This is a genomic window from Daejeonella sp., from assembly GCF_036405355.1.
Lineage (GTDB): Bacteria > Bacteroidota > Bacteroidia > Sphingobacteriales > Sphingobacteriaceae > Daejeonella.
The window spans coordinates 1-49,302 of sequence record NZ_DASWXT010000029.1 but is presented as its reverse complement, the minus strand read 5'-3'; the positions used below and the strand labels follow the sequence as shown (position 1 = coordinate 49,302).

Genomic DNA, 49,302 nt, shown 5'->3' with positions numbered 1-49,302 from the left:
TCCTTTTTCCAATTTTCAATTGCAAATAGCTGCCTGATATTCCACAACATCACAACATTCAGAATGCCACCTACCGCGGTAAGCCCGAAAGTAAGATGGCTGATCAGCAAGGAGAAACGTTTGATCTGCTCCGAAAGTTTCAACTTCTCCTTCCCTTTCAAGTCTTCTTTAAGCTGTCTGCACATAGCCGACTTCCAGTTCTCATCCATTACTGCTGATATTGCTTCAGCAAAATGATTCAGAATCCTGCTCATCTTACCAATCATACTATCGGTTTTGAGGACTCTTGAATGATATTGTTGCGTCAGGATTAGATTGAATACAATCAGAACTGATAGCAGAATGAGAAGCGAAGGAATGAACCAGGAGCCAATCGCAGTGATTAAAAAGATAAATGGAATCCATCGAACATAAACTATTAGCCAGGAGGCTGACTTATCTATGCTTATATTCAGAAATTTGAAAAGCTCAGCTGACTGGTCCTCAGCAGCTTTATTTGCAAAAAGCAATACAGCCTGAAAATGATGCTTCCAGATTAAATTTGCGCCCAATTCAATCACAGCAAATTGTCTTTCCCGGATAACAGCTTTGCTAGCAGGTTCATTTAGCCAAGCGGCCAACTTCACAATACCCCCATTGGTAGCAGAGCGGTTAATCATCCCGAAAAGAGAACCTTTACCGAAAATATCCAGATCGGAAGAATAAGGATGCAGGTCATCAATAAATACTGAACCTTCGGAATAGATATTTTGCTTTCGGTCAAGGCTGTTTAATTCGTTGGAATGAACCATGCTCAGATTCCTGAAATAATCAACTTGCTTTTGAAATCGCAGCTGCCGGGCCACAAGCCATGCGAAGCCGAGAATAAGTAAGAAAACTAAAAGAAAAGAAAGCCAGATCAGATTATAACTGATCGACTTATAGAACAAAAAGATCCCGGCAATAAGCACAAAAAGGCGCAAAAAAGAATAAATATTGATTTGACGTTCAAATCTCTTTATCTCTGCATCACATTCATGTTGCTTTTCATGATAATACTCTCTGACGGTTTTCGGCAAAATTTATTGATAATAATTGGGGTTAATTATTTGGATTTCAGGGAATCAGGCAGTCTCAATTGGCAATGATCAGATAATAATTCTTTTTACCTTTTTGGGCAACAAGAAATTTTTCTCTGATCAGATCTTCCTTGGTAAAAACCTGTGCAGGGTCAGTTACTTTTTCCTTATTCACCGATACTCCGCCACCACTGATCATTTTGCGAGCTTCTCCTTTAGATGGGAAAACCCTGGTTTTTTCAGCCAGAAGATCGGTCAGATTGATACCCGAAGAAAATTCTGTTGCAGAGATTTCAAACTGAGGCAAACCATCAAAAACATCGAGTACCTCTTCATCGCTCAAATTATTAATAAATTCCAGAGAGCCGTTTCCAAATAAAAATTCGGAAGTTTTCAGTGCAGTTTCAAGTGCTTCTGCAGAATGACTCCTTATTGTAATTTCTTCTGCCAGTGCTTTTTGAAGGGTTCTGAGATGAGGGGCAAGGTCATGCTCCCGCTCTAATTCTTCAATCTGCTCTCTGGTTTTCAGCGTAAAGATCCGAATCCAGCTTTTAGCATCCGCATCTGTTGTATTCAACCAGAACTGATAGAATTTATAGGGTGAAGTCTTTGCAGGATCCAACCATACTGCGCCGCTTTCTGTTTTACCGAACTTTGTTCCGTCTGCCTTTTTGATCAACTGTGTAGTGATTGCAAAGGCATTTCCTGCAGCCTTTCTCCGGATCAATTCAGTTCCAGTTACGATATTACCCCATTGATCAGATCCACCCATTTGTACCTGGCAGTTCTTTTCTTTCCAGAGATAATAAAAATCATAGCCCTGAACAAGCTGATAGCTAAACTCAGTGAAAGACATCCCGGTTTCACCCTCAAGCCGTTTCTTGACTGAATCCTTTGCCATCATATAATTAACTGTCAGATGCTTACCTACATCGCGAATAAAATCAAGAAAGGTAAAATTCTTAAACCAATCATAATTATTTACCATCTCGGCACTGTTGGCACCGGTGTTGAAATCAAGAAATTTTTTCAATTGGTTCTCAAGACATTTTACGTTATGATTTAGAACGTCTTCCGAAAGAAGATTACGTTCGGCCGATTTACCTGAAGGATCACCCACCATTCCGGTTGCTCCGCCAACAAGTGCAAAAGGTTTATGTCCTGCCCGCTGAAAATGTATCAGTGTCATGATCTGGGTTAGATGCCCAACATGCAATGAATCTGCTGTAGGATCAAATCCAATATAACCTGATGTCATTTGCTTGTTAAGTTCTTCTTCAGTACCGGGCATGATATCATGCAGCATTCCCCGCCAGCGTAATTCTTCTACAAAATTCATTTTTTCTTATGGATCATTTGGAATGCAAATATAGCAGAATTGATAAACCTCTGCATGGCAAAATTTTCGTAGATTTATGTTCTTCAGCTATTATTCAGCTTGAATTAATCAATCAAATCCAATTAAAAAAACAGTAAAATGAACTTCCTTTCTCATTTTTACTTTGACAGGCACAGCGAAGACCCGCATCTGGTTTTGGGTACAGTTTTGCCTGATCTGTTAAAAAATGCAAGGAAGGACTGGAATTTGCATCCGGAAAGAAATGCAGAGCGGTTTAGCAGCAATTTCGAAAGTTCAATTTTAGAAGGCTGGAGACGACACATGATTGTAGACCGCAATTTTCATAACTCCAAATTCTTTACAGAACACACTGCAGGTATTAAAAAAGCGATCATCCCGGCACTAAAAAACTCGGTAGTTCGTCCATCATTTTTAGCCCATATCTCGCTGGAGTTGATGCTTGATAGTACACTTTTGACTGAGAATCACGTACAAACCGTGGATTTCTATTCTCATTTAAGACAATCAGACAGGGAAGCGATTAACAGATTTCTTAAACTGAATAATATTCAGGATACAAGCCATTTCTTTATTTTCTTTGATAAGTTCATCCAGTCTAACTACCTCGAAAGCTACCGTGAGAGTCATAATATCATGTATGCCTTAAACAGAATTTGCATGCGGGTATGGAAAGATCCACTCAATGATAGCGAAATACTTGCCCTTGGAGATATCCTGAACGATTATCATCAAAATCTGCTGGGGAATTATATGGAGATATTTGAGGAGATAAACGTGAAGTTAATTGACAGTTGACAATTGACAATTAGGCTTACAAGTTCATTGGAAAATTTTGTTAAAAATTTAATAGAAACTAGACATAAACAGCCCTTTTTAGGTAAACTAGTTAATCTCTAATTAATTGACAACAAGGGCTATGAGTTCATTGTAAAATTCTGCTAAAATTAAAAAAGACTTCTAAACTAGTTTAAAGTTGCTTAAGGAATCTCAATCCAATTGTCCATTTTCAATTGTCAACTGTCAACTGAATAAATTATCTTCGCTTCATGTCACTTTTCGAAATCAAAGAACGCATTGAAAGCCTTGTCAAAGAGCTTAATGAGCATAATTACAAATATTATGTACTGGCGCAGCCTGTAATTTCTGATTTTGAATTCGACAAAAAGCTGGAAGAACTGGCCGCGCTTGAGAAGGAGTATCCGGAATATCTGGATCCTGAATCGCCGACAAGAAAGGTTGGGGGTGATATCACTAAAGAATTTCAGACTGTAAAACATAAATGGCCCATGCTTTCGCTTGGCAACACTTATAATGAGCAGGATCTGAAAGATTTTGACGAGAGGGTTCGAAAGGCTATTGGCAGCAATTTTGAATACGTTTGTGAACTGAAGTTTGACGGACTCTCAATCAGCCTCAGCTATGAAAATGGAAAGCTAATCAGAGCAGTTACCCGCGGCGACGGAACACAGGGGGATGATGTGACCAATAATGCCAAAACCATACAAAGCATACCCAAATCGATTAAAGGAAACGGGTTTCCGGAGTCTTTTGATATACGGGGAGAGGTTTTCATGCACCGTGCAGCATTTGACAGGCTAAATAATGAACGTATTGAAAACAATGAAGTTCCTTACGCTAACCCGAGAAATTTTGCATCAGGAACGTTGAAAATGCAGGATTCAAGTGAAGTGGCTAAACGCCCCTTAGATTGCTTTTTATATTTCCTTTACGCCGATAAACTTATTTACAATACCCATTGGGAAAGTCTGGAAGCCGTTAAAAAATTAGGTTTTCATGTATGTGAGCATAGCAAATTGTGCAGTAATATTGAAGATGTGTTCGAATTTATCCACTACTGGGATGAGAAAAGATTCGGCTTAAGTTATGACATCGATGGGATTGTGATTAAAGTAAATAATTATTCTCAGCAGCAGGAATTAGGATTTACCGCAAAATCTCCTCGCTGGGCCATTTCTTATAAATATAAAGCACAGGAAGTGGAAACCATACTTGAAAAAGTTACTTATCAGGTTGGTCGTACAGGTGCAGTAACTCCTGTTGCGAACCTGAAACCGGTGCTTCTTGCCGGCACCACCGTAAAACGGGCTACACTGCATAATGCTAATGAAATTAAACGCCTTGACCTCCATGAAGGTGATACGGTTCTTGTTGAAAAAGGAGGGGAAATCATCCCAAAGATCATTGCGGTGAACACCTCCAAACGAAATCCGAATGCTATGAAGATCAGCTATCCGGATATTTGTCCTGAATGCGGAAGCAATCTTCAGAGAAAAGAAGGGGAAGCTGTTCACTACTGTCCGAATGATGAAGGCTGTCCACCACAAATAGTTGGTAAAATGCAGCATTTCATCAGTCGTAAGGCCATGAATATTGAAGGCTTAGGGCATGAGACCATTGAAGCCTTTTACAGAAAAGGATTTATTGAACACATCTCCGATCTTTACCTGCTGCATGAAAAAGAAGACCAGCTTAAAGAGATTGAGCGCTTTGGAGAGCGATCGATCAGGAATATGCTAGAGGGGATTGAAAAATCCAAACAGATGCCATTCGAAAAAGTACTTTTCGGACTCGGAATACGCTATGTCGGCGAAACCGTAGCAAAAAAAATCGCAGCATATTTTAAGGACATTGACAGTCTGATGAATGCCAGTTATGACGAACTCATTTCTGTTGATGAGATTGGAGAACGAATCGCCGAAAGCATCATCGAATATTTTAAAGAACCCCGCCATAGAGAACAGATCGAAGCACTTCGAATCCATGGACTACAGTTCGAATCTGTCCAGAATACAATCGAACTTGCCAGCAATAAACTGGCAGGTAAATCATTCATCATTTCCGGCATATTTGAGAAATACAGCCGCGATGAATTGAAAGACCTTATTGAAGCAAATGGCGGTAAAATTTTAAGCAGTATCTCCGCTAAATTAAATTACCTTGTTGCAGGGGATAATATGGGGCCATCTAAACTAGAGAAAGCTATGAAGCTTCAGATTCCCATCATTTCTGACCAGGAATTAGTCGAAATGCTGCAATAATTTTGAGATAATAGCCTAATATTCGCAAAATCGTTTTAATATTGAGCCATTCCGCTTAAATTAGCAGAGTTTCTATCGGATAAATATAGTATAATGAATAAATTTCATGGAACAGGAGTAGCCATTATTACTCCATTTAAGGCAGATCGGTCTGTTGACCATACTGCTCTCAAAACTGTGATCGACCATATGATAAATGGTGGTGTCGAGTACATTGTTTCATTGGGAACAACCGGTGAATCAGCAACACTTAACAGTGAAGAGAAACGGGCGGTTTGGGATACCACGATCTCACATGTGAACGGAAGGGTGCCCCTGGTAGCCGGGATTGGAGGCAATAATACATCTGAAGTATTGAATGATCTTAAGAAATTTGACGCAAAGGGATTTGACGCCATTCTTTCTGTTTGTCCATATTATAATAAACCTACTCAGGAAGGGATCTATCAGCACTATAAAGTCATTGCTGAAGAAAGTCCTCTGCCAATCATACTTTATAATGTTCCGGGAAGAACCGGGATTAATATGAGTGCAGAAACTACTCTGCGGCTTGCCCATGATTGTAAAAACATCATCGCCATGAAAGAGGCTTCCGGCAATTTTGATCAGTTTAATAAGATCATCAAGGATAAACCTGAGGACTTCCTGTTCATCTCAGGAGATGATGCTATTGCTTTACCACTGATATCTATGGGTGCAGTTGGAGTTATTTCTGTGATTGGAAATGCCCTGCCAGGGATATTTTCAACCATGGTTCGAATGTGCCTGGATGGAAAATTTATCGAAGCACAGCCTTTACATCACAGCCTGACTGAATTTACATCTTTATGCTTTGCCGAAGGGAACCCCGGAGGAGTCAAATCAGCAATGAACATGATGGGGATTTGTGAGGATCACATGAGACTACCACTGGTGAAAATAAGCGAATCAACTGAGAACAAAATCAAAGCCCAACTGGAATTATTAAATCAGATTTAGGCCAAATCATAATAACAAAAAAGGCCCTGCTTTGATAGCAGGGCCTTTTTTTGTTTGAATTGCAAAATTATTTTTTCTTAGCAGATTTTGCCGCTTCCTTGTTCTTCATAGTCTGAACTTCAAGACGAATAGCCTGAGCCAGGTTCTTTAAATCTTGCATTCCTTTTCTTACGCGAGTACCAGCAGCGCTGTTAGACTTACTGTAAAATTTCTCAGCATCCGCTTCCAGTGATTCGAATAAATTTTTTGCTTCAGTGAATTTTTTCATGTTTTTACTCCTTTAGTTTTGAGGTTAGTATTGTTTACTATAAGCTAATGTAAAATGTTTTTTTCATATAAAGAACAGTTGAAATAAATAAAATCATGCGTTTTTAGCGTTTTTTTCCACATTTTAAGCAGTTATGCACAATATTTACTCATTTTTAAATATTAATTGCTTATTATTCAATCATTTACAAAATAATGTAAAATAAAAATGCCCTTAGAAGCTATCTAAGGGCATTTTTATCCTTTAAAACTTAGGGATTCAAAGCTGAGTTGGAGATTATGCTCCGACAGTACTCTTCTCTTTATAATGTCCCTTTTTCAATTTTTCAGCAAGTTCACTGTAAGCATCAAGTGTACGGTTCACATCTTCAATTGTATGCAATGCTGTTGGAATAAGACGCAGCATAATCAAACCTTTTGGAATGACCGGATACATAACAATTGAACAGAAAATACCATAGTTCTCTCTGAGATCCATGGTAATGGCTGTAGCTTCCTGTAGCTCTCCCTGAAGAAAAACAGGAGTTACCATTGTATTGGTGACTCCAATATTAAATCCTCTTTGTTTGAGGCCATTTTGCAGGCTGGTAGCAATGAACCATAGCTTCTCTCTCAATTCGGGTTTACTCTTTAACAATTCTAATCTTTTCCTTAAACCTATTACCATTGGCATTGGTAATGACTTAGCAAACGTCTGCGAACGCATATTATAACGAAGGAAATTAGTGATCTCTTCTGTTGATGCAATGAATGCACCTATTCCGGCCATAGACTTTGCAAAGGTTCCGAAATATATATCCACACCTTCAATACATCCCTGCTCTTCATGAGTTCCGGCACCAGTTGGACCCATTGTTCCAAATCCATGTGCATCATCAATTAAAAGACGGAAATTGAATTTAGACTTCAGATCAACGATATCTTTCAATTTTCCCTGTGCCCCTGACATCCCGAATACACCTTCTGTGATTACCAGAATAGCGCCACCCGTATTTGCAACCCATCTGGTTGCTCTTTCAAGCTGCTTTTCAAGGCTTTCCATATCATTATGGGTATAAACAAAACGTTTCCCCTGATGAAGACGAACCCCATCAATAATACATGCATGCGATTCGGCATCATAAACAATAACATCATGTCTGTCGATCAGAGCATCAATTGCCGACATGATTCCCTGATAACCATAGTTCAATAAGAAAGCATCCTGTTTCCCCACAAACTCAGCCAGTTCTCTTTCAAGTGCTTCATGGTGATTAGAATTACCTGACATCATACGGGCACCCATCGGGTAAGCAAGTCCGTACTCTGCAGTTGCATCTGTGTCAGCTTTACGAACTTCCGGATGATTGGCAAGTCCGAGGTAATTATTCAAACTCCAAATCAGGTGCTCTTTACCTCTGAACATCATATGCGGACCTATCTCACCTTCTAATTTAGGGAAGGAGAAATAACCATGGGCCATTTTCTGGTGCTGGCCCAGAGGTCCCATATTTTTCGAAATTTTATCAAATAAATCCAATTGGTATAATTTTATTGTTAGCTTCTATTTGGGGCAAAGTTAATATTTAGCACGCTGATTCACAATATTAGATGTGAGATAGGAGATGTGAGATATGAGATGTGAGATGTGAGATAATAGGACAGGTTTCTAATGCCTGATTCAGGTTCAATTGCACACTGAATTAATACAAAAAGACAGGAGTAGTCCTGTCTTTTTCTATGTTAACTGTTATCAGTTGTCTGTTATCAGTAAATAGTACTCAATGTGAAATGAAGTCTTAATTCTCAACTCTCCATTCTCCACCCGATAGCTATCGGGTCTCAATTAATCGACGTTATCATGCAAAAATGAATTATTTGGCCTGATCTCAGTAATCCCCTCCTCTACGCTCAATGTGAAACGGGACACCTGTGACTCTGAAGAATGAGGAACATCGGGAAGGGACATTTGCTTACGTTTATAAGCAGGTTCGTTCTCAAGCTCCTGCAAGCCATTGGTTGTACGCAATTTCATACTCAGGTCTTTCAATCGGAGAATCCTTTCTTTAGACTTACGCAATTGCTCTTCTATCGATTCATCTGTTTTATTTTCATCAGGATTGAAGACCTGCACAGGGATTTCTTCTTCCTCAATTTCAGCAATAGGTTCAACTTCTACCCTGATCTCTTCTGTTTTGAGTTCAAACTCAAATGAAGGTTCAAGTGGAGCTGTTTCCTGAGCAACTGGAATTTCATCGCTCAAGGTATGGCGGATAAGATCAGCATCTTCTACTCTCTCTTCCTCTACTTTTGGAGCACTTTGAAAGTAGCCGGCAAAAAGATCAACCTGACTTTCTTCCCTGGTTTTTAGAACAGGTACATTTAATTCTTCATTTTTAACCTCCAGGAAGGTATTCTCTTGCACAGGCTTCACCAATGGCGCCTGCTCAGGAGTCAGAAGAGATACTTTACGCACCTGACTCTTTTCAACCTCACGTTCTTCCCTTGTTTGGAAACCTGTAGCAATAATAGTTACCGAAATCTTTTCACCAAGGCCTTCATCTGTACAATTACCCCAGATCAGATCGGCTGCAAGTCCGGCTTCCTGCTGAATGAAATCAGTAATGATACTCACTTCATCCATGGTCACTTCCTTATCACCTGAACTGATATTCAAAAGGATATAACGGGCACCTTCAATTTCATTATCCTTAAGTAAAGGAGATGCTAAAGCACCTTCCACTGCCCTCAGTGCGCGGTTCTCGCCCTCAGCAGCATAACTTCCCATGATTGCCACACCGCTCTCTTTCATCACGGTACGCACATCCTTAAAGTCAACGTTTATATAACCAGGAATAGTAATGATCTCGGCTATACCCTTTGCAGCAGTCGTTAAAATATTATCAGCCTGTGCAAATGCTGAACCCAGGGTAAGATTCCCAAAGATTTCACGCAAACGATCATTTGAAATAACCAGGTAAGAATCCACATACTTTTTAAACTCTTCCAGACCTTCTTCTGCCTGAGTCTTCCTGCGCTTTCCTTCAAATGAGAACGGAGTAGTAATGATACCTACGGTTAAGATATCCATCTCCTTCGCTGCTTTGGCAATAATCGGACTTGCACCAGTTCCTGTACCACCACCCATTCCGGCAGTGATAAAAAGCATTTTGGTATTGGTACCAAGCATCCGCTTGATATCATCAATATTTTCAATAGCAGAGTTCTTACCAACCTCAGGGATAGATCCTGCACCCATTCCTTCTGTTAAGCTCGCACCTAACTGAACTTTATTGGGTATAGGACTTAGTTCAAGAGCCTGTGCATCAGTATTACAAATAATGAAATCAACACCTGTGATTCCCTGACGGTACATATGGTTCACAGCATTACCGCCGCCGCCACCAACACCAATTACTTTGATGATCGATGACTTTTCTTTTAACATTTCAAACTGCATATTCTTAATTATCAGTTGGGTAAATCTTGTTCATTCTTAGACAGTTTACACTGTAAAACTAGCCAAATTTCCACGTTGCTTTTCCTTAATCATGCGATTGTGGGAAACTCCGCTATTGTGGAAAATTAATTTGTATAATCCTCATCCTTGATATCATCCTTGATGAATTTGGTGCTCGACTGCAATATCCATTCAAACATTCCCTGTCCTTTTTTCGGTTTCTGAATAGCCTTGGTTTTTTCAACAGGAGCACCAATAGACACTACTGATTCCTCGACCAGTTCAGCCTTTTGTATCCCCTTGATCAGCAGACCAATACCGGTTGCATACATCGGACTTTTTAATTCATCATATACATTCTTTGGTAACACATCATTTTTCGCCAAATGTTCGTTCGGATATCCGATACGGCTATCAAGCCCGGTTACAAATTCAACAAGCTGAGGTAGATGCTTCAGTTGAGCCCCGCCACCTGTAATCACGATTCCGGCGATCAGCTTCTTCTCATATCCTGAGGATTTAATTTCATAATAAACATGTTCGATAATCTCTTCCATTCTCGCCTGAATCACATAAGCAAGATTTTTTACGGATATCTCTTTAGGCTCCCTGCCGCGGAGGCCCGGAACACAGATAATTTCATTCTCCTTATTTTCCTCAGCAAGAGCTGAGCCAAAACGGGTTTTCAACAACTCGGCCTGATTACGCATTACTGAACATCCCTCCCGGATATCTTCAGTAACACTATTGCCACCGAATGGAATAACAGCCGTATGACGGATAATTCCTTCATGGAATATAGCCAGGTCGGTAGTACCACCACCGATATCAACCAGCACCACTCCTGCTTCTTTTTCCTCCTCACTCAGCACCGACTCAGAGGATGCAAGTGGTTCAAGGATCAGTTCCTGAGTTTCAAGTCCGGCGTTCCCAACACATTTCAAAATATTTTTAACCGCACTAACATGACCTGAAATGATGTGAAAATTGGCCTCAAGACGCACGCCTGCCATCCCGATAGGGTCCTTTATCCCCGGTTCATTATCCACGGTAAATTCCTGCGGCAATACATGAATAATCTCCTCTCCCGGAGGCATAACCAATTTGTACATATCCTCAATCAGCTTGTCGATATCCTTACGCTGGATTTCGGTATTTAATTCTTTACGGGTAAGGATACCGCGGTGCTGAAGACTCTTGATATGCTGCCCGGCAATCCCAACATTAACGATCTTAACATCCACATTTGATTGGGCGCTGGCTTCTTCAACCGCAAGTATGATTGCCTGTACGGTTTTCTGAATATTGGAAACTACTCCACGAGTAACTCCCGCAGATTCGGCTTTACCCATACCCAAAACTTCGATTTTACCATGTTCGCTCCTGCGACCAACGGTAACACAAATTTTAGTTGTACCGATGTCCAAACCGACAACTATTGGTGAATTTTTGGCTGAAGCTGAGTTAATTTGATCCATATTCTTTGTATTAAAAAATTATTAGTTCTGAGTTTCTGTTATAGTACTATCGGCAATCTGTTTATTGATGTCGATCGTGATCTTAGTGCTATCAATAATGTTCTTTTCGCAAACAATCTGATTGGCATATTTCAGATTGATGGTTTTATAGGTATCCCAGCCTACCTTAGGAATTGCCTTCTTGTAAAAAACAAGCAGATTTCTGAATTTGATCTGCAGTGAATCGGCGCTACCTAAAATAATCTTATGGCCTCCTACCCGTGGAACCATTTCTATATCCCCTTTCAAATCCACAAACAATTGTTCGATTTGATTATCCCATAAAGTATCGTTTCTGATATAAAGCGCTGTACGGAAAAGATCCCTTGCCATCTTTGTTTTGAGCGTATCTACCCGACCGCTGAAATCTTCCTCTATCAGGCCACTTGCCACCAGCACCTTTGCCGTATAATTATCTGAAAGCGGTATTTTATTCCCATTACCATCAATGTAAAAATGCAGGTTTGCCATATTCACAACTCTCAGCACAGGCTCCCTTTGTCTGATCTGAACATGGATAACTCCGGTCATATCGGCGTATACCTTTGCAAATTCTATGAAAGGATTAGCCTTCAGGGCATTTTCAAGCTTATGAATATTGATATCATTCAGATCTTTTCCAAGCATAGCCCCGCCATTCTCCATCAGAATTCTGTCTACCTCATCCCGTTCAATGAAATTAAACTGCCCCGGAAGTAATACTTTTACATCTTTACACTTTAAAGCACTTTTCTTTATCTCTATAAAACTCATCAGCGTAATCAGTCCGCTCAGGCTGATCAGCCAGAGGAAACCAAATAAAATTGCTCGCCAATTTATTTTTTTAAGCATTTGTTAAAATTTCTTTCAATGGTATAATAAGAGTGTCGATATCACCGGCACCCACTGTTAATAATAATTCAGGTTTTTGCGCCCTGACATAATCCAGTGTTTGTTCTTTTGATAATATCTGCTTTGCTTCAATACTTACTTTATCCAGAATCATAGCTGAACTAACTCCCTCTATCGGCAGCTCTCTGGCAGGATAAATATCCAGCATGATAAGCTCATCTGTCATGCTCAGGATCTCCGAAAAACCCGCAGCAAAATCCCTTGTGCGTGTAAACAGATGTGGCTGGAAGATTGTGGTTAGTTTTTTACCAGGGTAAAGCGTTTTTACTGCCTGAATACAGGCCCTTAATTCTTCCGGATGATGAGCATAATCATCAATATAAATATGTTTCTGGTCTTTAAGGATATACTCAAAACGCCTCTTCACCCCGAGAAAACTTGCCAATGCCTTTTTTATTTTTTCAGGATCTATACCCAGATGTAATGCAACTTCGATTGCAGCAACAGCATTTTCAATATTATGAAGACCCGGTAAACCGAGCTGAACATTTTCAATTACGACATTCTCATTCTTGAAATCAAAATAGAAGCTTCCATCCTGCACTTTCACATTGACTGCCTGAATATCTGCCAGCACATTTGCTGAATAGGTTTTACCTCCGCTAAGGTCGAGTCCCTTTTTAAAAATCAGTCTGCCACCTTCTTTGATCTGGGAAACAAATTGCCTGAATGATTCAACAAGGTGTGAACGGTCTCCGTAAATGTCAAGATGATCCGCATCCATTGAAGTGACAATAGCAACATCAGGATAAAGGGTGAGGAAAGAACGATCAAACTCATCAGCCTCTACCACCATGGTATTATTATCACCAAACAACACATTTGAATTATAGTTAGTTGCGATTCCACCCAGAAATGCAGAACAATCGTATCCACTATCCTTAAGAACATGGGCAATGATGCTGGAGGTTGTTGTCTTGCCATGAGTACCGGCAACAGCGATGGTGTACATTCCTTTGCTGATAATACCCAATACTTCAGACCGCTTTTTGAGCGAAAAGCCTCCCGACCTGAAATGGTTCAATATTTTGGAATCCTTTGGAATTGCAGGAGTATAAATGATCAGGGTTTCGGGATCATTTTCAAGGAAACTAACTTTCAGGTTATCCTCCTCATCCTGATAAACAACTGAAATACCCTCATTTCTCATTGCAGAGGTAAGTGGAGTTATGGTTTTATCATAGCCACAGACCACACATCCGCGCTTTTTGAAATAACGGGCAAGACCACTCATGCCGATGCCTCCGATACCAATTAAATAAACCCGTTTAATATTTTCTAATTCCATATTGTTGTATAAAAAATACTCCGCTAATCTTTTGCAATTCTTAACACTTCTCTTGCAATCACTTCATCAGCATCAGGCAAAGCCATTTTACCAATATTATCAGAAAGCGCTTTACATTTATCCTTATTATCGATCAGCAATAAGGCAATATCGATCAGTTCGAGTTCAGCCATTGCATCCCCAACCATTATTGCTGCATCATTCTCTACCAAAGCAATTGCATTTTTTGTCTGATGATCTTCAGCCACATTTGGCGAAGGAACCAGAATCGCAGGTTTTTTTACTGCGCACAATTCGGCTATGGTACCTGCTCCTGCCCTGGATATCACCAGATCGGCAGCAGCATAGGCCAGATCCATCCGGTGTAGAAATTCAAGCACTTTTATATTGGGATGCTCTTTTCCTTTCATTTGCTCCATTACAGATTGGTAATAATATTTACCGGTCTGCCAGATCAATTGCACATCAGCAGCCAGGATCTTATCCAGTCCCGAATACATACTTGTATTCAGGGTGCCTGAGCCCAAACTGCCTCCCGTCAGAAGAATTGTCTTTTTATGTGGCGAAAGGCTCAATAATTCTGCAGCTGCAAAGCGTTTATTCTCAATATCAACTGCTTCCTTCCTGATCGGATTACCTGTAATCCTGATTTTCTCTGCAGGAAAGAATTTTTCCATTCCCTTAAATGCAACGCATATAAGCTCTGCATCTTTCCCTAAAATCTTATTGGTTATTCCTGCAAAGGAATTCTGTTCCTGAATCAGATAGGGAATTTTCAGCTGTGAGGCTGCATACAGTAATGGTCCGGAAGCATAACCCCCAACCCCTACAGCAGCATCAGGTTTAAAATCTTTGATTATTGATCTTGCCTTCATCACACTTTTCAATAGCTTATATGGTAGCAAAACATTTTTAAGGATAGAGCTTCGCTGAAATCCCTGAATATCCAATCCTATAATTTTGTATCCGGCAGCAGGGACTTTCTCCATCTCCATACGTCCGTTGGCGCCAACAAAGAGAATCTCTGTGCCGGGATCAATTTTTTTGAGCGCATTCGCTATTGCTACAGCCGGAAATATATGTCCGCCTGTTCCGCCTCCGCTTATGATCACTCTTTTTCCCATTTCTTATTTTCTTTGAATCAGCTTTAAAATCTTAAATGCTTCATCAGTTATCCCATTGCCGGTATTTCACCAATAACTACTTTTTCCTTACTCTTATTTTTCTTTTCCTCGATATCTCTGCTCACACTCAGAATAATTCCGAAAGCCACACTCGTAAACAGAATCGATGTTCCCCCCATACTAACGAGCGGTAACGGAACCCCGGTCACTGGGCCCAGCCCAACTGCGACGGCCATGTTTGCAAATGCCTGAATGGTCAGACTGAAACTTAAACCAGCCGCCAGTAATGCCCCAAATGCCTTAGGGCTATCGGTCACAATCAAGACACATCGGTACAGAAAAAGCAGGTATAGTAATACCAATCCGACTCCTCCAACCATACCATATTCCTCAATGATAAGGGCAAATACAAAATCTGAATAAGGGTGCGGCAGGAAATTGCGCTGGGTACTGTTACCCGGTCCTTTGCCAAAGATTCCGCCTGTTGCAATTGCAATTTTAGCCTGGTTTGCCTGAAATGCCTTATCAGGATCAGCCTTTTCGGGGTGAATAAAGGTATCTATTCTCGAAATATAGGTCTTCCTTCTTGGACCCAGCATCATTACTGCACCCAGAAGCACCACACCTGCAAGACATACAATAGAAATCTGCTTGATGCTGATTCTACCCATGATCAACAAGAGAATACTAACACCAAATAACATTAAAGCAGTTGAAAGATTCGCAAGTGCTATCAATACAAACACCGCGCATACTGCAGCCATGATTGGCAAAAATGCCTTCTTTACATCCTTGATATTTTCCTGTTTCTTACTCAGTGTTCGTGCCAGAAATGTAATCAAAGCCAGTTTTGCCAAATCGGAAGTCTGGAATGTCTGATTGATGATCGGAATAGTTACCCAGCGACTGGCCTCATTCACACTAGCCCCAAAGATTAGCGTATATGCCAGCAATGGGATCGTAATAACCATCAATACTTTGGATATCCCGGCATAATACCTATAATCAAGCAAATGTGAAAAATACATTAAGGCAATACCTCCAACGATCATGACCAGGTGCTTGATTAAAAACTGCTCTGAACCAACACCCTTTTTGTAAGCAAGCGTTCCGGTTGCACTGTAAACAGCCAGCAGCGACCATACCGAAAGTAAGATCACGATCAGCCAGATCCAGCGGTCACCTTTTGTTTTGCTTATTAGTCTTTCCATTGTTTAGTTATCAGTTGTCTGTTGTCTGTTGTCAGTAATTCAGTAGTTCATTGTAAATTTCATCTCAATGCCACATTTGCAATTTCCCACTCTCAATTCTCCACTCTCAATTGTCAACTGTCAATTGTCAATTGTCAATTGTTACAATTCCTTCACCGCCTTCTTAAACTGATTCCCCCTATCCTCATAATTCTTAAACAGGTCGAAGCTTGCACATGCAGGTGATAAGAGTACGGTATCCCCCTTTTTTGCGAGGTGATACGCAATCTGAACCGCCTCATTTGCCGAGAACGTATTTACAATCACTTCTACATCATTCTCGAAAGCTTCATGTATCCTTTTATTATCCTTACCCAAACAAACGATTGATTTTACTTTAGACTTAACCAGATCTTTCAGCATGCCATAATCATTGCCCTTATCCACCCCACCAAGGATAAGCACAACATCTCCGGGCATACTTTCGAGGGCATACCAGGTTGAATTAACGTTCGTTGCCTTAGAATCATTGATAAAATCGATCCCCGAAATTTTGGCCACATGCTCAAGGCGGTGTTCGATATTTGTAAAACTTCCCATGCTTTCGCGAATGGTCTCGTTTCTTAATTCAAGCACTTTTGCGACTATGCCCGAAGCCATAGAGTTATAAATGTTGTGCTTGCCCTGCAGAGCTAAATCGTTGAGTGACATAGTCAGTGATTCTTGGTTTGTGTGGTGTAGGTTAATTATGATTTGATCTCCCTGAAGAAAAGCACCTTTTTCAAGGGTTTTCTCAATGGAGAAAGGATAGGCATTTGAGATAATCGGGCGTTTTGCCAGACCTTTCTTAATTTCTTCATCATCAGCACAATAAATGAAAACATCATCCTGCTGCTGGTTCTGAATAATTCTGAATTTAGAATCCGAGTAATTTTCCATTTTATAATCATACCTGTCGAGATGATCAGGAGTGATGTTTAATAAGACAGCGATATCTGCTTTGAAGCTGTACATATTATCGAGCATAAAGCTGCTGATCTCCAAAACATAATATTCAAAATCATCGAAGGCGACCTGCTTCGCAAAACTCTTGCCAATATTCCCTGCCAGGCCCACATTAAGACCTGCATTTTGCAGGATATGATAGGTAAGCATAGTTGTGGTAGTCTTGCCGTTTGAGCCGGTGATGCATATCAGCTTTGCACTGGTGTACCTCCCCGCAAATTCAATTTCAGAGATTATTGGAATATTCTTTTCATTGAGTTTTTTGATGATCGGGGCTTTATCAGGAATTCCCGGACTCTTAATCACCTCGGCAGCAGTAAGAATACGGTCTTCAGTATGCTGGTTCTCCTCAAAAGGAATTCCGGCCCGCTCCAGTTCTTTCTTATACTGATCAGCAATAGGCCCGAAATCTGAAACAAATACGGCAAATCCCTCCTTCTGAGCTAATAATGCTGCACCTGTCCCGCTTTCGCCGGCACCTAAAACAACGATATATTTCTCAGCCCCCATTAACGCAGTTTTAAAGTCACAATAGTTATAATTGCCAGTAAAATTCCAACAATCCAGAATCGTGTAACGATTTTGGCTTCATGATATCCCTTCTTCTGATAGTGATGATGCAATGGCGACATCAAAAAGATTCGTCTTCCTTCACCAAACTTTCGCTTCGTATATTTGAAATAGGAGACCTGCATGATCACTGAAAGATTTTCGACCAGGAACACTCCGCAAAGTGCAGGAATTAATAGTTCTTTACGGATCATGATCGCGAAAGCAGCAATAATTCCACCGATAGCCAGGCTGCCAGTGTCTCCCATAAAGACCTGGGCAGGATATGAATTATACCATAAAAAGCCAACGCATGCCCCAACAAATGCACCGGCAAAAATTACAAGTTCTCCTGAATTTGGGATATACATGATATTCAGGTAATCTGCAAAAATTGTATTGCCCGAAACATAGGCAAGAATAGCCAGCGTGATGCCGATAATCGCTGATGTCCCTGTGGCCAAACCGTCAATACCATCTGTAAGATTGGCTCCGTTCGAAACTGCTGTGACAATAACAATCACAAACAATAGAAACACAACCAGTGAATACTTTTCATATCCATCCCCAAAGACGGTCAGTACCTTGGCATAATCAAATTCATTATCCTTGTAAAAAGGGACATTGGTAATGGTCGACTTGAGATCCTGGGTATAATAAAACTGATCACCACGTTTATGAACATCCAATGGAGCACTGACCTTTGCAGGTAATGTTACCTGTTCCCTGACTACAATATCAGGGTGGAAATACATGGTCCAGCCAATAATCAATGCAAGGCCCACCTGACCCATGATCTTGAAACGACCTGCCAGACCTTCTTTATCCTTTTTAAACACCTTGATATAATCATCAACAAAACCAATCAGACCCATCCAGACCGTAGTTACCAGCATGAGAATGATGTAGATATTATCAATTTTGGCAAAAAGTATGGTTGGCAGCAAAATTCCGAGAAGAATGATCAATCCACCCATGGTTGGAGTACCCTGCTTTTGCATCTGCCCTTCAAGACCCAGATTTCTAACCGATTCACCAACCTGTTTTGCTCTCAGTAATCTAATGAGACGGCTGCCATAAACCGTAGTAAGAATCAGGGATAAGATAACAGCCATTGCAGTACGGAATGAGATAAACTGGAACAATCCTGCTCCGGGAATATCATATTGCTTATCCAGCCATGTGAACAGATAGTATAGCATTAGCTCATCAGATTTAAAAATTCAGTTAAAATCTCCTTATCATCAAAAGGGAGTTTCACCCCACCGATATCCTGATACTTTTCATGACCTTTTCCGGCAACCAGGATAATATCACCGGGCTTTGCCAAATGGCAGGCTGTACGGATTGCTTCTTTCCTATCGGTAATTGAAAGTGTTTTCTTTTTATTTGTTGGCATCACGCCTTCTTCCATCTCCTTAATAATCTGCTCCGGAACTTCAGAACGTGGATTATCAGAGGTCAGCACAACCTTCGTACTCCAGTCGCATGCCACTTTGGCCATTACCGGTCGCTTGGCTTTATCCCTGTCACCTCCGCATCCGATCACAGTTATTACCTGTTCGGTTCCTTTACGGATATCCTGAATAGTGCTCAGCACATTTTGCACAGCGTCTGGAGTATGAGCATAATCTACAATGCCAATAATACCTGTAGGCGAAATAATATAATCGAAACGGCCTTCGGCACCGCTTAACCGGCTGAGTGAAGTCAATACCCTGGTACGATCCTGCTCAAGTAATAATGCCGTAGCATAAACTGCAAGCAGATTATAGGCATTGAAGCTTCCTACCATCTTAAACCAAACCTCCTGCCCATCGATATTCAGCAATAAACCACTGAAATGATTTTCAATAATTCTGGCTTTAAAATCAGCTATGTTCTTAAGTCCGTAGGTCTTTCTGTGTGCACCTGTATTTTGAAGCATCACAATCCCGTTCCTATCATCAATATTGGTGAGTGCAAATGCCTGACTGGTCAATCCGTCAAAAAAGCTCTTCTTAGCTTTGAGGTAGGCATCAAATGTCTTATGGAAATCAAGATGATCATGCGTCAGGTTAGTAAATATCCCTCCAGCAAAACTTAGCCCTTCGGTTCTGTGCTGAGTCATTGCATGTGAGCTAACCTCCATAAAGCAATAATCACAGCCGCTTTCAACCATATCATTCAGCAGACTGTTCAGCATCACTGGGTCAGGCGTTGTATGAGTAGCCGGAACTACAAGGTCATTGATCTGATTTTGAACTGTAGAAAGCAATCCGGTTTTATATCCCAGATCCTGAAATAATTGAAAAAGTAAAGTTGCAATCGTTGTTTTGCCATTCGTACCAGTAACTCCAACCAGTTTTAGCTTTGAAGAGGGGTTATCATAAAAATTGGATGCCGTAATTCCGAGTGCCATAGCTGAGTTCTCAACCAGGAAATAGCTTACATTTTCCTTAAATTCAGCAGGGAATTCTTCACAAAGCACCGCTGTGGCGCCCTGACCAATCGCACGGTTTATAAAAGCATGGCCATCAGATTCAGTCCCACGTACTGCCACAAATAAAACTCCCGGAGCTGCTTTGCGCGAATCGAAGCAAATACCCGACACTTTCCCGTTGGTTGAACCCGAGACCTGCCTGAGTGATACTCCGTATAATATATCCTTGAGCTTCTTCATCATTCGAGTTCTAAAATAATTGGAAGACCCTTTTGAACACTTGTTCCTGCAGCAAGGGATTGCCTGACTACCTTTCCGCTTCCGCGAACCAGCACTTTTAAACCCGAATTGCCGGCAACATAAAGCGCATCCTTCAATCCCATTCCGCTAACATCAGGCACCAAACCTTCGGTAATCTTTACTTCCTGAGAGATAACACCCTTATTGGTATCCAAACTTATATAATCGGAGTTTGAGGCAAACAATGCCTTGATACCAAATGCTTTATAGACAGCCTGAGTTGCTTTACGTTCTCCGGCCTTTGCTTCAGGCAGCTTCAGACTTCCTGTAAATTTTTGCTCTTTAAGTGGGTCAAACATGTTGATATCGCTCGCGAAAACCCTGTCGGCAATCTCCCTGAAAACCGGACCAGCCACAGATGCTGCATAATAGGTGCCCTTACGCGGATTGTTGACCACCACGATCAGCGAATATTTTGGATTATCTGCAGGGAAGTAACCGCAGAATGAAGCCTGGTACTTCTTGTCAACGCGATAACCCTTATTGGCATCGGCAACCTGGGCAGTTCCGGTTTTTCCAGCAATTTTATAGAGCGGAGAGGCCAGTGACTTTGCTGTCCCATTTAAAACAACGGCTTCCAAAAGTTCCTGTGCTTTTTTAATGGTTTCATCCGAAACAATTTTCTCATTAATAACCCTTGCCTTGAACTGCTCAACGGTGTTTCCAAGACGTCTGATCTCGCGGACAAAAATCGGAGCGATATACCTTCCATCATTCGCTACCGCATTATAAAAAGCCAGCATCTGCAGTGGAGTAATCTGCATCTCATAACCATAGGCCATCTGTGGCAGGGTTTGTTTCTTATTCCAGCTTCTGTTTTTTGGATTTTTGATCACCGGCTGGCCTTCACCCGGAATCTGAAGTTCTAATTTCTTATTCAGCCCCCAGTCGTATAAATGAGCCGGAAATTTTTCCTGGTCATTCTGATAGGCCGCATTGATCAATTTTGCAATAGCTACGTTTGATGATTCTTCAAAAGCCCGTTTTACAGAAACGGTTCCGATACCTCCATGTGAATCCCGGATAGTATGTCCCGGAATACGGTATGTTCCGTCTTCAGTAGCTACTAAAGTACTGGTATCGACCTTTTTATCCTCAAGAAGAGCCATATAGGAGGCCAGTTTAAATGTAGAACCGGGATCCTGACTTGCGGCAATTGCATAATTAAACTGCTCTTTGTATTCACCTTCACGAACCTTACTGAAATTGGCAACTGCCCTGATCTCACCAGTGGCAACTTCCATCAGAATAACACAGCCATGATCCGCATCACTGGTAATCAATTGTTTTTTTAATGCCCTTTGTGCCACATCCTGCATATTGATATCGATTGTTGAAATGATATCAGCACCTTCTTTTGGTGCAATTTCAATATCCTGATTAACAGGCATCCAAACACCACCCGCAATGCGCTGCATCAGGCGCTTACCACTTTCTCCATCTATATAGGCGCTGTATGCTCCCTCAAGACCAACCGGCTGTACGTTTTTATTCTTATAACCAATCGTTCTGGCTGCGAGAGTCTGAAATGGCAAAATTCTCTTGTTCTGATGAACGGAGATCAGTCCGCCTTTATAACGACCCATATTAAAAATCGGGAACTTCCTGATCTCCTTTAACTCAGTATGAGTCACATTCCGCTTCAGGAGCAGATAGCGTGCCCGATCAGCCCGGGCTTCACGAAGCATACGTGAATATTGTTTTTTAGACTTATCACCAAAAAATGAAGACAGCTTAGCTGCCAGTGAATCTACTTTTTCATAAAAAACCTCATCCTTTTCAATACCTCCGGCGAGCATATCCATGCGGACCTCATACTCAGGCACAGATGTAGCTAACAAACTGCCATCAACAGAATAGATATTCCCCCTTGCAGCTTCTACATTTGCAAAACGGGTAGAAAGACTATCCGCCATGGATCTCCATTTCTTTCCTTCCACAATCTGAACATCCACCAGCTTATAAAGCACCGCAAATGCCAGCAATACAATCATCCCAAAGGCGATGTACACACGGAGCAATATGTCGGTTCTTATATTCATGCTATCTTTTGTCAATTATCTTGTTGGTAAATTTTCCTTAATTATCAATTCTCCACTCTCAATTAATTACTCAAACTCCCCTTCTCTTATCACAATCTTCTTCGGTGGTTCATTTGGTTCAATCAAACCCAGTGTATCCACCTCTTTAGCTACTTCTGTCTGGGTGCTTTTCAGCATCAGATCAGCTTTTAATGTTTTAAAATCCCAGCTCAGTTCTTTCACTTCCTTGCTCAGCTTGTCGATATCCCGGATATTGTTTTCGGCAAAATGCCGGTTCCCGATATAGATCATTGCCAAAAAGGCAATAAATACAATAAATGGAAGCAAATGAGTAGCCGACTCCTTAGAAATTACTCCTTCGGTAAACATCAGGGTAAAGAAATTCTTCGGAAGCTCTGCCTTTTCTGATTGCTCAGTTATAGGTTCAGTTTCCTGATCCAATTCCTCTTCTGTTTTGTCCTGTTTAAATTGGTTATTCATTCTTCAAGCCTTTATCAGCTTAATTTTTTACTGCTATTCTCAGTTTGGCACTACGTGCCCTGTTATTCAGTTTAATTTCCTCTTCAGAAGCAACAATCGCTTTACGGGTAATGCTTTCCAGAGGCTTGATCTGGTTTCCGAAAAAATCCTTTTCCACTTCACCCTGAAACTTACCCTTGGCAATAAAATTCTTAACCAGCCTGTCCTCAAGTGAATGATAAGACATCACAACAAGTCGGCCCTGAGCTTTAAGTACATCAACCGTTTGCTCTAAAAACTCTTTCAAAGCCTCCAGCTCCTGGTTTACTTCAATACGGAGCGCCTGAAAAACCTGGGCCAGATATTTGTTCTCTTTCCCTTTCGGAATTAGTTTTGAAATGGCCTTTTTTAACTCATCAACTGTATCAATAGGCTTGTTCAGACGCTGCGTTACCAGTGTCTGAGCCAGAGTTTTAGCATTTTTGATCTCTCCATAGATTCCAAAGATGCGATGCAGTTTTTCCTCACTATAGGTATTGACAATCTGTTTTGCTGTAAGTGAACTCCCTTGATCCATACGCATATCCAGGTCGGCATCAAAGCGAATGGAGAACCCCCGTTCTGGCTGATCAAACTGGTGAGAAGAGACACCCAGATCAGCCAGAATACCATCCGCAGGAATGGCGCCCTGCAAACGGCAGTTGTTTTTTAGGTAGCGGAAGTTCTGATCAATAAAGGTTAATCGATCATCTTTTGGTAAATTCTTCTGAGCATCGGCATCCTGGTCAAATGCAAGCAAACGACCCTTAGGACCCAGGCGCTTTAATATTTCGCGGGAATGACCACCACCCCCGAATGTAACATCAACATAAATCCCATCCGGCTTAATATTCAGCCCTTCCATACATTCCTGAAGCATCACCGGATTATGATAATCAGTCATGCGCCCTCCTTCCCATACTGCCCATTACCTCTTCGGCCAGATTGGCGAAGTTTTCAGGCTCATTATCCATTTGAGATTCGTAAGCATCTTTTGCCCAGACCTCTATTTTATTCAGTACGCACGAAAGGACAACCTCCCCGCTGATACCGGCATATTCCATTAAAGCTTTTGGGAAGAGAATACGGTTTGCCGAATCCAGAGCAAGCTCGGTGGCACCCCGGGTGAAATAGCGAATAAAATCACGGCTCTTCTTTTCGTAAGCATTGAGCTTACTCAGTTCTTCGGTAATGCTATCCCACTCCTTTTTAGTGTAAATAACCAGATGCTTTTCAAAGCCACGATTGATCACAAGTCCTTCACGCTCAGCTTCGGGAAGCTGTTTCTTCAGGCTGGATGGTATCATCATCCGGCCTTTAGCATCAAGTTTACAATCAAATTCTCCTAAGAAATGGGACATTCCGGGTAATTACATAATTATTCAACTGTAAAAGTAAATAACTTACCACTTTTTACCACTATCTCCCACAAAAAAAGTTTTCCACAGTTTTAAGAGGTTAAAATCTCCCACATAGCGGAGAATCAGACACTTGGCTTTTTGGAGAGAAGATCAGATTAAGGAGTCTTTTAAGGTCTCTTAATAAAGACAAGATTCATTTAAAAAACTAAACGAAAAAAGAAAATCCTGCGCTCCTATTGATCCTCAGTTATTTAGATTTACCCAATACTGTAACTAAAAATAGTAATGAACATCAAAGAAAAAACGAATCCAAGGTGGCCAGATTAACAAACAATCAGGAACTTTAAAGAACTCAAGGAAAATGAAAGCTTTTACAAAATATAAATATGGTGGCCCAGAAGTACTTCAATTACAGGAAGTTGAAAAACCAATAATAAAAGATGATCATATTCTGGTTAAGGTTGCAGCAAACTCAGCGAATCCAGCCGACTGGCATATTCTGAGAGGAGAACCATTTTTCGCCAGGTTTACGTTTGGATTATTCAAACCAAAGGACAAAATCCTGGGAGCTGATTTTGCAGGCATCGTTGAGGAAGTGGGAAAGAATGTAATACATTTCAAGGTCGGGGGTCGGGTCATTGATCTTGTGGTATTTTCATTACATAATAAGGGTAGACATTCCAAGCTCCAATCAGCAATCTGATTACGCCACGGTACTCCCCCGTGTTTTCTGTTGTAGTCTCCTGATATATCAAGTTTTATTTTTACCCACCCAACACCTTTATTCTTTCATTTTCAAAATTGCTTTTTCTTATAAGTAATACTAGTGGCTTTGGCAAATTAACCTTGTAGTAGCAAAATACTCAAAAGCCATGCTGGTCTTTCCATCTAAGTTGACATTTTCAGTTATCAGACTACAGATGTTCATTTCATAACCCAAGTTAAGGAATTTAAAATTTATCGCATATACTTTTGCATTACAGAAATGTACTTCAAAAGTATGTTTCCGTCGATACCAAATCCATTATTTGTTAAATTATTCTAAAATACATGAAAACTAAAATTCTAGAGGTCACGGCATGGATCCTTTTAATCGCTTTCTCATTTGCAGACGACCCAATTCGTAAAACGCGGAACGACATCCACAATGTCCTGGTATACGATGATGAGGCATCTTACATTAAATCCAGTAGAATTATGCAAATCCACAAATGTGAAAAGCCAGTGTTCTGTTAATTTAACAAAGCTCCTTCCAATATAAAGTTCTTAGAACCCGGCGGTATTACAGATAACCTGTTTATCTCATGTTAAATGGCAGCATGGTATCTATATGTCAAAAAATTATAATAAACAATAAATCAACAATTAAATAAAATGAAATTAATTAATTTTTTTAATGTGGTTGTTACTATAACAAGCCCTACAACTTGTGAAAAACCAAACGTAATTCAGGATGATGGAAAGTTAGTTCCAATAATTGTGGAACATGATCCATCATTTTCAAACAATTAATTTAAAAGTAGTTCTTAACTCAGTTTCATATTTCTAGTTCATAGTGAGGATACTTTTGTCCCAATTTAAAATCAAATTGATGAAAAATAAAATATCAATAGAATTCAAATTACTCCTTTTATTATTTCTTTGCTCTTCGGCATTAATTGCTCAAGAAAGGGTTACCATAAGCGGTGTAATTACTGATCAAGCATCGTCAGAGTCTTTAATCGGCGTAAGCGTATTTATTAAAGAAATCAATAGTGAAACGGTAACCAATGAGTATGGTTTTTATTCTTTAACAGTTCCAAAGGGTAAGTACACAATTAAAATTGGCTATTTAGGCTACTTATCTCAAGAGAATATTATAGACATAAAAGCAAGTATAAAAAAAGATTATTCTTTGCTAGCAAGTCACCAATCTTTAGCAGAAGTAGTTGTAATAAGTGGAGAAAATAACATTGCAGAAATTAGGAGACCAGAAATGAGCGTCAATAAACTTTCGGTAAGAGAAATTAAACAGATGCCTGTTGTTTTAGGAGAAGTAGACGTAATAAAATCTATACTACAACTACCAGGTGTTACCAATGCCGGAGAAGGGCAATCTGGTTTTAATGTAAGGGGTGGAAGTGCAGATCAAAATTTAATATTACTAGATGAAGCTACCATCTATAATTCATCTCATTTATTTGGTTTCTTTTCTGTTTTTAATGCCGATGCTATTAATGACATAAAACTGTATAAAGGGGGGGTACCGGCTCGTTTTGGTGGAAGGTTATCTTCTGTTCTAGATATTTATCAGAAGGAAGGAAATAAAAACGATTTAAAATTTAGTGGTGGTACTGGTTTAATATCAAGCAGATTAATGGCCGAAGGACCAATTGACAAGGGTAAAGGCTCATTTTTGTTAGCAGGAAGAAGCTCTTATGCCCATTTGTTTTTGAAACTTACCGACATTCAAAGTTCGGCATATTTTTATGATTTAAACACCAAGGTAAGCTATAAAATTAACCCCAAAAACAACCTTTACCTCTCAGGATATTTTGGGCGTGATGCGTTTAACCTGAACAAAGATTTCATCAATACCTACGGAAATTCCGTGCTTAATGTACGTTGGAACAAACTATTTTCTGATAAGCTGTTCTCTAACCTTTCTGTTATCTATAGTGATTATTATTACGGTTTAGAGATTGGCTTTGCCGGTTTTAAATGGTCCAGCGGCATACAAAACCTTAATCTAAAGTATGATTTTAAGCACTACCTCAGCAATAATTTAAAACTTACCTATGGCTTAAATGGGCAGTATTATGACTTTAACCCAGGGACAATAAATCCTATTGGTATAAATTCGCAGTTCAACAAAGATCAGTTGGCTCGTAAATACGCTTTTGAACCTGCTATATACTTGGATCTAGAACAAAATGTAAGCAAAAAGTTGGCTATCAATTACGGTTTACGTTACAGCGAGTTTTGCCGCATAGGCCAACAAGAAGTGTTTACTTATGCCAACAACCAAGCGGTAATCTTTAACAACGACTTAAAGATTTACGAAAAAGCAATACCCACCGGCACAAAAAACTATAAACGTAGCGAAGTCATTGACGATTTTAAAAATTTAGAACCTCGTGTAGCTATTTCTTATGCAATTGATGATAATCATTCTTTAAAAACAAGTTATAACAGAATGTCCCAATATCTTCATCTTCTTACAAACACACAATCTCCAACACCTTTAGATATTTGGGCACCTAGTGATAAATTCTTAAAACCTCAAATATTAGATCAATTTGCTGTAGGTTATTTCCAAAATTTTAAAGAAGATGTTTATTCTTTAGAAATAGAAAGTTATTACAAGAAAATAAAAAATAAACTAGATTATATAGATGGCACAGATTTAATTGCTAATAAGGCTGTGGAACAGGTTGTTTTAAACGGAATTGGTAGATCTTACGGCCTAGAATTGATATTGCGTAAAAACACCGGGCGTTTAACTGGCTGGCTTTCTTATACCTTATCCAGATCTGAACAACGAACTCCAGGAAGAACAGCATCAGAAACAGGAATAAATAATGGCGAGTGGTACAAATCTGCCGCAGATAAATTACACAACATATCCATCACTACCAGTTATAAATGGAATGAAAAGTGGCGTATCGGTTCTATTTTCTCTCTACAATCCGGACAACCAATTACATACCCACAAAGTAAGTATCAGTACCAGGGAATTGATATACCTAATTACGGTTTAAGAAATCAAAATAACTTACCTATTTATCATCACTTAGATGTTTCTGGCACTTATACTCCAAAACCTAAAAAGCAAAAAAGCTGGCAAGGAGAATGGGTATTTAGTATTTATAACATCTATAATAGACAAAACGCTTCTACAATTTCATTTGCTCAAAATCAAGAAACTGGCAAGAATGAAGCAAAAAGACTTTCAATTTTTGGTGCCGTACCTAGCTTTACCTATAACTTTAAATTTTAAAATCATGAAAAATAAATTAATTATACTATCCATATTATTTGCATTTATATGGAGTGGTTGCGAAAAAGTAGTTGATGTTAAATTAGATACAGAACAACCCAGATTAGTGGTGGATGCCTCTTTAACCTGGTTAAAAGGAACAAATGGTAAAAATCAAACCATTAAACTAACTACTACAACCGGTTATTATAATCAAGAAATACCTAAAGTTTCTAATGCGACGGTTTACATTACCAATTCATCAAATATGAGATTTGATTTTTTAGAAAAGCCAAATACAGGAGGGCACTCTGGAAAATATAGCTGCAGTAATTTTATCCCTGTTATAGGCGAAACATATACATTAACCATTATTTATAAAGGTGAAACCTATAAAGCTCAAGAAAAACTAAGCGCTGTAAACTCCATAGAAAACGTAGAACAAAGAGCAGATTTAGGCCTAAACAGAGATGAATATGGTATAAAAGTCAATTTTCAGGATGCTGCATCTCAAAATAATTTTTATCTATTTACCTATTCTACATCATATACTGCTTTTCCAAGTATCGATGTTTTTGACGATCAACTACTTCAAGGTAATAAAGCATTTGGCGTATACTCATTAGATAAATTAAAGAAAGATGATACCATAGAAATAACACTAAGAGAAACCTCCCAAAGGCATTTTAACTACATGAAGAAACTCATCAGTACTGCCAATGGAGGAAGCGGGGGGCCATTTCAGCCTTCTCCAGCATCAACTATTAGAGGGAATTTAGTCAACCAAACTAATGAATCGAATTATTGTCTGGGTTATTTTAGCATCTCCGAGACAGATAAAATAACTTATACTATTAAATAAAATGATAATTTATTTGTTTAAATCCTGGAAAGACGTAAGGAAAAAGTTGATTTGAAAAAAAGTCTTGGAATTATAATGATTTGAAATAGGGAATCATGCAGGAAGAATTTTTAATCAAGAAAGCCTTACAGAACAAGCACCTTCAAATACAGGGAAGCTTACATTTTCGGGGAAGCTTACAAAGTTGAATAAATAAATAATTGTTGAGGATGCTAAAACAACAAATAATGATAGGTAGAATCAAACCACTTATGACGCCCAGGAAACAAGATCTCTATTATTTCTTAACCTAAGTTAAGCTTTTAGACTAAATTTGATTTTACTTTTATGGATTGTAAGAATCAACAATAGCATATCCTTAAACCAAAAATACATCCATGAAAAACGCACTTATTTTAATAACTATCCTTATTTCCAGTTTTATATCAAACGCACAAAATAATCTACCTGAGTTTAATGATAAACCGGTATACTTTGATTCGAAAACTAAACAAATTACTGAGTTAGAAAAATCGCAATACAATACCATCGCAAAAGCCAAAGGTTTATTTAGTGCTGAGAGTGGTTTTTTCTTAAACGGTATTTCATCAAACATTAAAATTCCAAAACAAGAGGAATTACTATTTATTATTAAAGTCGCACCTGGAACAGATCCTACATCCGTGTTTGATTTGGTTCAATTTGAAGTAAGGAAAGATCAAAGAGTTTTTATTACCTCAAAGGCTAAAGCGACAAGTACTACTACTTCATTTGAAAAGATAAACTATGGAGTAAAAAAAATTAAAGAAGGATATTATTATTTGACTATAAAAAATCTCGACTCAGGGGAATATTTTTTCGGTTCCAGTGATTTTATGTTTGCCTTTAGTATAGAGTAATCGTAGGTTATTTACAACCGTACAAAGCAAGAATGAGAGTTTGTTATTATTAAGTTCTTTTAATTCCATTGATTTAATAACCCAAGTCAAGGAATTTGTTTAAAACATAGAGTTGTTTTGCATCTCAATCTTTTAAACAATAATTAATGAAACGAGCAACATGAAACGATTACTGAATTTAATTTCCTTCGTCCCTTTTATAGCCTTCGCTCAATTTGAGGGAAGCAAGCAAGTATTTAAAAGCCCTAATCTACCAACAGCAACCGCCAGCCACAAAACGATCGCCATCCTGCCTTCTGATGTCCTGATCACATACCGGAAGCAACCAAAGAACTTCAATCCCGAGGCGGACCGCGAACAGGAAATAAAGATGTCAACCAGCATTCAGGGCAGCTTATACACCTACCTATTAAGACATTCAAATGAATATCCGATAAGCATCCAGACTGTGGATGAGACAATTCTCCGGTTGAAAAGGGTGGGAATGGAAGGCAATCTCGACAAGTTTACCAAAACCGAAATAGCTACCGCTTTAGGCGTTGATGCTGTTCTTAGCAGCAAATTTGAAATGAGGCAGACACAGTCGGATGGCCTTGCCATCGCTACGATGGTCCTTGTAAGCGGAGCTGGGGGAAGAACAGGTATCGGGAAGTTCACATTAAACCTTAATAACGGCACGGATGGCGAATTACTCTGGAGGTTTTACAAGTCCATGGATGAGAACGTAATTGCATGTTCAACAGATCTTATAGAACGAATGATGAGGAAAGTGGCTAGGAATTTCCCGTATAGGATCATTGATTAATGATAAGCAGATCACTGCTGTCAAAGATCAATGTTTTATAAAAAAGGCGTTAACCTGAATGAAAGAAAAAGGGATCCAGAAGTCTTATATTTAATTTCAAAGAAAATAGAATGAAAGCATCGATACGGAATAAATATGGCTCGCCAGATGTGATAAATTTGACGACAAGGAGCCATATTCCCTTTCCCCAAAAAGATGAGATATTGGTAAAAGTAAAAGCTACTACCGTTAATCGATCTGATTGTGGAGTTCTTACAGGAAAACCCTGGGCAATTAGATTATTCACCGGGCTATTAGAACCCAGGCTTAAAGTCACTGGTACTGATTTTTCGGGTGTGGTAGTGTCCAAAGGAGATGATGTTGACAAATTCAATATTGGTGATGATGTGTATGGTTTCTTTGATCAAGGAATTGGTTCACATGCTTCTTATTTTTGTGTTTCAACAAAAAAAGCCATTTTAAAGAAGCCGTGGAAGATTACATATGAACAGGCCGCAGCAAGTTTGGAAGGTGCACATTATGCTTTTTATTTTTTAGATAAAGTAGTATTAAAGAAGGGTGATAAAGTACTATTAAATGGTGGAACAGGAGCAATAGGTAATGCGGCTTTACAATTTTTGAAGTATAGGGGTATACATGTAACGGTTACTTGCGAAACCGATTATATACCTGTTCTGGAATCAATGGGTGCAGACAAGGTGGTTGATTATACCAAAGAAGATTTCGCAAAATTGGATGATCAGTTTGATTTTGTATTTGATGCAGTTGGTAAGAGTACATTTTGGAAATGTAAACCGATCATGAAACCCAATGCTATTTATGTTTCTTCTGAACTTGGTCCATATTGGCAGAATCCTTTATTGGCATTAATAGCTCAATTTATAAAGGGAAAAAAAGTAAAATTTCCACTTCCTTTTTCAATACATCGCAGCATGGTTTTCATTAATGAGTTGATTGAGAAAGATAAGTTCAGGCCATTAATTGACCAAAGATACCCGATAAGTGAAATTCGTGATGCATTTGAGTATGTAATGAGTGGAAAGAAAAAAGGGAATGTAGTTCTAACTTTTGATTAATCATTAACCCCAACAATATGAAAAATCCATTTTTATCGATTTTTTAAAGAATTCTTTTTTTTGTTAGTCCGAGTATTTGGAGATTATTAAGATATTTCGCAATCACTAGTGTCCGGATAAAATTTAAACTATAGCAAAATCCCTTATTACGATTCAAAAACAAGATTTTTTTAAAGCAAGCCCCATTGTTCAGCAAACTCAAAAAATCACTAATATTTTAGGCTGTCCGGTAAAAAACATTCCTTTAAAAGCGTTTTGATCCTTTAGACCACTAATAGCTCCAATATCTGACAAAATAATTTTAAAAGATCTAAATATGAAGCAGATTTTAAATTCGGCAGTCCGGTAAAATTTTTAACTACAACTTTCCCCGGATAACAGTGATTTCGCAATTATCTTATTAATCTTTATTTTTATTTATGAAATTCAAAGATGAGCTATCAAAACCCGCTAAAGTAAAACCTGATTATGAGGTCTTAGAGATAATCGACTCCCTGTCAAATTCCAATGCAACTACCCAAGAGGAAAAAGACTTTTTTGCTGGGAAGATTGATGTCAAGAGAGTCAAAAAAGGCGTATTTCTGTTAAAAGAAGGACAAATTATTAGATCAACTTACCACCTCTTTAAAGGTTGCATCCGAGAATATTACCATAAGGATGGAGAAGAAAAGACTGTTGAATTTTATACCTCTGGGGATAGCCTTTCGAACGTTGGAAATCCTTTGAATGAGATTCCTAGTAGTATTAATTGGGAGTGTATGTGTGAATGTATTATTTCGATCTTCCCCTTTGCGGTTGAGAGGGAAATGCACAAACGTTTTCCCAGATTAGAATCACTTTGCAGAATTGAAAGCGAAAAGAATTATTCAAATTATAGAAGTGCTATGAATACCTATCTTTCATCGAGCCCTGCTGAGCGTTATGAAAACCTAATAAAAACTAAGCCTGAGCTGTTTCAATTAGTCCCGCTATACCACATTGCAAGCTATTTGGGAGTAAAGCCAGAATCATTAAGCAGAATAAGAGGTAGGTTGAGATCTTCTTAATCTTCAACTTTCCCCTCAGAAATATCCAAGTCATTGTGCACCTGTGTATTTCTGCTAGGTATTATAATCTTTAAATCGAGAGTCGTACCAAGGTTTATAGGATACTTTATAGCTATTGTTGGATTGTGCTGTTTCTTTGATAACACAGGTAGCCTTCTTATTCCGTCATATCAAATCTATAAAGAGCTAATAGAAAATATTCTTTCTTTACCGATGGCATTAGGAGAACTGGTCCTTGCGATTTGGCTAATTTGATTTAAATATAGAAATCAACAAATAAATAGTTATGAATCAAATGGAGGTAATTAAGAGTATCTGGACGGTAATAATTCTTTCCATATTTTTTTTCTCGTGTTCTGTTCAACAATGTGCTGTAAATACCGAAACTAAACCTTTCCAAAACAGGGGCAAAGTATGGGGTGAAAAAATCGAAAAATGCGGAGAAAATATCTGGATGTTAGAATATAGAACAGATGCAGACTTGCATCTATTGGCTATTAATGTTAAATAGAGAGATGTACAGAAAATAGTAGAAGAATTAAATGCCCGTGCTTACGCGGTCGAAAAATCAAGTCTGTTTGTTCAAATTATCTATCAGGGATCGCGGATTATAAAGTTGTAACAGTTATTAAGTGTTCATTTCGCTGTTCAAATTGCAAAGGCTTATGGTGCCAGGGTAAGTGCTGTTTGTTCAAGCAGAAATATTGACTTTGTAAGGGATTTAGGGGCTGATCAGGTGATTCCATACGATAAAGAAAACATACATGAGCACATGGGGAAATATGATCTGATTATTGATACTCAAGGCAATCTTTCATTTGAAGATTTTAAGCGTATGGGACATAGTGGTGTGATGGTAGGTTTTACAACGATTGGACATATGATCTCGGTACTTTTAAAAAGTGTATTCAGTAAATTTCCTCTCGCACAATTTACGGCAGAAGCAAATACTAAAGACCTGGAGATTCTGGCCTCTCTAATACAAAATGAGAAAATTAAAGTTCATATAGAAAAGACTTTCCAATATAAAAAAAATACCGGAAGCCCTTGGCTATATTGAAGCCATGCGCACTAAGGGTAAAGTTGCAATGGCTTGGGAAGGTGTGAAGGAAGAATAAAAACTCCAAAAAAAAATGAAAACAGTAAAGCCTTTAGTCGACAGGAAATATCTGCTTGAAAAATATCCAGGCAAGGGTGGCTGGACCTATGCTGCCATTCCCGAAGTTTTGCAGGACAAAAGTTCGCCTTTTGGCTGGGTTAAAGTAAGAGGTTGGATTGATAATTTTGAGATTAAGAACTACAAACTGATGCCAATGGGTAATGGCAAGCTTTTTTTACCGGTTAAAGCAGAGATCAGAAAAAAGATTGCCAAGAAGCAAGGTGATTGGGTTCAAATAACATTGTATGCAGATACAAATCCAATTGAAATACCTGAGGAATTCTTAGACTGCCTTAAAACAGACCCCATTGCCTATGAAATATTCTTATGTTATACTGATGGGCAAAAAAAGGAATTTATTGACTGGATCTATTCTGCAAAAACTGAGAGGACAAAAGTTGAAAGAATTGCGGAGACCTTAAATAAACTGCTTAAAAAAGAGAAACTAAGGGATAACAAATAATAAAGCTCCGGATATACAAAATCATTAAATACATATTTGAGAAAGAGTTCAATTAATGGAAAATTTACCATCTTACATCAGCATACTTTTCGGATTAACAACAATCGCTACAGCCTGGATTTTTTATAAAGCTGCCGGCAATTCAAAACCAGTTTTAATGGTAATTCTGATCTGGCTGGCAGTTCAGGCCTTCATTGCAAGTTCAGGGTTTTATACGGTGACAGATACTTTCCCACCCAGATTTCTATTATTGGTCCTGCCACCATTTCTTGCCATCGCCGGGCTTTTTATGAGTCCTAAAGGCAGAAATTTTATTGACAGTTTGAACTTAAAAAGTCTTACGATATTACATACAATTCGGATTCAGGTTGAAATAGTCCTCTACTTCCTGTTCACTTCAAAAGTCATTCCTGAACTGATGACCTTTGAAGGAAGAAACTTCGATGTTTTATCGGGAATTACCGCTCCTTTGATTTTCTATTTTGCATTTGTCAAAAAACGATTTGGACGAAAAATTATTTTAATCTGGAATGTGATCTGCCTCGGATTGCTTATAAATATTGTAATTAATGCCGTTTTATCTGCTCCATTTCCATTTCAGCAATTTGCCTTTAACCAGCCCAATATTGCAGTTCTATATTTTCCATTTATCTGGCTACCCTGCTGTGTGGTACCTTTAGTTTTACTTTCTCACCTGTCAGCAATCAGGCAATTGTCAAACAATGGAAAGAAGAAATGATTAATTTAAGGACCAATTTAAAAACAAGGTATTTTAGAATCCAGAACAGCTTTGATTAACAAGGCTTTTATTCAGAGCTGAACAAATGAACTTACTGAACAGAGCTGCTGACAATTACTTGAATTCTGTTTAAAATAAATATACTCTAATGGAACATAACAGAAACTTATTACCAGAAGAAGCGGGAAAACTACTCTTAATATTAAAATCCCGGTTCGAAAAAAACATGATCCGGCATAAAGGTATCGACTGGGCTGATGTGCATGCAAAACTAAATTCTAAGGATAATACCCAAAAATTATGGTCGCTCAATGAAATGGAAAGAACCGGTGGTGAACCGGATGTTATTGCACAGGATCAAAAAACTGGGGAATACATTTTTTATGATTGTTCAGCTGAGAGTCCGAAAGACCGCAGAAGTATATGTTACGACGAGGATGCACTGGAATCAAGAAAAGAGCATAAACCTAAAAATAGTGCGATTGGGATGGCTAAAGATATGGGCATTCAGATTTTATCGGAAGAGGAATACCGTTACTTGCAAAAACTTGGCCATTTTGATACAAAAACCTCAAGCTGGATCAAAACACCAGAAAAAATCAGGGAGCTGGGGGGGGCCATCTTTGCTGATTTCCGTTATGACAATGTATTCGTTTATCATAATGGTGCTGAATCTTATTATGCTGCCAGGGGATTCCGGGGCGCATTAAAGATCTGATCAGGATATCATGAAACTGCACAAATAGGTAAACTCTTTGGCGGACTGAATTAAGTATGAATCAATTTATATAATCAGGCAGAATTCCGTTCTGCATTGATAATCCCAAAAGAACAGCGCATTACCAGCTTCTCAAATACTTTAACCTCAGGCGAATCTGAAGCTCTATTACCTTTTTCTCTGATCATGGTTAGGGCGTATTGCTGAATGGTAATTAGTGGCAATTCAATACGCTGCCTCATCCTGATTGAAAGCTGATCAGTTTCCCTGTCAGCCATTAATTCAGATTTACCCGTCAGCAGGAAGATGTATTTTTTTGTTCGCTCAAATTCTTCATAAAATAAATTCCACAGAACCCCATATTTCGGATGTTTAGACAAATAGGAAGTCAAAGGGAAAAAGCATTTACTCATTGCCATTTCGCAATTACCCATAAGCGTTCTGAAATAGAGTGAATGCTTATAGAGATTTTTAATATCTCCCCATTTACCTTCAGCTTCCAGTTTCTCAAAAGCAATTCCCACTCCATAATAACCCGGAATATTTTGCTTTAACTGACTCCAGGCTCCGACATAAGGTACAGCCCTCAGATCATTCAGATTTAACTTTCCAGCTTTACGCTTAGAAGGCCTGCTACCAATATTGGCTTCTGCATAATAACGTAATGGACTTGCAAAATTCAGGTACTCCAGAAAATCAGGATTGTTCTTCAGAATATTAAAGGCCTGATAACTTTCTTCAGCTAATTCCTGCAGTAATTCTACTTCTGCACCGCTCATGGTAGAGCTTCTTAATGGAAACAACGCATTACTAATTCCTGAATGCATTAATTGCTCCATATTGAATCTTGCTGAAGCTCTGGTGCCAAAATTTGAACTGATAGTCTGGCCCTGTATCGTTAATTGTATTTCCTTATTAGCAATATTCTTACCCATGGAGGCATAAAATTGATGGGTTTTACCTCCACCCCTGGCCGGAGGGCCTCCCCTTCCATCAAAAAACACCACTTCTATGCCATATTCTTTTGAAATTCGGGTCAGTTCCTCTTTAGCTTTGTAGATACTCCAGTTAGCCATTAAATATCCGCCATCCTTAGTCCCATCTGAGAATCCAAGCATAATGGTCTGAGCATTTTTTCTCCGCTTCAAATGTTTTCGGTAGGATTCATTTTGGTACAGCGTTGTCATTACTTTGGTTGCGCTCCTGAGGTCTCCTATAGTCTCGAATAGGGGGACTATGTCGAGATTTAACTCCTCCTTTTTCCAGCCGGCCATCAAACATAAACCATATACCTCCATAACATTCAATGCACTGGTTGTATGGCTAATAATATACCTGTGACAGCCTTCAGGCCCGTTAAAACGCTGAATTGTTCTGATGGAAAGTATGGTATCAAAAGTATCCTTATCAAGATCAGTATCAACTACCAAAGAATCAATACTCTGTAGAAGCTGAATTTTTGATTCCTCCGAAAGGGTTTTATAATTTTTAGGAAGAACCCTGGTTTTTTCAGAAACCAGTTCTACCAGGTCAGTATGAACTGAACTATCCTGTCTTACATCCAGAGAGGCAAAAAACAAACCAAATAAGTTCACCTTATCGAGTAAATTGTTCACCTTGTTTAAAAAAAGGCTATTATGTTTTTCAATAAGTATGTCCCTGATCTCTACTAAGGTTGCACTTATTTCATCCTTTGAGAGGTAGGCATTATATCCTGGAATAAACAGATTCTTATAAAGCCGGGCTTCAAGCGAAGCCAGCAAGGTATCAACACCCTGGAAGGTCAGTCTGCCTTTAAGTGAGCGCACCTCCATATAATAGCATTTAATAATACTTTGCCTCAAGGCTTCAGCAACTTTTAAGGTAGTATCTGCCTTTACAAAAGGATTTCCATCCCGATCACCACCTGGCCAGAATCCCATTCTGATCAATTGATTTTCTGCCGATACCGCTTCCGGAAATTCACTGTTCAGAAAAGATAAAATATGCCCTGCTGAATGGTAAAATACATTCTCCAAAAACCATATCAGGTTAACTGCTTCATCATAAGGGCTAGGCTTTTCTTTCTTAAAGAATGGTGTTTTTCCTAATTGCTGTAAATAGGTATTCACTAAAACCGTATCATCCTTTTGGAGTGCTTTCCCCAGATCATGGATAATGCCTAAAACTGCACTCGGATAAAACTGGTTGGGATGAGCTGTGAGGACCAGCCGAACCGAAAAGTCTTTTAACTTTTCTGCGAGCTGTTGCTGTGAATTTGTTTGAACGACTTCAGTCTGAAGCTGCTTTAGGGTACCCGAACCATCCATATCATGGGTGGCACCAAATGCCGCATCTTCAAGTGCATCAAACAAAACAACCTGTCTTTCAGAATATTGTATAAACCTGAACAATAGATCTATTTGCTCTTTACTGCTTACATAAGTAGTGTACTGACGAAAAAACGAATCAATGATTTCTGCAGGGCTTTGATTATTTCGAAATCCTTCTTCACAATGCAGCAGAAATAAGGATAGTAATATTCCCGTTTTCTCAACCTTATGAAAGGGTAAGGATGTAAACAAACTGTTATACATCTCAAACTTTGTTCCAACAAGATTCTTAAATTCAGCCAGGGTATTACTCATAATTTTCAATCTAATTCCAAAGGTACAGTGTAAAACTGCATAAGGGCTGAAATTACATCAAAATGGAGGGAAATCAAAAAGCAGGATAGAAAAATACAGAATTATGATATCAGGCTGATATTAAAAATCTGATCCATGAAGTCAATTTTAATCAATTCTGATCCATAACATGCTATATTATTTTAAAAAATCAAACAGATGCTGGTTGAACTCCTGAGCTTGCTCAAGATTGGAAACATGACCCGCATGATCAATTATGCGAAGTATTGACCCTTTAATATTCTGATTCATAAATTCTGACTGAGCAATGGGTGTAACCTGATCTTCCCTGCCGCAAATAATCAATGTTGGAATATTCACATGATTTAGTGAAGAACAAGTTTCTGAACGCTCTGCTAATGCTCTTAGACCCATTGAAATTATTTGTATAGAATTAGAACTAATAACATTTCGCAATTCTTCAACAATTTCACTTTTTTGTGTCAGGGAATCCTTATGGAAAACATTTTTCAAAAAGCTTTCTGTAAAGTTTTCTGTTCCATTCAAATTTATTTCTTCAATCAGCTTAAGACGCTTTTCTTTACCTTCCGGAGTATCTGCAATACATTGTGTATCACATAAAATCAAGCCCTCAAAACGATCAGAAAATCGTTGGCAGACATTCAGAGCTATATAACCACCCATTGATAATCCACAAATAATTGCCTTATCAATGTTTAACTTATTCATGAACTGTATTAAATCATCTCCAAATAAATCAATACTCAGGATTGATTTCTCATCTTTGGAATTTCCAAATCCTCTGATGTCACAGGCAATTACACGATGTGATGACTTTAAAAAGTCAAGCTGAGACAGCCACATTTGCTTACTGAAGGGAAAACCGTGCAAAAAAATAATTGGAACAATCCCTTCCCCGAGATCATCGTATGATAAATTGAAATTATTTACGCTGGTAATTAAATTATATCCCTTAGCTGTACTTTCCATAAAATTCTCTTTTACAGGTTTCTATCTTAACTCAACACATCTTTGCTATGGCAGATAAACCTTAGTTTAAATAACGGTTAAACTCAAGTTTATGTTGTTGCTTATTCAGTAAAATATTATTTTATACTCAATTAAGAAATTGACACTGTATCATAATTAAAAATCAGGGGATTCGAAATTTTAATTACTTAGATAAAATCTGAAATCAATTAGAAATGTAGATTTACCAAATTATAAAGGAATAGATGATAAGCTATCAACAAGAAGAAAACCTGAGTGTTGACGAATTCAAAAGCGTATTGCTGAATTCCACTTTAGGAGAAAGAAGACCAATTGGGGAACCTGAAAGACTATCTGAAATGCTCAAACACGCTAATTTGATTTTAACTGCGAGAGATAATGGCAAACTCATTGGCATTGCCCGATCTCTGACTGACTTTGTATTTTGCACCTACCTTTCAGATCTGGCAGTTGACGAAAAGTATCAGAAAATGGGGATTGGCAAAGAATTAGTCCGGCAAACCAAATTAGCTACGCCCGGTGCGAAACTAATTTTACTTTCAGCACCAAAAGCAGTGAACTACTATCCTAAAATTGGCATGACTAAATGGGACCAATGCTTTGTGCTCAATAATGTAGATGATTTATGCTAGGAAATAGGGTATACAGCTAAAAAACCAGTTCTACTTGTTTCTTTTGTCTTATATAAATTTATACTAAACCCAATATGCTGGAACAAAGGCTCACCAATCAGGTGAGTTTAATGCTTCCAGATTATCGTTTCCATTAATAGATCTCGTATTATGAAAAAAATATTCCTTTTGATCCTGCTCTTAACCAGCATTAATTCTTTTGCCCAGAAGACGCAAAACCCAGAAGAAAAAGAAATTCTGTTGAAAGTACAGCAGTTTTTTGATGCACTTGAAAAACAGGATACGGTACTGTTTAAATCTACATTACTAACAAACGGACAAGTCTGGGCGATCTCTGAAAAAGAAAATGCAGCAAAATATTCTATGCGGCAGTTTAGTGATTTCATGAAAACTTTGATAAATCCGGCAAGGGTTATTCAGGAAAGAATGCTTTCTTCAGAAGTAAAAATCCATGATCGGATTGCGATGGCCTGGGTACCTTATAGCCTGGATATCAGCGGCAAATTCTCACATTGCGGGGTGGATCTGTTCACGTTTTTAAAAACGGATGAAGGCTGGAAAATAGCAACTGCGGCATATACTATTGAGCAGGATTGATCACGTTCAGGGTCAAGCCAGGAATGACAAATGGATCTTGATATTACTGCCCCCACTGTCATTCCTCATTTCAGCCAAAAGAAATTTTTAATATTGCAATGCCTACTGTCATTCCAGCCCCAAGCCGGAAATCGCCTTCACCCCTGGTAATTCCTTCCCTTCCATGTATTCCAGCAAGGCTCCACCACCAGTAGATACATAACTTACTTCATCCTCAAAACCGAATTTAGCCACCGCAGCAGCAGAATCTCCTCCACCTATCAATGAAAATGCACCTTTCTTTGTGGCCTCTACTACCGCTTCAGCGACTGATTTGGTTCCCGTTTCAAATTTTTCCATCTCAAAAACGCCCATTGGACCATTCCAAAGGATAGTTTTGGAACTCTTAACAACAGAACTGAAACTTTTTACAGACTCCGGGCCGATATCCAGTCCCATCCAGCCAGTAGGGATAGCATCATTTTGAGCAATTGAAGTATTGGCATCTGAGGCAAAGGCATCTGCTACCACCGAATCAACCGGAAGAAGCAAATTGACGTTTTTAGCTTTCGCCTTTTTCAACAATTCAAGGGCAAGGTCTAATTTATCTTCTTCGACCAATGAATTACCTATCTGACCTCCCAGTGCCTTAGCAAAAGTATAGGCCATTCCACCGCCAATAATCAGGTTATCAACCTTTTCCAGCAATTTTTCAATTAAAAGGATCTTATCAGACACTTTTGCACCGCCCATAATTGCAGTGAACGGCCTTTCAGCGTGATTCAATATTTTCTCTGCATTCGCCAGTTCTCCAGCCATCAGGTAACCGAAATATTTTGCTGCCGGGAAGAATTTCGCAATGATAGCAGTGGAAGCATGGGCACGATGTGCCGTACCAAAGGCATCATTTACATATACATCGCCCAAAGAGGCCAGCTTTCCAGCAAATGCTTCATCACCTTTTTCTTCTTCTTTATAAAAACGAAGGTTTTCAAGTAATAAGACTTCACCAGATTTTAACTCCTTCGCTTTCGAAACGGCACTCTCACCTATGCAATCATCAGCAAATTGGACATCCCTGTTCAGTAAGATGGCGAGATGCCTGACAAGATGCCTTAAAGAATACTTCTCTGTGGGCCCGTCTTTTGGTCTGCCTAAATGGGACATCAAAATAACTGAACCACCATCATTTAATATCTTCTCAATAGTTGGAACAGCCCCAACCATGCGATTATCGTCTGTAATATTGAACTTATCATCAAGCGGGACATTAAAATCGACGCGTATGAGTGCTTTTTTACCAGAAAAATTTAAAAAATCTATTGTATTCATATAATCATGTGTTAGGCTTATTTATTACTGGATCTTCAGGTACATTACCCTGTGGGGACCAACACCCACTATTTCGAATTCGTCAGAAATGATTTCAAATCCTATGCCCAGATAAAATTTGCAGGCATTTATTCTTGCATTACACCAGATATAATTTACTTTTTGGCCACGGAGGTAAACAATCGCAAAGTTAAGCAACTGATTGCCAATTCCCTTTCCCTGATAATCTTCCCTTGTGGCCATTCCTCGCAATTGATATCCCTCACCCGTATAGCCTTCTTTACCCTGTTTGTGAAAACTTCCGATGCAGATCAGCTCATCCTCCTTAAAATAGCCCAGGTGAAATGTATTTTTGTCATCATCTCCATCAAAACGGCAAAGTTCAGGAGCTAATCCCTCTCTTAATACAGGGCTTCGCAGAACCAATGTATCTTCTGTGCCGATAAATCTGATCATAATATGGAGATTATTTTCTAAGTGTAGCAATTTTAATCACCAGATCAGCCAGGCGGTTTGAATAACCCGACTCATTATCATACCATCCGACAACTTTCACCAATTCCCCAACCACTGAGCTCAGTTCAGAATCAAAAATGCAGGAATGAGGATTATCCAGAATATCAACCGATACAATTGGGTCAGAGGTATATTCGAGAATTCCTTTTAAATATCCTTGTGAGGCTTCTAAAAAAGCTTTATTAATCTCTTTAGTGCTTACCTTCTTTTTAAGCGTGCAGGTAAAATCTGTCAGAGAACCATTCAAAACCGGAACACGAATGCCGGCACCACCCAGTTTCCCTTCGAGGTGCGGAAAGATAGTAGTGATCGCTTTTGCCGCTCCAGTAGTAGTTGGAATAATAGATGCTGAAGCTGCTCTGGCTCTCCTAAGATCTTTATGAGGAGCATCATGCAGGTTCTGGTCACCGGTCATCGAGTGCACTGTCGTAATGTAGCCATCCACAATACCCCAATGGTCATCCAATACTTTAACCATAGGTGCAACATTGTTGGTTGTACAGGAAGCGTTTGAAAGAATTGGCGCATTTAGGTCAACCAGGTGTTCGTTCACACCCAAAACTATAGTAGCAATTTCCCTGTCGGATGATGGAGCAGAAATAATAACCTGCCTGGCTCCTGCCTGCAAATGCAAACCGGCACCAGCTGTATAAGTAAACTTCCCGGTTGACTCAACAACCAGATCAATATTCAATTCCTTCCACGGAAGTTTAGACGGATCCTTTTCGGCAAAAACCCGGATCCTGTGGCCATTTATTAATAAATGATCATTTTCAGCAGATACTTCCCCCTCAAATCCTCTGTGAACTGAGTCGTATTTAAAAAGATGTGCAAGGGTTTTTGTATCAGAAAGATCATTTATCGCAACAATTTCGAGTCCTGGTCTTTGTAGCAGGGCTCTCAGAGTAATCCTTCCGATACGGCCAAAACCGTTGATTGCAATTTTCATATTCAGACTATATTGTCCAAAGTTATTCAAATGAATGAAAAAGAGCTGTAAAATTTTTGTCAGGAGATTTCGCAAGTCGGACTTACGAATTTACTTAGTCGTCATGAAAGATAAATTCGTCAGTCGCTGTAGTTTTTGGCGACTGGATAGCTATCAGGTGAAGAAATCGACTTTCTAAACGCCTATGTGATTTCAATTCGGAAGGCTGACTTGTACTGAAATTTTATTCAGCCTTATTATCAATCCCTGAATTGATCTCTTTCCAAAGCATATCTTTCAACTCAAGTAGTCCTTTTTGAGCAACTGAAGAGATAAATACATAAGGAATGGCAGGTAAATCCAGCTTCATTTCGTTCATCAATTCCTCATCTAGCAAATCTGATTTGCTTATTGCAAGGATACGGGGTTTATGCATCAATTCAGGATTATAATCCTCAAGCTCATTGAGCAGGATTTCATATTCCTGTTTTATTGTCCTCGCGGTATCTGCCGGGACTAAAAATAACAAAACAGAATTACGTTCAATATGTCTGAGGAAACGAATACCAAGTCCCTTTCCCTTAGAGGCCCCCTCAATTATTCCGGGGATATCTGCCATCACAAAAGAGCGGTTATCGCGATAAGAAACTATCCCCAAATTTGGAACAAGGGTAGTGAAAGCATAATCAGCAATTTCAGGCTTCGCTGCAGAAACAACCGAAAGTAAGGTTGATTTACCTGCGTTAGGAAAACCTACCAAACCAACGTCTGCAAGGATCTTCAGTTCAAGCACCATCCACTCTTCTTTTCCGGGTTCGCCAGGTTGAGAAAAACGGGGGGTTTGTTTGGTTGAAGTTTTGAAATGCCAGTTTCCCAATCCGCCACGACCTCCCGGGGTTAAAATCCTGGTTTCTCCATCTTTTGTAATTTCGAACAGAATTTCACCTGTCTCGGCATCTCGGGCAATTGTTCCCAAAGGAACTTCCAGTATCTCATCCTTACCTGTACGGCCTGATTTCTGTCCGCTGGATCCTGGGAACCCATTCTCGGCAATGATATGTTTTCTGTATTTAAGGTGCAGTAAGGTCCAGAGCTGGCTGCTACCCTTTAAAATAATATGCCCGCCACGCCCGCCATCACCGCCATCAGGCCCACCCTTGGAGGTCAGAATGTCTCGGTGTAAATGGGATGAACCCGCTCCACCATGTCCTGAACGACAGCATATTTTTACGTAATCAACAAAATTTGAGCTCTGAGACATAATTTTTATTTACAGAGAACAAAATCCGGGCAGAAAATTGATTGATCTCAGAATTTGCGTTAACTGATTTTATCAGCAATTAATAAGTATCTACCACTGAACAGATCGAATTGAAGATCTGATCAATAGTTCCAACCCCGTTAATGCTGGTCAGTTTATTCTGCTCTTTATAGTAATTAGCTACCGGAGCAGTTTTAGAATTATATTCTACAATACGCTTACGGATGATCTCAGGATTAGCATCATCAGGGCGACCCGAATCTTTACCTCTTAATAAAAGTCGCTTTTCAAGTTCTTCAGGTTCTACCACCAGCGCTACCATTCCGGATATGGCTGATGACTTGGTCGCTAATAACTTGTCGAGAGCCTCTGCCTGCGCTACGGTACGGGGAAATCCGTCAAAAATAAAACCTCCTGCATCTTTATTTGAATCCAGCTTATTGCTGATCATTCCAATAACAACTTCATCAGGAACTAAAACACCCTGATCCATCAGCTTTTTAGCTTCAAGACCTAATTCAGTCCCGTTAGAAATTTCGGATCTCAGAATGTCACCTGTTGACAAATGGACTAATTGATACTTTTCAATTAATTTTTCGGATTGTGTTCCTTTACCAGCTCCCGGAGGGCCAAACAATACTAAGTTCAGCATTCGAATGTAAATTATTTTCTTTCTCAAATTAATTCATTTGAAACAGAAATACCTAAGTAAAATATTAAAAGCCTTTTCGACTTAATTCCGAAAAGGCTTTCAATGATGTGCGTTGTGCACCTGAAGGGAGTCGAACCCCTAACCTCCTGATCCGTAGTCAGGTGCTCTATCCAATTAAGCTACAGGTGCCTTTTTTAACGGACTGCAAAAATATGCTTTCTTTTTAAACTAACATAGTTTTTTTGAAAAAAAGCCAATCTGTTAAAAATAAGGCCTTAAAATTCTTCCGGACCTTAATGTTAATCTTAGTTCAACGCTTCACGTATCGCTTCAAAATCAGGCAGATCACCTGCAGATTCCAGTACCTCTGCATAAACGATCTGATGATCCTCATCCAGAACGAAGGCAGCTCTTTTTGCCACTCCCTTCAGATTGAATACAAATTCATCATAATATGCTCCGTATGCCTTTGAAACCTCTTTGTTAAAATCCGACAAAAGTGGAAACTGATAGTTGTTTAATTCTTTAAATTTTGCGAGTGTAAAAGGGGAATCAACAGAAATTGCCAAAACCTCTGCACCAAGTCCATCATAATAGCCGAAAGTATCGCGCATGGTACATAGCTGTGTAGTACAAACTCCTGTGAATGCCATTGGAAAGAAATGGATTACTACTTTTTTGCCTTTAAAATCACTTAATGAAATTTCCTTAAGTTCTGAACTGTACAATTTGAAATCAGGTGCTTTTTGACCCTTTGATAATGCCATATTTTTTAATCGATTAATATTTTGCCAAAGGTAGTATTATAAATAATTTCAGAATATTCTTCAGAATTTCATGACAATTGATGGACATTCTGAATGCCCCTTGTTATTTTGATTCAGAAATCGCTTTAAGCTGAGCATCTACAAAGGCAATTCCTTCTTCAAAGGATTTGGGATTGTAGCCCAGCACATTTTTAGCCTTATCCAGAATAAAGCCGGTTCGTTTAGGGCGTTTTGCAGCCTGATTTAAACTATCGGCAGAAATAGGCCTGATCAGTGACTGATCCAGCTTCCAGTACTCTGCCACTTTCTTCACCAGCTCAAGTATGCTCAGCATGTCTTTGCCGGAAGCATTAAAAATCCCTTCAGCATTTTTCTTTGCAGCAAGCAAGCAGCATTCGGCAAGATCTTCGGCAAGAGTCGGCATGCGCCATTGATCATCTACCACATTGATCGGACTGCCCTTTTCGAGTGCAGCCTTAGCCCATAGAATGATGTTACTCCGGCTCATGTCATTAACTATACCATAAACAATGATCGTACGTAAAATAACCCATTTACAGGATGATTGCTGCAAAAGCCGCTCCGCTTCGAGTTTTGTTTGCCCATAATAACTCAGTGGATTAGGCTGATCTTCTTCAGTATACGGACCGTTTTCTCCGTCAAAAATAAAATCGGTAGACAGGTGTATTAATTGAATGTTATGTTCTTCAGAAAGCCTGATCAGACTTTTTACCGAACCTACATTCAATGCATAACAATTTTCTTTATCACTTTCGCAGGCATCCACATTGGTCATGGCTGCTGTATTAATAATCGTATCAGGATGATATTTCTCTACGACCCGCTGAATTTGCAGAGGATCAAGTATATCCATATCCTCATAGATATAACCTTGCTTTACAGGATGTCTGTTAGGACCCTTTGAGCTTGCAATTAATTCAATTTCTGGATCAGAAATACAAAGGTCAGTTAATTTCTGACCCAACAGACCATTACTGCCGGTTACGAGAATTTTTTTCATCGCCCAAATAAAACAGTATTTTTTTTAAGAAAGGAATAAAATCTAATTCAATTGATAGTTGACAGTTGACAACCCATAGCCTACCGAGTTGCCAATTTCCGACTCTTGAGCGTCATCCCGACGCAGGAGGGATCTGTTGATTTTAAACCCAACAGATAATAATTAATAGGGTTCGTTCTAATAAGTTTGAGATCCCTCCTGCGTCGGGATGACGGTTAGCTATAGCATCGTTCCTGTCCTGGTCCTGGCTCCTGGTTCTTGATTCTCACTACTCAATACTCACTACTCAATACTCATTACTAAATATTATAAAAAAACTTCAATTAAGTATTTGATTTACGGGGATAAAGAGTATTTTTGCAGACCAAAAAATGCCCTCCAAAACGGGCTTAAATTGTTGATTTAATAAAGATTTACAAAATTTATATGCCAAACGCCGGAAAAATTGCACAGATCATCGGACCTGTAGTAGACGTCAGCTTCACCGAAAATGCCCACTTGCCAAAGATTTACGATGCACTTGAAATTGTAAAAGATAACGGACAAAAGATCATTCTTGAAGTTCAGCAACACTTAGGAGAAGATAGGGTTCGCGCTATCGCGATGGACTCAACAGACGGACTTGTTCGTGGGATGAAGGTAATTGATACCGGAGCCGCTATTAAAATGCCGATTGGCGACAAGATCAAAGGTCGTTTGTTCAACGTTGTTGGACAGGCTATCGATGGTATTGATACAATGGATAATTCTGATGGCTATCCAATTCACAATACTCCACCAAAATTTGATGAGTTAAGTACTGAAACTGAAGTACTTTTCACAGGTATCAAAGTGATTGACCTTCTTGAACCGTATGCAAAAGGTGGTAAGATCGGATTGTTTGGTGGTGCAGGTGTTGGTAAAACAGTATTGATCATGGAGCTGGTAAATAACATTGCGAAAGCATATGCTGGTTTATCAGTTTTTGCCGGAGTTGGTGAGCGTACACGTGAAGGAAATGACCTTTTACGTGAATTTATTGAGTCGGGTGTAATTAATTATGGCGACGCCTTCAAACATTCTATGGAAGAAGGTGGCTGGGATCTTAAATCTGTTGATAAAGAAGCATTAAAAGATTCTAAAGCTACGCTGGTATTCGGACAAATGAATGAGCCTCCTGGTGCACGTGCACGTGTTGCACTGTCTGGTCTTACAGTAGCTGAATATTTCCGTGATGGTGATGGAGAAGGACAGGGAAAAGATATTCTTTTCTTCGTAGATAATATCTTCCGTTTCACCCAGGCAGGTTCTGAGGTTTCGGCACTTCTTGGACGTATGCCATCTGCGGTAGGTTATCAGCCAACACTGGCAACTGAGATGGGATTGATGCAGGAAAGGATTACATCCACTAAGCGTGGTTCAATTACATCTGTACAGGCGGTTTATGTGCCTGCGGATGACTTGACTGACCCTGCACCGGCAACAACATTTGCTCACCTTGATGCAACAACAGTATTATCACGTAAGATCGCTGAGCTTGGAATTTATCCGGCAGTGGATCCATTGGATTCAACTTCACGTATCCTTAACGCTGCTACACTTGGCGATGAGCATTATGGTACTGCACAGCGTGTGAAAGAAATCTTACAACGTTATAAAGAATTACAGGATATTATCGCCATTCTTGGTATGGACGAATTATCTGAAGAAGATAAACTGGTAGTAGGTCGTGCCCGCCGTGTGCAGCGTTTCTTATCTCAGCCGTTCTTCGTAGCTGAACAGTTCACCGGATTAAAAGGTGTATTGGTTGACATCAAAGATACCATCAAAGGTTTCAACATGATTATGGACGGAGAAGTGGATGAGTATCCTGAAGCTGCGTTCAACCTGGTAGGTACTATCGAAGATGCAATCGAAAAAGGTAAAAAATTATTAGCTGAAGCAAACG

General features: G+C 39.2%; 43 protein-coding genes, 1 tRNA gene and 1 pseudogene. 18 read left to right on the top strand and 27 right to left on the bottom strand.

Annotated features, from left to right (window positions below; genetic code table 11):
- Both VGE44_RS03515 and tyrS read right to left on the bottom strand, forming a co-directional pair.
- Positions 1-1,058: hypothetical protein (locus VGE44_RS03515; protein ID WP_331076373.1), on the bottom strand; the 1,058-nt coding region annotated here is incomplete at its 3' end.
- A gap of 55 nt (positions 1,059-1,113) precedes the next feature.
- The gene (gene tyrS / locus VGE44_RS03510; protein ID WP_331076372.1) at positions 1,114-2,397 is read right to left on the bottom strand and encodes a tyrosine--tRNA ligase; all 1,284 of its coding nucleotides are present in this window, start codon (positions 2,395-2,397) and stop codon (positions 1,114-1,116) included.
- Between the two features lie 138 nt (positions 2,398-2,535).
- On the opposite strand from tyrS, the gene VGE44_RS03505 reads away from it, so the two are divergent.
- The 3 genes from VGE44_RS03505 to dapA all read left to right on the top strand — a co-directional run bounded on the left by VGE44_RS03505 (position 2,536) and on the right by dapA (position 6,455).
- Complete coding sequence (locus VGE44_RS03505; protein ID WP_331076371.1) at positions 2,536-3,213, top strand: hypothetical protein; 678 nt, start codon at positions 2,536-2,538, stop codon at positions 3,211-3,213.
- Between the two features lie 251 nt (positions 3,214-3,464).
- Positions 3,465-5,477: an NAD-dependent DNA ligase LigA gene (gene ligA / locus VGE44_RS03500; protein WP_331076370.1), complete on the top strand. Its 2,013-nt coding sequence runs from the start codon at positions 3,465-3,467 to the stop codon at positions 5,475-5,477.
- Between the two features lie 93 nt (positions 5,478-5,570).
- Positions 5,571-6,455, top strand: coding sequence for a 4-hydroxy-tetrahydrodipicolinate synthase (dapA, locus tag VGE44_RS03495; protein ID WP_331076369.1), 885 nt, complete (start codon positions 5,571-5,573; stop codon positions 6,453-6,455).
- A 67-nt stretch (positions 6,456-6,522) separates the two neighbouring features.
- Here the strand turns inward: dapA and VGE44_RS03490 are convergent, their stop codons facing one another.
- The 15 genes from VGE44_RS03490 to mraZ form a co-directional block, all read right to left on the bottom strand.
- A complete protein-coding gene (locus tag VGE44_RS03490; protein WP_331076368.1) occupies positions 6,523-6,723 on the bottom strand; it encodes a histone H1 in 201 nt (66 codons plus the stop codon).
- 276 nt (positions 6,724-6,999) lie between these two features.
- Positions 7,000-8,241, bottom strand: a complete 1,242-nt coding sequence (locus VGE44_RS03485; RefSeq protein WP_331076367.1) for a pyridoxal phosphate-dependent aminotransferase family protein — start codon at positions 8,239-8,241, stop codon at positions 7,000-7,002.
- A 306-nt stretch (positions 8,242-8,547) separates the two neighbouring features.
- Positions 8,548-10,161 carry a cell division protein FtsZ gene (ftsZ, locus tag VGE44_RS03480; RefSeq protein WP_331076366.1) on the bottom strand — a complete coding sequence of 538 codons (1,614 nt, stop codon included), beginning with the start codon at positions 10,159-10,161 and terminating at the stop codon, positions 8,548-8,550.
- 125 nt (positions 10,162-10,286) lie between these two features.
- Positions 10,287-11,639, bottom strand: a complete 1,353-nt coding sequence (gene ftsA / locus VGE44_RS03475; protein WP_324488143.1) for a cell division protein FtsA — start codon at positions 11,637-11,639, stop codon at positions 10,287-10,289.
- A 21-nt stretch (positions 11,640-11,660) separates the two neighbouring features.
- Complete coding sequence (locus VGE44_RS03470) at positions 11,661-12,509, bottom strand: cell division protein FtsQ (protein ID WP_331076365.1); 849 nt, start codon at positions 12,507-12,509, stop codon at positions 11,661-11,663.
- Positions 12,502-13,857 (bottom strand): UDP-N-acetylmuramate--L-alanine ligase, encoded by a 1,356-nt coding sequence (gene murC / locus VGE44_RS03465; protein ID WP_331076364.1) that lies wholly within the window; start codon positions 13,855-13,857, stop codon positions 12,502-12,504. Before murC ends, VGE44_RS03470 begins: the two co-directional genes overlap by 8 nt.
- Positions 13,858-13,880: 23 nt before the next feature.
- Positions 13,881-14,981, bottom strand: a complete 1,101-nt coding sequence (gene murG / locus VGE44_RS03460) for an undecaprenyldiphospho-muramoylpentapeptide beta-N-acetylglucosaminyltransferase (RefSeq protein WP_331076363.1) — start codon at positions 14,979-14,981, stop codon at positions 13,881-13,883.
- A 47-nt stretch (positions 14,982-15,028) separates the two neighbouring features.
- Entirely contained in the window at positions 15,029-16,192 is a 1,164-nt protein-coding gene (locus VGE44_RS03455) for an FtsW/RodA/SpoVE family cell cycle protein (protein WP_331076362.1), read from the bottom strand.
- A 141-nt stretch (positions 16,193-16,333) separates the two neighbouring features.
- The gene (gene murD / locus VGE44_RS03450) at positions 16,334-17,686 is read right to left on the bottom strand and encodes a UDP-N-acetylmuramoyl-L-alanine--D-glutamate ligase (protein ID WP_331076361.1); all 1,353 of its coding nucleotides are present in this window, start codon (positions 17,684-17,686) and stop codon (positions 16,334-16,336) included.
- Positions 17,686-18,927, bottom strand: a complete 1,242-nt coding sequence (gene mraY / locus VGE44_RS03445; protein ID WP_305364049.1) for a phospho-N-acetylmuramoyl-pentapeptide-transferase — start codon at positions 18,925-18,927, stop codon at positions 17,686-17,688. Before mraY ends, murD begins: the two co-directional genes overlap by 1 nt.
- Positions 18,927-20,387 carry a UDP-N-acetylmuramoyl-L-alanyl-D-glutamate--2,6-diaminopimelate ligase gene (locus VGE44_RS03440; RefSeq protein WP_331076360.1) on the bottom strand — a complete coding sequence of 487 codons (1,461 nt, stop codon included), beginning with the start codon at positions 20,385-20,387 and terminating at the stop codon, positions 18,927-18,929. Before VGE44_RS03440 ends, mraY begins: the two co-directional genes overlap by 1 nt.
- Positions 20,387-22,489 carry a penicillin-binding protein gene (locus VGE44_RS03435; RefSeq protein ID WP_331076359.1) on the bottom strand — a complete coding sequence of 701 codons (2,103 nt, stop codon included), beginning with the start codon at positions 22,487-22,489 and terminating at the stop codon, positions 20,387-20,389. Before VGE44_RS03435 ends, VGE44_RS03440 begins: the two co-directional genes overlap by 1 nt.
- Positions 22,490-22,555: 66 nt before the next feature.
- The gene (locus tag VGE44_RS03430; RefSeq protein WP_331076358.1) at positions 22,556-22,969 is read right to left on the bottom strand and encodes an FtsL-like putative cell division protein; all 414 of its coding nucleotides are present in this window, start codon (positions 22,967-22,969) and stop codon (positions 22,556-22,558) included.
- 19 nt (positions 22,970-22,988) lie between these two features.
- Positions 22,989-23,891, bottom strand: a complete 903-nt coding sequence (rsmH, locus tag VGE44_RS03425) for a 16S rRNA (cytosine(1402)-N(4))-methyltransferase RsmH (protein ID WP_331076357.1) — start codon at positions 23,889-23,891, stop codon at positions 22,989-22,991.
- Positions 23,884-24,348, bottom strand: a complete 465-nt coding sequence (gene mraZ, locus VGE44_RS03420) for a division/cell wall cluster transcriptional repressor MraZ (protein ID WP_331076356.1) — start codon at positions 24,346-24,348, stop codon at positions 23,884-23,886. The genes rsmH and mraZ overlap by 8 nt, the downstream gene beginning before the upstream one ends.
- A 361-nt stretch (positions 24,349-24,709) precedes the next feature.
- On the opposite strand from mraZ, the gene VGE44_RS03415 reads away from it, so the two are divergent.
- The 12 genes and pseudogenes from VGE44_RS03415 to VGE44_RS03365 all read left to right on the top strand — a co-directional run bounded on the left by VGE44_RS03415 (position 24,710) and on the right by VGE44_RS03365 (position 36,052).
- Positions 24,710-25,051: an alcohol dehydrogenase catalytic domain-containing protein gene (locus tag VGE44_RS03415; RefSeq protein WP_331076355.1), complete on the top strand. Its 342-nt coding sequence runs from the start codon at positions 24,710-24,712 to the stop codon at positions 25,049-25,051.
- A gap of 888 nt (positions 25,052-25,939) precedes the next feature.
- On the top strand, positions 25,940-28,327 hold the full coding sequence (locus VGE44_RS03410) for a TonB-dependent receptor (RefSeq protein ID WP_331076354.1): 2,388 nt from the start codon (positions 25,940-25,942) through the stop codon (positions 28,325-28,327).
- 4 nt (positions 28,328-28,331) lie between these two features.
- Entirely contained in the window at positions 28,332-29,168 is an 837-nt protein-coding gene (locus VGE44_RS03405) for a DUF4249 domain-containing protein (RefSeq protein ID WP_331076353.1), read from the top strand.
- A gap of 377 nt (positions 29,169-29,545) precedes the next feature.
- Complete coding sequence (locus tag VGE44_RS03400) at positions 29,546-30,046, top strand: hypothetical protein (RefSeq protein WP_331076352.1); 501 nt, start codon at positions 29,546-29,548, stop codon at positions 30,044-30,046.
- 160 nt (positions 30,047-30,206) lie between these two features.
- Positions 30,207-30,851 carry a hypothetical protein gene (locus tag VGE44_RS03395; protein ID WP_331076351.1) on the top strand — a complete coding sequence of 215 codons (645 nt, stop codon included), beginning with the start codon at positions 30,207-30,209 and terminating at the stop codon, positions 30,849-30,851.
- A 110-nt stretch (positions 30,852-30,961) separates the two neighbouring features.
- Complete coding sequence (locus VGE44_RS03390) at positions 30,962-31,927, top strand: NAD(P)-dependent alcohol dehydrogenase (RefSeq protein ID WP_331076350.1); 966 nt, start codon at positions 30,962-30,964, stop codon at positions 31,925-31,927.
- 419 nt (positions 31,928-32,346) lie between these two features.
- Positions 32,347-32,973 carry a Crp/Fnr family transcriptional regulator gene (locus VGE44_RS03385; protein WP_331076349.1) on the top strand — a complete coding sequence of 209 codons (627 nt, stop codon included), beginning with the start codon at positions 32,347-32,349 and terminating at the stop codon, positions 32,971-32,973.
- Positions 32,974-33,006: 33 nt separating this feature from the next.
- Positions 33,007-33,228, top strand: coding sequence for a DUF4386 family protein (locus tag VGE44_RS18415; RefSeq protein WP_414649273.1), 222 nt, complete (start codon positions 33,007-33,009; stop codon positions 33,226-33,228).
- A gap of 394 nt (positions 33,229-33,622) precedes the next feature.
- Positions 33,623-34,033 (top strand): annotated as a pseudogene (locus VGE44_RS03380) (zinc-binding dehydrogenase); the annotation flags it as partial.
- Between the two features lie 73 nt (positions 34,034-34,106).
- A complete protein-coding gene (locus VGE44_RS03375) occupies positions 34,107-34,595 on the top strand; it encodes a YdeI/OmpD-associated family protein (protein WP_331076348.1) in 489 nt (162 codons plus the stop codon).
- 55 nt (positions 34,596-34,650) lie between these two features.
- Positions 34,651-35,334, top strand: a complete 684-nt coding sequence (locus VGE44_RS03370; protein WP_331076347.1) for a hypothetical protein — start codon at positions 34,651-34,653, stop codon at positions 35,332-35,334.
- Between the two features lie 148 nt (positions 35,335-35,482).
- Complete coding sequence (locus VGE44_RS03365) at positions 35,483-36,052, top strand: DUF4256 domain-containing protein (protein ID WP_331076346.1); 570 nt, start codon at positions 35,483-35,485, stop codon at positions 36,050-36,052.
- Positions 36,053-36,126: 74 nt separating this feature from the next.
- Here VGE44_RS03365 and VGE44_RS03360 read toward each other — a convergent pair whose 3' ends face one another.
- Both VGE44_RS03360 and VGE44_RS03355 read right to left on the bottom strand, forming a co-directional pair.
- Complete coding sequence (locus VGE44_RS03360) at positions 36,127-38,679, bottom strand: phosphoenolpyruvate carboxylase (protein WP_331076345.1); 2,553 nt, start codon at positions 38,677-38,679, stop codon at positions 36,127-36,129.
- A gap of 177 nt (positions 38,680-38,856) precedes the next feature.
- On the bottom strand, positions 38,857-39,669 hold the full coding sequence (locus tag VGE44_RS03355) for an alpha/beta hydrolase (RefSeq protein ID WP_331076344.1): 813 nt from the start codon (positions 39,667-39,669) through the stop codon (positions 38,857-38,859).
- A gap of 245 nt (positions 39,670-39,914) precedes the next feature.
- On the opposite strand from VGE44_RS03355, the gene VGE44_RS03350 reads away from it, so the two are divergent.
- Both VGE44_RS03350 and VGE44_RS03345 read left to right on the top strand, forming a co-directional pair.
- Positions 39,915-40,322 carry a GNAT family N-acetyltransferase gene (locus tag VGE44_RS03350; protein WP_331076343.1) on the top strand — a complete coding sequence of 136 codons (408 nt, stop codon included), beginning with the start codon at positions 39,915-39,917 and terminating at the stop codon, positions 40,320-40,322.
- 150 nt (positions 40,323-40,472) lie between these two features.
- On the top strand, positions 40,473-40,919 hold the full coding sequence (locus VGE44_RS03345) for a nuclear transport factor 2 family protein (protein WP_331076342.1): 447 nt from the start codon (positions 40,473-40,475) through the stop codon (positions 40,917-40,919).
- 108 nt (positions 40,920-41,027) lie between these two features.
- Here VGE44_RS03345 and VGE44_RS03340 read toward each other — a convergent pair whose 3' ends face one another.
- The 8 genes from VGE44_RS03340 to VGE44_RS03305 all read right to left on the bottom strand — a co-directional run bounded on the left by VGE44_RS03340 (position 41,028) and on the right by VGE44_RS03305 (position 47,375).
- Entirely contained in the window at positions 41,028-42,230 is a 1,203-nt protein-coding gene (locus VGE44_RS03340) for a phosphoglycerate kinase (RefSeq protein ID WP_331076341.1), read from the bottom strand.
- A 24-nt stretch (positions 42,231-42,254) separates the two neighbouring features.
- A complete protein-coding gene (locus VGE44_RS03335) occupies positions 42,255-42,686 on the bottom strand; it encodes a GNAT family N-acetyltransferase (protein ID WP_331076340.1) in 432 nt (143 codons plus the stop codon).
- Between the two features lie 10 nt (positions 42,687-42,696).
- Complete coding sequence (gene gap / locus VGE44_RS03330; protein WP_331076339.1) at positions 42,697-43,695, bottom strand: type I glyceraldehyde-3-phosphate dehydrogenase; 999 nt, start codon at positions 43,693-43,695, stop codon at positions 42,697-42,699.
- A gap of 223 nt (positions 43,696-43,918) precedes the next feature.
- On the bottom strand, positions 43,919-44,935 hold the full coding sequence (gene obgE, locus VGE44_RS03325) for a GTPase ObgE (protein WP_331076338.1): 1,017 nt from the start codon (positions 44,933-44,935) through the stop codon (positions 43,919-43,921).
- 79 nt (positions 44,936-45,014) lie between these two features.
- On the bottom strand, positions 45,015-45,587 hold the full coding sequence (locus VGE44_RS03320) for an adenylate kinase (protein ID WP_331076337.1): 573 nt from the start codon (positions 45,585-45,587) through the stop codon (positions 45,015-45,017).
- A gap of 115 nt (positions 45,588-45,702) precedes the next feature.
- Positions 45,703-45,776 (bottom strand) — tRNA-Arg (locus VGE44_RS03315).
- Between the two features lie 116 nt (positions 45,777-45,892).
- The gene (locus VGE44_RS03310) at positions 45,893-46,354 is read right to left on the bottom strand and encodes a redoxin domain-containing protein (RefSeq protein ID WP_331076336.1); all 462 of its coding nucleotides are present in this window, start codon (positions 46,352-46,354) and stop codon (positions 45,893-45,895) included.
- Between the two features lie 103 nt (positions 46,355-46,457).
- The gene (locus tag VGE44_RS03305; protein WP_331076335.1) at positions 46,458-47,375 is read right to left on the bottom strand and encodes an SDR family oxidoreductase; all 918 of its coding nucleotides are present in this window, start codon (positions 47,373-47,375) and stop codon (positions 46,458-46,460) included.
- 426 nt (positions 47,376-47,801) lie between these two features.
- Between VGE44_RS03305 and atpD the strand changes: the two genes are divergently transcribed.
- On the top strand, positions 47,802-49,302 hold a 1,501-nt coding region (gene atpD / locus VGE44_RS03300), incomplete at its 3' end, for a F0F1 ATP synthase subunit beta (RefSeq protein ID WP_331076334.1).

Coding starts and splice junctions, on each gene's coding strand:
- tyrS (WP_331076372.1), bottom strand. CDS start 2,397: ATGAATTTTGTAGAAGAATTACGCTGGCGGGGAATGCTGCATGATATC.
- VGE44_RS03505 (WP_331076371.1), top strand. CDS start 2,536: ATGAACTTCCTTTCTCATTTTTACTTTGACAGGCACAGCGAAGACCCG.
- ligA (WP_331076370.1), top strand. CDS start 3,465: ATGTCACTTTTCGAAATCAAAGAACGCATTGAAAGCCTTGTCAAAGAG.
- dapA (WP_331076369.1), top strand. CDS start 5,571: ATGAATAAATTTCATGGAACAGGAGTAGCCATTATTACTCCATTTAAG.
- VGE44_RS03490 (WP_331076368.1), bottom strand. CDS start 6,723: ATGAAAAAATTCACTGAAGCAAAAAATTTATTCGAATCACTGGAAGCG.
- ftsZ (WP_331076366.1), bottom strand. CDS start 10,161: ATGCAGTTTGAAATGTTAAAAGAAAAGTCATCGATCATCAAAGTAATT.
- ftsA (WP_324488143.1), bottom strand. CDS start 11,639: ATGGATCAAATTAACTCAGCTTCAGCCAAAAATTCACCAATAGTTGTC.
- VGE44_RS03470 (WP_331076365.1), bottom strand. CDS start 12,509: ATGCTTAAAAAAATAAATTGGCGAGCAATTTTATTTGGTTTCCTCTGG.
- murC (WP_331076364.1), bottom strand. CDS start 13,857: ATGGAATTAGAAAATATTAAACGGGTTTATTTAATTGGTATCGGAGGC.
- murG (WP_331076363.1), bottom strand. CDS start 14,981: ATGGGAAAAAGAGTGATCATAAGCGGAGGCGGAACAGGCGGACATATA.
- VGE44_RS03455 (WP_331076362.1), bottom strand. CDS start 16,192: ATGGAAAGACTAATAAGCAAAACAAAAGGTGACCGCTGGATCTGGCTG.
- murD (WP_331076361.1), bottom strand. CDS start 17,686: ATGGGGGCTGAGAAATATATCGTTGTTTTAGGTGCCGGCGAAAGCGGG.
- mraY (WP_305364049.1), bottom strand. CDS start 18,927: ATGCTATACTATCTGTTCACATGGCTGGATAAGCAATATGATATTCCC.
- VGE44_RS03440 (WP_331076360.1), bottom strand. CDS start 20,387: ATGAAGAAGCTCAAGGATATATTATACGGAGTATCACTCAGGCAGGTC.
- VGE44_RS03435 (WP_331076359.1), bottom strand. CDS start 22,489: ATGAATATAAGAACCGACATATTGCTCCGTGTGTACATCGCCTTTGGG.
- VGE44_RS03430 (WP_331076358.1), bottom strand. CDS start 22,969: ATGAATAACCAATTTAAACAGGACAAAACAGAAGAGGAATTGGATCAG.
- rsmH (WP_331076357.1), bottom strand. CDS start 23,891: ATGACTGATTATCATAATCCGGTGATGCTTCAGGAATGTATGGAAGGG.
- mraZ (WP_331076356.1), bottom strand. CDS start 24,348: ATGTCCCATTTCTTAGGAGAATTTGATTGTAAACTTGATGCTAAAGGC.
- VGE44_RS03415 (WP_331076355.1), top strand. CDS start 24,710: ATGAAAGCTTTTACAAAATATAAATATGGTGGCCCAGAAGTACTTCAA.
- VGE44_RS03410 (WP_331076354.1), top strand. CDS start 25,940: ATGAAAAATAAAATATCAATAGAATTCAAATTACTCCTTTTATTATTT.
- VGE44_RS03405 (WP_331076353.1), top strand. CDS start 28,332: ATGAAAAATAAATTAATTATACTATCCATATTATTTGCATTTATATGG.
- VGE44_RS03400 (WP_331076352.1), top strand. CDS start 29,546: ATGAAAAACGCACTTATTTTAATAACTATCCTTATTTCCAGTTTTATA.
- VGE44_RS03395 (WP_331076351.1), top strand. CDS start 30,207: ATGAAACGATTACTGAATTTAATTTCCTTCGTCCCTTTTATAGCCTTC.
- VGE44_RS03390 (WP_331076350.1), top strand. CDS start 30,962: ATGAAAGCATCGATACGGAATAAATATGGCTCGCCAGATGTGATAAAT.
- VGE44_RS03385 (WP_331076349.1), top strand. CDS start 32,347: ATGAAATTCAAAGATGAGCTATCAAAACCCGCTAAAGTAAAACCTGAT.
- VGE44_RS03375 (WP_331076348.1), top strand. CDS start 34,107: ATGAAAACAGTAAAGCCTTTAGTCGACAGGAAATATCTGCTTGAAAAA.
- VGE44_RS03370 (WP_331076347.1), top strand. CDS start 34,651: ATGGAAAATTTACCATCTTACATCAGCATACTTTTCGGATTAACAACA.
- VGE44_RS03365 (WP_331076346.1), top strand. CDS start 35,483: ATGGAACATAACAGAAACTTATTACCAGAAGAAGCGGGAAAACTACTC.
- VGE44_RS03360 (WP_331076345.1), bottom strand. CDS start 38,679: ATGAGTAATACCCTGGCTGAATTTAAGAATCTTGTTGGAACAAAGTTT.
- VGE44_RS03355 (WP_331076344.1), bottom strand. CDS start 39,669: ATGGAAAGTACAGCTAAGGGATATAATTTAATTACCAGCGTAAATAAT.
- VGE44_RS03350 (WP_331076343.1), top strand. CDS start 39,915: ATGATAAGCTATCAACAAGAAGAAAACCTGAGTGTTGACGAATTCAAA.
- VGE44_RS03345 (WP_331076342.1), top strand. CDS start 40,473: ATGAAAAAAATATTCCTTTTGATCCTGCTCTTAACCAGCATTAATTCT.
- VGE44_RS03340 (WP_331076341.1), bottom strand. CDS start 42,230: ATGAATACAATAGATTTTTTAAATTTTTCTGGTAAAAAAGCACTCATA.
- VGE44_RS03335 (WP_331076340.1), bottom strand. CDS start 42,686: ATGATCAGATTTATCGGCACAGAAGATACATTGGTTCTGCGAAGCCCT.
- gap (WP_331076339.1), bottom strand. CDS start 43,695: ATGAAAATTGCAATCAACGGTTTTGGCCGTATCGGAAGGATTACTCTG.
- obgE (WP_331076338.1), bottom strand. CDS start 44,935: ATGTCTCAGAGCTCAAATTTTGTTGATTACGTAAAAATATGCTGTCGT.
- VGE44_RS03320 (WP_331076337.1), bottom strand. CDS start 45,587: ATGCTGAACTTAGTATTGTTTGGCCCTCCGGGAGCTGGTAAAGGAACA.
- VGE44_RS03310 (WP_331076336.1), bottom strand. CDS start 46,354: ATGGCATTATCAAAGGGTCAAAAAGCACCTGATTTCAAATTGTACAGT.
- VGE44_RS03305 (WP_331076335.1), bottom strand. CDS start 47,375: ATGAAAAAAATTCTCGTAACCGGCAGTAATGGTCTGTTGGGTCAGAAA.